The 54,025-nt window shown below is 71.3% G+C and carries 63 protein-coding genes (2 of these 63 only partly in view); 24 read left to right on the top strand and 39 right to left on the bottom strand.

Annotated elements, in window-relative coordinates; genetic code table 11:
- Window positions 1–408: the 3' portion of an RNA-binding domain-containing protein gene (locus GRX01_RS16630; protein ID WP_321168177.1), read on the top strand. Its footprint begins 15 nt before the window's first position; 408 of the gene's 423 nt are visible here — the last part of the coding sequence; its start codon lies off the left edge, out of view; the stop codon is at window positions 406–408.
- A 3-nt stretch (window positions 409–411) separates the two neighbouring features.
- Here the strand turns inward: GRX01_RS16630 and GRX01_RS16625 are convergent, their stop codons facing one another.
- Together GRX01_RS16625 and GRX01_RS16620 are read right to left on the bottom strand one after the other, a co-directional pair.
- A complete protein-coding gene (locus GRX01_RS16625) occupies window positions 412–969 on the bottom strand; it encodes a magnesium transporter (protein ID WP_321168176.1) in 558 nt (185 codons plus the stop codon).
- The gene (locus GRX01_RS16620; protein WP_159670327.1) at window positions 970–1,563 is read right to left on the bottom strand and encodes a magnesium transporter; all 594 of its coding nucleotides are present in this window, start codon (window positions 1,561–1,563) and stop codon (window positions 970–972) included.
- Between the two features lie 181 nt (window positions 1,564–1,744).
- On the opposite strand from GRX01_RS16620, the gene surE reads away from it, so the two are divergent.
- Window positions 1,745–2,656, top strand: coding sequence for a 5'/3'-nucleotidase SurE (surE, locus tag GRX01_RS16615; RefSeq protein WP_159670268.1), 912 nt, complete (start codon window positions 1,745–1,747; stop codon window positions 2,654–2,656).
- A 34-nt stretch (window positions 2,657–2,690) separates the two neighbouring features.
- Here surE and GRX01_RS16610 read toward each other — a convergent pair whose 3' ends face one another.
- The 4 genes from GRX01_RS16610 to GRX01_RS16595 all read right to left on the bottom strand — a co-directional run bounded on the left by GRX01_RS16610 (window position 2,691) and on the right by GRX01_RS16595 (window position 6,821).
- Window positions 2,691–3,524, bottom strand: coding sequence for an MBL fold metallo-hydrolase (locus GRX01_RS16610; protein WP_159670249.1), 834 nt, complete (start codon window positions 3,522–3,524; stop codon window positions 2,691–2,693).
- Between the two features lie 66 nt (window positions 3,525–3,590).
- Window positions 3,591–4,871 carry an MFS transporter gene (locus tag GRX01_RS16605; protein WP_159670246.1) on the bottom strand — a complete coding sequence of 427 codons (1,281 nt, stop codon included), beginning with the start codon at window positions 4,869–4,871 and terminating at the stop codon, window positions 3,591–3,593.
- Window positions 4,872–4,952: 81 nt separating this feature from the next.
- Window positions 4,953–5,273, bottom strand: coding sequence for a cupin domain-containing protein (locus GRX01_RS16600; protein WP_321168175.1), 321 nt, complete (start codon window positions 5,271–5,273; stop codon window positions 4,953–4,955).
- A 159-nt stretch (window positions 5,274–5,432) separates the two neighbouring features.
- On the bottom strand, window positions 5,433–6,821 hold the full coding sequence (locus GRX01_RS16595; protein WP_159670240.1) for a signal recognition particle protein Srp54: 1,389 nt from the start codon (window positions 6,819–6,821) through the stop codon (window positions 5,433–5,435).
- A 341-nt stretch (window positions 6,822–7,162) separates the two neighbouring features.
- On the opposite strand from GRX01_RS16595, the gene GRX01_RS16590 reads away from it, so the two are divergent.
- Window positions 7,163–7,801 carry a LysE family translocator gene (locus tag GRX01_RS16590; protein ID WP_321168174.1) on the top strand — a complete coding sequence of 213 codons (639 nt, stop codon included), beginning with the start codon at window positions 7,163–7,165 and terminating at the stop codon, window positions 7,799–7,801.
- A gap of 11 nt (window positions 7,802–7,812) precedes the next feature.
- On the opposite strand, the gene GRX01_RS16585 is transcribed toward GRX01_RS16590, so the two are convergent.
- Together GRX01_RS16585 and GRX01_RS16580 are read right to left on the bottom strand one after the other, a co-directional pair.
- Window positions 7,813–8,967, bottom strand: coding sequence for a M48 family metalloprotease (locus GRX01_RS16585; RefSeq protein ID WP_159670237.1), 1,155 nt, complete (start codon window positions 8,965–8,967; stop codon window positions 7,813–7,815).
- A 103-nt stretch (window positions 8,968–9,070) separates the two neighbouring features.
- On the bottom strand, window positions 9,071–9,649 hold the full coding sequence (locus GRX01_RS16580; protein ID WP_159670234.1) for a DUF4382 domain-containing protein: 579 nt from the start codon (window positions 9,647–9,649) through the stop codon (window positions 9,071–9,073).
- A gap of 154 nt (window positions 9,650–9,803) precedes the next feature.
- On the opposite strand from GRX01_RS16580, the gene hisG reads away from it, so the two are divergent.
- On the top strand, window positions 9,804–10,694 hold the full coding sequence (gene hisG / locus GRX01_RS16575; protein WP_159670322.1) for an ATP phosphoribosyltransferase: 891 nt from the start codon (window positions 9,804–9,806) through the stop codon (window positions 10,692–10,694).
- Window positions 10,695–10,730: 36 nt separating this feature from the next.
- On the opposite strand, the gene GRX01_RS16570 is transcribed toward hisG, so the two are convergent.
- Genes GRX01_RS16570 through GRX01_RS16560 form a run of 3 tightly spaced genes read right to left on the bottom strand, consistent with a single transcriptional unit; the run spans window position 10,731 to window position 12,602 of the window.
- Complete coding sequence (locus tag GRX01_RS16570) at window positions 10,731–11,690, bottom strand: CPBP family intramembrane glutamic endopeptidase (RefSeq protein WP_159670231.1); 960 nt, start codon at window positions 11,688–11,690, stop codon at window positions 10,731–10,733.
- Window positions 11,687–12,040, bottom strand: a complete 354-nt coding sequence (locus GRX01_RS16565; RefSeq protein WP_159670228.1) for a DUF7473 family protein — start codon at window positions 12,038–12,040, stop codon at window positions 11,687–11,689. The genes GRX01_RS16570 and GRX01_RS16565 overlap by 4 nt, the downstream gene beginning before the upstream one ends.
- A 1-nt stretch (window position 12,041) precedes the next feature.
- A complete protein-coding gene (locus GRX01_RS16560) occupies window positions 12,042–12,602 on the bottom strand; it encodes a TATA-box-binding protein (protein ID WP_159670225.1) in 561 nt (186 codons plus the stop codon).
- Between the two features lie 140 nt (window positions 12,603–12,742).
- Here GRX01_RS16560 and GRX01_RS16555 point away from each other — a divergent pair, with 140 nt between their 5' ends.
- Complete coding sequence (locus tag GRX01_RS16555) at window positions 12,743–13,714, top strand: methyltransferase domain-containing protein (protein WP_159670319.1); 972 nt, start codon at window positions 12,743–12,745, stop codon at window positions 13,712–13,714.
- 90 nt (window positions 13,715–13,804) lie between these two features.
- On the opposite strand, the gene ftsY is transcribed toward GRX01_RS16555, so the two are convergent.
- From ftsY to GRX01_RS16525, 6 genes are all read right to left on the bottom strand, one after another.
- A complete protein-coding gene (gene ftsY, locus GRX01_RS16550; RefSeq protein WP_159670222.1) occupies window positions 13,805–14,944 on the bottom strand; it encodes a signal recognition particle-docking protein FtsY in 1,140 nt (379 codons plus the stop codon).
- Window positions 14,945–14,947: 3 nt separating this feature from the next.
- A complete protein-coding gene (gene pfdA, locus GRX01_RS16545) occupies window positions 14,948–15,430 on the bottom strand; it encodes a prefoldin subunit alpha (RefSeq protein WP_159670219.1) in 483 nt (160 codons plus the stop codon).
- Window positions 15,427–15,603 (bottom strand): 50S ribosomal protein L18Ae, encoded by a 177-nt coding sequence (gene rpl18a / locus GRX01_RS16540; protein WP_159670216.1) that lies wholly within the window; start codon window positions 15,601–15,603, stop codon window positions 15,427–15,429. The genes pfdA and rpl18a overlap by 4 nt, the downstream gene beginning before the upstream one ends.
- A 156-nt stretch (window positions 15,604–15,759) precedes the next feature.
- A complete protein-coding gene (locus tag GRX01_RS16535; protein ID WP_321168173.1) occupies window positions 15,760–16,425 on the bottom strand; it encodes a translation initiation factor IF-6 in 666 nt (221 codons plus the stop codon).
- Window positions 16,426–16,428: 3 nt separating this feature from the next.
- Window positions 16,429–16,704, bottom strand: coding sequence for a 50S ribosomal protein L31e (locus GRX01_RS16530; protein WP_159670213.1), 276 nt, complete (start codon window positions 16,702–16,704; stop codon window positions 16,429–16,431).
- Entirely contained in the window at window positions 16,705–16,857 is a 153-nt protein-coding gene (locus tag GRX01_RS16525) for a 50S ribosomal protein L39e (protein WP_073308560.1), read from the bottom strand.
- Window positions 16,858–16,961: 104 nt separating this feature from the next.
- Between GRX01_RS16525 and GRX01_RS16520 the strand changes: the two genes are divergently transcribed.
- The gene (locus GRX01_RS16520) at window positions 16,962–17,600 is read left to right on the top strand and encodes a hypothetical protein (protein ID WP_159670210.1); all 639 of its coding nucleotides are present in this window, start codon (window positions 16,962–16,964) and stop codon (window positions 17,598–17,600) included.
- A gap of 22 nt (window positions 17,601–17,622) precedes the next feature.
- On the opposite strand, the gene GRX01_RS16515 is transcribed toward GRX01_RS16520, so the two are convergent.
- Entirely contained in the window at window positions 17,623–18,111 is a 489-nt protein-coding gene (locus tag GRX01_RS16515; RefSeq protein WP_159670207.1) for a hypothetical protein, read from the bottom strand.
- Between the two features lie 129 nt (window positions 18,112–18,240).
- Here GRX01_RS16515 and GRX01_RS16510 point away from each other — a divergent pair, with 129 nt between their 5' ends.
- The 4 genes from GRX01_RS16510 (at window position 18,241) to GRX01_RS16495 (ending at window position 23,818) form a co-directional block, all read left to right on the top strand.
- The gene (locus GRX01_RS16510; protein ID WP_159670204.1) at window positions 18,241–19,317 is read left to right on the top strand and encodes a nucleoside recognition protein; all 1,077 of its coding nucleotides are present in this window, start codon (window positions 18,241–18,243) and stop codon (window positions 19,315–19,317) included.
- A 99-nt stretch (window positions 19,318–19,416) separates the two neighbouring features.
- Window positions 19,417–20,718, top strand: a complete 1,302-nt coding sequence (locus GRX01_RS16505; protein WP_159670201.1) for an amidohydrolase — start codon at window positions 19,417–19,419, stop codon at window positions 20,716–20,718.
- Between the two features lie 131 nt (window positions 20,719–20,849).
- The gene (locus tag GRX01_RS16500; RefSeq protein ID WP_159670198.1) at window positions 20,850–22,391 is read left to right on the top strand and encodes a histidine kinase; all 1,542 of its coding nucleotides are present in this window, start codon (window positions 20,850–20,852) and stop codon (window positions 22,389–22,391) included.
- 137 nt (window positions 22,392–22,528) lie between these two features.
- Window positions 22,529–23,818 (top strand): adenosylhomocysteinase, encoded by a 1,290-nt coding sequence (locus GRX01_RS16495; protein WP_159670195.1) that lies wholly within the window; start codon window positions 22,529–22,531, stop codon window positions 23,816–23,818.
- A gap of 24 nt (window positions 23,819–23,842) precedes the next feature.
- Here GRX01_RS16495 and GRX01_RS16490 read toward each other — a convergent pair whose 3' ends face one another.
- Together GRX01_RS16490 and thpR are read right to left on the bottom strand one after the other, a co-directional pair.
- Window positions 23,843–24,772 carry a hypothetical protein gene (locus tag GRX01_RS16490; protein ID WP_159670192.1) on the bottom strand — a complete coding sequence of 310 codons (930 nt, stop codon included), beginning with the start codon at window positions 24,770–24,772 and terminating at the stop codon, window positions 23,843–23,845.
- A gap of 138 nt (window positions 24,773–24,910) precedes the next feature.
- Window positions 24,911–25,471, bottom strand: a complete 561-nt coding sequence (gene thpR, locus GRX01_RS16485; RefSeq protein ID WP_159670189.1) for an RNA 2',3'-cyclic phosphodiesterase — start codon at window positions 25,469–25,471, stop codon at window positions 24,911–24,913.
- 132 nt (window positions 25,472–25,603) lie between these two features.
- Here thpR and GRX01_RS16480 point away from each other — a divergent pair, with 132 nt between their 5' ends.
- From GRX01_RS16480 to sufU, 4 genes are all read left to right on the top strand, one after another.
- Window positions 25,604–26,515, top strand: coding sequence for a tetratricopeptide repeat protein (locus GRX01_RS16480; protein WP_159670186.1), 912 nt, complete (start codon window positions 25,604–25,606; stop codon window positions 26,513–26,515).
- A gap of 90 nt (window positions 26,516–26,605) precedes the next feature.
- Window positions 26,606–26,902, top strand: coding sequence for a DUF424 domain-containing protein (locus tag GRX01_RS16475; RefSeq protein WP_321168179.1), 297 nt, complete (start codon window positions 26,606–26,608; stop codon window positions 26,900–26,902).
- 105 nt (window positions 26,903–27,007) lie between these two features.
- Window positions 27,008–28,291, top strand: coding sequence for an aminotransferase class V-fold PLP-dependent enzyme (locus GRX01_RS16470; protein ID WP_159670180.1), 1,284 nt, complete (start codon window positions 27,008–27,010; stop codon window positions 28,289–28,291).
- Between the two features lie 153 nt (window positions 28,292–28,444).
- Entirely contained in the window at window positions 28,445–28,867 is a 423-nt protein-coding gene (sufU, locus tag GRX01_RS16465) for a Fe-S cluster assembly sulfur transfer protein SufU (RefSeq protein ID WP_321168178.1), read from the top strand.
- 42 nt (window positions 28,868–28,909) lie between these two features.
- Here the strand turns inward: sufU and GRX01_RS16460 are convergent, their stop codons facing one another.
- The 9 genes from GRX01_RS16460 to htpX form a co-directional block, all read right to left on the bottom strand.
- A complete protein-coding gene (locus tag GRX01_RS16460; RefSeq protein WP_159670174.1) occupies window positions 28,910–29,863 on the bottom strand; it encodes a class I SAM-dependent methyltransferase in 954 nt (317 codons plus the stop codon).
- Complete coding sequence (locus GRX01_RS16455) at window positions 29,853–31,154, bottom strand: glycosyltransferase family 4 protein (RefSeq protein WP_159670171.1); 1,302 nt, start codon at window positions 31,152–31,154, stop codon at window positions 29,853–29,855. The genes GRX01_RS16460 and GRX01_RS16455 overlap by 11 nt, the downstream gene beginning before the upstream one ends.
- Window positions 31,147–31,563: a 6-pyruvoyl trahydropterin synthase family protein gene (locus GRX01_RS16450; RefSeq protein WP_159670168.1), complete on the bottom strand. Its 417-nt coding sequence runs from the start codon at window positions 31,561–31,563 to the stop codon at window positions 31,147–31,149. Before GRX01_RS16450 ends, GRX01_RS16455 begins: the two co-directional genes overlap by 8 nt.
- Before the next feature lie 143 nt (window positions 31,564–31,706).
- Entirely contained in the window at window positions 31,707–32,261 is a 555-nt protein-coding gene (locus tag GRX01_RS16445) for a metal-dependent hydrolase (RefSeq protein WP_159670165.1), read from the bottom strand.
- 6 nt (window positions 32,262–32,267) lie between these two features.
- Window positions 32,268–32,642 (bottom strand): DUF7475 family protein, encoded by a 375-nt coding sequence (locus GRX01_RS16440; protein ID WP_159670162.1) that lies wholly within the window; start codon window positions 32,640–32,642, stop codon window positions 32,268–32,270.
- Between the two features lie 82 nt (window positions 32,643–32,724).
- Window positions 32,725–33,756: a DNA repair and recombination protein RadA gene (radA, locus tag GRX01_RS16435; RefSeq protein ID WP_159670159.1), complete on the bottom strand. Its 1,032-nt coding sequence runs from the start codon at window positions 33,754–33,756 to the stop codon at window positions 32,725–32,727.
- A 168-nt stretch (window positions 33,757–33,924) separates the two neighbouring features.
- Window positions 33,925–34,539, bottom strand: coding sequence for a PspA-associated protein PspAB (gene pspAB / locus GRX01_RS16430; protein ID WP_159670157.1), 615 nt, complete (start codon window positions 34,537–34,539; stop codon window positions 33,925–33,927).
- A 94-nt stretch (window positions 34,540–34,633) separates the two neighbouring features.
- Complete coding sequence (locus tag GRX01_RS16425) at window positions 34,634–35,212, bottom strand: LURP-one-related/scramblase family protein (protein ID WP_159670154.1); 579 nt, start codon at window positions 35,210–35,212, stop codon at window positions 34,634–34,636.
- A 121-nt stretch (window positions 35,213–35,333) separates the two neighbouring features.
- On the bottom strand, window positions 35,334–36,212 hold the full coding sequence (gene htpX / locus GRX01_RS16420; RefSeq protein WP_159670151.1) for a zinc metalloprotease HtpX: 879 nt from the start codon (window positions 36,210–36,212) through the stop codon (window positions 35,334–35,336).
- Window positions 36,213–36,302: 90 nt separating this feature from the next.
- Between htpX and GRX01_RS16415 the strand changes: the two genes are divergently transcribed.
- The 5 genes from GRX01_RS16415 to GRX01_RS16395 all read left to right on the top strand — a co-directional run bounded on the left by GRX01_RS16415 (window position 36,303) and on the right by GRX01_RS16395 (window position 41,067).
- The gene (locus tag GRX01_RS16415; RefSeq protein ID WP_321168172.1) at window positions 36,303–37,502 is read left to right on the top strand and encodes an inorganic phosphate transporter; all 1,200 of its coding nucleotides are present in this window, start codon (window positions 36,303–36,305) and stop codon (window positions 37,500–37,502) included.
- Window positions 37,503–37,705: 203 nt separating this feature from the next.
- Window positions 37,706–38,095, top strand: a complete 390-nt coding sequence (fer, locus tag GRX01_RS16410) for a ferredoxin Fer (RefSeq protein ID WP_159670145.1) — start codon at window positions 37,706–37,708, stop codon at window positions 38,093–38,095.
- A 142-nt stretch (window positions 38,096–38,237) separates the two neighbouring features.
- Complete coding sequence (locus GRX01_RS16405; protein WP_159670141.1) at window positions 38,238–39,356, top strand: A24 family peptidase; 1,119 nt, start codon at window positions 38,238–38,240, stop codon at window positions 39,354–39,356.
- 91 nt (window positions 39,357–39,447) lie between these two features.
- Window positions 39,448–39,843, top strand: coding sequence for a phosphoribosyl-AMP cyclohydrolase (hisI, locus tag GRX01_RS16400; protein WP_159670138.1), 396 nt, complete (start codon window positions 39,448–39,450; stop codon window positions 39,841–39,843).
- Window positions 39,844–39,846: 3 nt separating this feature from the next.
- On the top strand, window positions 39,847–41,067 hold the full coding sequence (locus GRX01_RS16395; RefSeq protein WP_233741077.1) for a DUF7118 family protein: 1,221 nt from the start codon (window positions 39,847–39,849) through the stop codon (window positions 41,065–41,067).
- 24 nt (window positions 41,068–41,091) lie between these two features.
- Here GRX01_RS16395 and GRX01_RS16390 read toward each other — a convergent pair whose 3' ends face one another.
- Together GRX01_RS16390 and glmM are read right to left on the bottom strand one after the other, a co-directional pair.
- Window positions 41,092–41,616 (bottom strand): GNAT family N-acetyltransferase, encoded by a 525-nt coding sequence (locus GRX01_RS16390; RefSeq protein WP_159670135.1) that lies wholly within the window; start codon window positions 41,614–41,616, stop codon window positions 41,092–41,094.
- Between the two features lie 104 nt (window positions 41,617–41,720).
- Window positions 41,721–43,097, bottom strand: coding sequence for a phosphoglucosamine mutase (glmM, locus tag GRX01_RS16385; protein ID WP_159670132.1), 1,377 nt, complete (start codon window positions 43,095–43,097; stop codon window positions 41,721–41,723).
- Between the two features lie 153 nt (window positions 43,098–43,250).
- On the opposite strand from glmM, the gene GRX01_RS16380 reads away from it, so the two are divergent.
- From GRX01_RS16380 to GRX01_RS16365, 4 genes are all read left to right on the top strand, one after another.
- Window positions 43,251–44,948 (top strand): aldehyde ferredoxin oxidoreductase family protein, encoded by a 1,698-nt coding sequence (locus GRX01_RS16380; RefSeq protein WP_159670129.1) that lies wholly within the window; start codon window positions 43,251–43,253, stop codon window positions 44,946–44,948.
- A 245-nt stretch (window positions 44,949–45,193) separates the two neighbouring features.
- Window positions 45,194–46,489, top strand: a complete 1,296-nt coding sequence (locus GRX01_RS16375; RefSeq protein ID WP_159670126.1) for an MBL fold metallo-hydrolase — start codon at window positions 45,194–45,196, stop codon at window positions 46,487–46,489.
- 93 nt (window positions 46,490–46,582) lie between these two features.
- Entirely contained in the window at window positions 46,583–47,005 is a 423-nt protein-coding gene (locus GRX01_RS16370; RefSeq protein ID WP_159670123.1) for a hypothetical protein, read from the top strand.
- Window positions 47,006–47,072: 67 nt separating this feature from the next.
- Complete coding sequence (locus GRX01_RS16365; RefSeq protein ID WP_233741075.1) at window positions 47,073–48,455, top strand: PQQ-dependent sugar dehydrogenase; 1,383 nt, start codon at window positions 47,073–47,075, stop codon at window positions 48,453–48,455.
- Window positions 48,456–48,538: 83 nt separating this feature from the next.
- On the opposite strand, the gene corA is transcribed toward GRX01_RS16365, so the two are convergent.
- Both corA and GRX01_RS16355 read right to left on the bottom strand, forming a co-directional pair.
- A complete protein-coding gene (corA, locus tag GRX01_RS16360) occupies window positions 48,539–49,570 on the bottom strand; it encodes a magnesium/cobalt transporter CorA (protein WP_321168171.1) in 1,032 nt (343 codons plus the stop codon).
- Entirely contained in the window at window positions 49,567–49,830 is a 264-nt protein-coding gene (locus tag GRX01_RS16355; protein WP_159670117.1) for a hypothetical protein, read from the bottom strand. Before GRX01_RS16355 ends, corA begins: the two co-directional genes overlap by 4 nt.
- Window positions 49,831–49,907: 77 nt before the next feature.
- Between GRX01_RS16355 and GRX01_RS16350 the strand changes: the two genes are divergently transcribed.
- Window positions 49,908–50,327 (top strand): hypothetical protein, encoded by a 420-nt coding sequence (locus GRX01_RS16350; protein ID WP_159670114.1) that lies wholly within the window; start codon window positions 49,908–49,910, stop codon window positions 50,325–50,327.
- A 23-nt stretch (window positions 50,328–50,350) separates the two neighbouring features.
- On the opposite strand, the gene GRX01_RS16345 is transcribed toward GRX01_RS16350, so the two are convergent.
- The 6 genes from GRX01_RS16345 to GRX01_RS16320 all read right to left on the bottom strand — a co-directional run.
- Window positions 50,351–50,632, bottom strand: coding sequence for a DUF5808 domain-containing protein (locus GRX01_RS16345; RefSeq protein WP_159670111.1), 282 nt, complete (start codon window positions 50,630–50,632; stop codon window positions 50,351–50,353).
- A gap of 64 nt (window positions 50,633–50,696) precedes the next feature.
- On the bottom strand, window positions 50,697–52,364 hold the full coding sequence (locus tag GRX01_RS16340; protein WP_159670108.1) for a bifunctional N(6)-L-threonylcarbamoyladenine synthase/serine/threonine protein kinase: 1,668 nt from the start codon (window positions 52,362–52,364) through the stop codon (window positions 50,697–50,699).
- A 6-nt stretch (window positions 52,365–52,370) separates the two neighbouring features.
- Complete coding sequence (locus GRX01_RS16335) at window positions 52,371–52,679, bottom strand: 30S ribosomal protein S24e (RefSeq protein ID WP_159670105.1); 309 nt, start codon at window positions 52,677–52,679, stop codon at window positions 52,371–52,373.
- 102 nt (window positions 52,680–52,781) lie between these two features.
- Complete coding sequence (locus GRX01_RS16330; protein WP_159670102.1) at window positions 52,782–53,321, bottom strand: GTP-dependent dephospho-CoA kinase family protein; 540 nt, start codon at window positions 53,319–53,321, stop codon at window positions 52,782–52,784.
- Window positions 53,322–53,346: 25 nt separating this feature from the next.
- Window positions 53,347–53,544 carry a transcription elongation factor subunit Spt4 gene (gene spt4, locus GRX01_RS16325; protein ID WP_159670099.1) on the bottom strand — a complete coding sequence of 66 codons (198 nt, stop codon included), beginning with the start codon at window positions 53,542–53,544 and terminating at the stop codon, window positions 53,347–53,349.
- Window positions 53,544–54,025, bottom strand: partial view of a DNA-directed RNA polymerase gene (locus tag GRX01_RS16320; RefSeq protein ID WP_159670096.1) — the 3' portion only. Its footprint extends 97 nt past the window's final position; the window shows 482 of its 579 coding nt (coding positions 98–579); its start codon lies off the right edge, out of view — the gene reads right to left on this strand; it ends in the stop codon at window positions 53,544–53,546. Before GRX01_RS16320 ends, spt4 begins: the two co-directional genes overlap by 1 nt.

The following is a 54,025-nucleotide window of genomic DNA, read 5'->3' as shown; positions in this document are numbered from 1 at the left end:
AGCGTCGACACCCGGATCGAGGTGCCGGTGTACGACACCGAGGTGACCGACCGCGTCCGCGACGCCGTCGAGACGCTGTTCCCCAACGCCGAGTTCGTCTCCGAGCCGGGGCTGCTCGTCGCCGAGACCCACACGCTCGACGACTTCTCCGACAGGCTCCACGAACAGGAGATCCTCGACACCGCCCGCCGCGAGTTCGAGCGAAACCGCACCGACGACGGCTTCACCTTCAGCCTGAAGAAGCAGGCCGCCCTCCAGGGGGTCGTCAACTTCGCCGTCGGCGAGCCCGACGAACTGGGCGAGATCTCCGTCGAGGTGACCGTCCGCTCGCCGTCGGTCGAGGAGTACGTCGACCATCTCGCCCCGCCGACCGAGGACGGCGCGCCCGTCGACCCGGACCGTCGCTGACGCCTACGTGAACGCCACGACCGCGGCGAACAGGACGACGACGCCGAGCACGTCACAGACGTTCGTGACCACGGGGATGACCACGTCGTCGGGGTCGAGCGAGAGGCGATAGGCGACGTACGTCGTCGCGAGCGTCACCGCGACCGCGAGGACGGCCAGCGCGACCCCCGCCGACAGCGCGACCAGGACCACCGTTTCGGGTGCGAGCGTCGCCTCCCCGAGGAGCGCCGCCAGCGCCCACGCGCCGAGGCCGATGACCGGGAACAGCGTGACCGCGAGCGCGACCGTGGCGACGGCGTTTCCGACGAGGGTGTCGTCGCCCGGGTCGAACGAGAGCGTCCCGAGGTGGAACGCCGTCGAGAGCCGCGCCGCGAGGATCGACCCGAGGTTGCCGGCGGTGCCGATCGTGACCGGCACGAGCACGAGCAGCGACGGCGACCGAAGCAGTCGGTCCTCCAGGGCCCCGAGCACCAGTCCCGACCCCAACTCGACGAGCGCGAGCACGAGCAACACCGGCAACATCGCGCGGGTGATCGCGCGAACGGACCACTCGGTCGGCACCTACGGTCCACCCCCGAACGTGTCCACCAGCGCGAGCACCGTCCGCGCCGCGACGAGCAGGAAGAACACGCCGGCCACGTCGCCGGTGGTCGTCACCACCGGGCCGACGAACGTGTCGGGGTCGTACCCCCGACGGTAGCCCGCGAACACGACCAGCAGGACGACCGCCGTCAGCACGACCCCCGAGAGCACGCTCGCGATCAGCGCCACGCCGAGCATGACCGGCAGCGGCGCGACCGGACTCCCCAACAGCGTGAGCGCCGTGACGGTGAGCACGGCGGCGACGAGCGACACGAGCACGCCGTTGGCGAGCGCGGCCGTCGCCGCCGCCCGCAGTCGTTCGTCGCCGAGGTCCACCCGCGGCTCGACGATCCCCTGGTGGAGCCCGGTCGCGATCCGGACGCCGAAGCTCCCGAACACGCTCCCGCGGGTCGCGAGCAGCGCCGGCACGAGCACGAGCAGCCCCTCGACGGCCCGGAGTTCGGCGCGCATCCCGCCGAGGACGACGCCGGCGAACAGCCCGCCGACCGCGCTCGTCGCGAGCGCCGGCAGCGCCTCGCGATACGCCTCCTCGGCCGTCTCACGGAGCCCCATCGCGCCCATCGACGACCCCGGAGCACAAAAGTCGGGTGCCGTCGCCGGCCCCGCCGCGAGGGCGTGGCGCTCGCGTTCGCGCCCCGTCACATCGTCCCTCTCGCGGTCGAGTCGGGGCACGACACGGTCGCGCGCTCGGAGCGACCGATGCGCACTTTGCGGCGAGGGCCCGACACCGTGCATGACCGACTCGCAGGCGCGGGTGCTGCTGACGAACGACGACGGCGTCGACGCCGCGGGTCTCGCGGCGCTGTACGAGGAACTGCGCGCGGTCGGCGACGTGACCGTCGTCGCGCCGGCGGAGAACCAGTCGGGGGTGGGACGGTCGCGCTCGCGCGCCGTCGACGTGGACGGCCACGAGTGGGGCCATACGGTTCACGGGACGCCGGCCGACTGTGTCGCCTACGCCCTCAGGGCGCTCTCGACCGACTTCGATCTCGTCGTCTCCGGGTGCAACCACGGCCCGAACTGCGGCGAGTACATCATGGGCCACTCGGGCACCGTCGGCGCGGCCGTCGAGGCGGCGTACCTCGGCGTCCCGGCCCTCGCGATCTCCGCGTACCACCGCGAGGAGTTCTTCCCGCCCGCGGAGTTCACGTTCGAGACGCCCGCCCGGCTCACTCGGCTGCTCGTCGAGCACGTGCTCGAACGCGGCGGGAGCGTCGATCGCGTCGGCGCCGCCGCCGGCGACTCCCGCGCGGACCTCGCCGACGCCGACCTGTTCTCGGTGAACGCCCCCGTCGACGCGCCCGCCTGCGACTTCCGCCTCACCGAACCGCTTGCCGACTACGGCGTCGACGTGCGCGAGGCGTCCGCGGAGGAGCGCGAGACCCACGACGGCGACTGGCGGCTCGAGTCCGACTTCTGGGCGCGCCTCGACCAGCCGGGACGGCACCCGACGCTGGAACAGGTCGCCGACTCCTACCCCGCGTGGTCCGACCGCGCGGCCGTCGTCGACGGCGACGCGAGCGTCTCCCCGCTGCGGGTGCCGCAGACGCCGGTTCACTCCGAGCGACTGGACGACCTCGTCGCCGCGGTGAACCGCGACTGGCGCGACGAGCGCGAGGCCGCGGCGGCCGCGGACGACGACTGAGGCGGCAGCACACACCGAGTTCGCCGATCCGTCGCTACAACGTCACCCGCTCGCCGTCGGCCCACACCTCGTAGCCGTACTCACGCCCGCGTTCCTCGACCGCCTCGGTGTGCATCCGGAGCATGTGCTCGGAGACGTTCGTGGCGACGCGCCGGTCGGCGTCGAGGCGATCGAGGCCGGTCCGTAGCTCGGCGGCGTCGGCGTGAAGCTCCGCACCGAGGACCGATCCCTCGGCGAACAGGACGTCGAGGCCGTCGCCGGGGACGGTCTCGGGGTCCGGTGTGACGTTCAGGTCCGGCGCGTAGCCGACGAGCGCCTCCTCCGGGCCGTCGTCACCCCGACCGGAATCCGACCGGGGGCCGCGGACGACGTAGCCGAGCGTCGGGAACAGCGGCTCCCCGTGCTCGACGGCGAACGCCGTCACCGAGAGGGGCCCGACAGACATCGGATCGCCGGAGGAGACGACCTCCATCCCGAGGCGCTCGACGAGGCCGGGTCGCTCCGTGGCGTACTTCTGCAGGACGCTGCGGGGCACGTACGTTCCGAAGGGATCGGCGACCGGGTGGTCGTGGCCGAGGTCGTCGCCGTTCAGGAGGTGGCGCTCGTAGCGGGCGTGGTTCAGTTCGGAGAGCCCGCCCGCGTGGTCGTAGTGGCCGTGTGTGAGGAACACGGCGTCGAGGTCGGTCACGTTCGCCTCGTGAAGCGCGGGAGTCACGTCGGGCGGGACGTCGAGGAGGACGGTCGTCCCCGCCGCCTCGACGAGGAGGCCGGGCCGCCGTCGCGGGTCGCTCGCCGCGCAGAACTCACAGTCGCAGAGGGGAACGGGGACGCCGAGCGCGTCGCCCGTGCCGAGCAGGGTACAGCGCACGAGGGGTCGACACGAGGACGACACTCCGATGTTTCGGTCGTGTGCCAACAGATGCCACTCTCGCCCTCACCGGTCCACGACCGCGACGACGCCGGTGAGCCCCAGCGCCGCGACCAGCGCGGCCGCGAGCACGCCGAACGCCGCGCCGAAGCCGGTCGCGTCGGCGACGCCGCCGACGACGGCGGGTGCGAACGCGCCGGCGCCCATCAACAGCGTTCGAACGGCACCGAGCCCGCCGCCGGCCGACGACTCGGGGAGGACGGCCGCGAGGTACGCGCCCCGCACGGGCCGAAAGCCGTGGGAGCCGAGGCCGAACGCCACCACCGCGGCGCCGACGGCGACGACGCCCGAGACCGACAGCAGCGCGAGCATCCCGCCGGTCGCGAGCGCGAGCGTCGCGGCGATCACCGGGAGCCGCCCGACGCGGTCCGAGAGGTCCCCCGTGACCAACTGGACGAGCGAGACGGCGAACAGCCCCGAGTACAGCAGCGACGCCGTCGTTTCCGGCAGCCCGGCGGCGTCGGTGAGATACAGCGGGAGGAAGGCGACGGCGCCGTTGTACGCGAACGAGAAACAGACCGTCGCGAGCACGAAGACGGCGAAGGCAGGCTCGCGAAACAGCGCCGCGTAGCGGCGGAGTCCGCCGGTGCCGTCCATCTCGTCGTCTGTGTCGTCGGTGTCTCCGTCCGTCCCGTCGCCGCCGGCGTCGAGACCGGTCGCCTCGGGATCCGGCGCGCAGCGGCCGAACAGGAGCGCGAGCCCGCCGGCGGCGACCGCGCCCGCGAGGAACAGCGCGTGCCAGTCGAGCCACGGGACGGCGACGCCGGCGAGCGTCGCGCCGGTGACCGCGACGACGACGGCGGGCGCGGCGACGCCGCCGAACGCCCCGAGCGTGTCGAGCACCCCGAGCGCGCGACCCGTCCGCCCGGGGTACAGTCGCGAGAGCAGGCGGACGGCGACGGTCTTGTGGACGCCGGTGCCGAGCCCCACGAGCAGCATCCCGCCGCCGAGGGCGCCGAGCGCGAGCGCCTCGGGGACGGGCACCGCGAGCACGAGCGCGCCGAGGCCGGTGACGAGCGCGCCGGCGACGATCACTCGCCGCGCGCCGATCTGGTCGGCGAGCGCGCCGCTGGGGAACTGCATCGCGGCGTAGACGGTCAACATCGCGGTGAACGCGACGCCGAGGACCGAACTGGAGACGCCGAGCGCGTCGCGGAAGGCGGGAAACAGCGGCGGGAACGCGTACCGGAGGAACTTCGCGAGGAACCAGATGAGCGCCGTGAGCGCGAGCACGTCGTACTCCGCGAGCGCGCTGAGCCCCCGCTTCGTCGTGCTTCCGGCTCCCATTCGCCTCGGGGGACGGCTGTCGGGGTCAAAAGGCGAGCGAAAGCGGTCGTACGGGGCGGTTCACGTGGGACGCCGTCCGCGCTACGGCGCGCCGGCGAGCACCAACGTGCTCTCGCCGTCGCCGTTGCGGATCTGCCGGGTCGCGTCCGGCGGGATCCGGACGGCGTCGCCGGGCTCCAACTCGATCTCCTCGTCGTCGACGGCGACCGTCGTGGCGCCCTCGACGAGGAGGTACACCTCCTCGTGGTCGCGCTCGGCGTGGTCGTGTTCCTTCCCGGTCCAGCCCGGATCGCAGTCGACGACGGTGACGCCGACGTGGTCACAGTCCAGCGGCTCGCGCAGGAAGTGCATCGCGCCCGCGGCCGGTTCGACGTCGCGGTAGTTGACTGTCGTGTAGCTCACGGTCGATCGACCCCACGAAACGCCCATGTACCTGTCGACGGTTTCAGCCGCACACGAACCGATCGCACCGTCGCTCGGGCTCAGTGGGGGTCGCTTCGGACTCGCTCGGGACCGAACCACTCCCCACACCGATTCGCTCTACCTCGCTTTCGTCTCAGCTCACCCGAACGGTCCCATGCCGCCCATGCCGCCGCCTCCCCCGCCGCCCTGCTGTTGCAGCTTCTTCATCATCCGCTGCATGTCGCCGTCGCCCATGTTGCCGAACTGGTCCATCGTCCGCTTCATCATGCTGTGCTGTTCGAGCAGCTCCTCGATGCGCTCCTCCGGGACGCCCGAACCGCGGGAGATCCGCTCCAGCCGGTCGCTCTTGATGATCTCGGGGTTCTCCATCTCCCGCTCGGTCATGGAGTCCATCGCGATCTCGAACTCGCGCATGCGCTCCTGGGTCACGTCCATCGCGTCGTCCGGGAGCTGGTCCATGATCCCGCCGCCCATCCCGGGGATCATGTCGAGCACCTGATCGAGGGGGCCCATGCGGTCCATCGCCTTCATCTGGTTGCGCATGTCCTTCAGAGTGAACTCCCCCTCCATCATGTCCTCGGGGTCCCAGTCGTCCTCCTCCTGCGTCTCGGTCATCGCGCGCTCGACGCGCTCGGAGAGCTGCTTGAGGTCGCCCATCCCGAGCAACCGCGAGATGAAGCCGTTGGGCTCGAAGCGTTCGATGTCCTGCACCGTCTCCCCGCTGCCGAGGAACGCGATGGAGGAGCCGGTCTCGTTGACGGCCGTCAGCGCGCCGCCGCCCTTCGCGGTCCCGTCGAGCTTCGTGATGACGACGCCGTCGATGCCGATAGACTCCTCGAACTGGCGGGCCTGATCCTTCGCGCCCTGCCCGATCGCGGCGTCGAGCACGAGCAGCGAGCGGTCCGGGTCGACCGCGTCGTCGATCTGTTCGATCTCGTCGATGAGGTCGTCCTCCAGCGCGTGGCGGCCGGCGGTGTCGACGATGCGCACGTCGGCGTCCTCGGTCGCCTCCAGCCCGTCGCGGGCGATCTGTACCGGGTCCTCGCCGTCGGGGTCGCCGTAGAACTCCACCTCGGCGTTCTCCGACATCTGCTTGGCCTGGTCGTAGGCGCCGGGGCGGAAGGTGTCGGTCTGGATGACCGCCGGGCGCAGGCCCTTCTTCGAGAACCACCACGCCATCTTGGCGGCGGTGGTGGTCTTCCCCGACCCCTGGAGGCCGGCGAGCACGATCGTCTGCTGCTCCAGCGGGATCTCGGTCGACTCGCCGATGAGGCCGACCATCTCCTCGTAGACGATCTTGAGGACGTGGTCGCGGGCGGTGGTTCCGCCGGGGGGTTCCTCCTCCAGCGCACGCGTCTCGATGCCGTCCGACAGCTCCATCACGAGGTCGACGTCGACGTCGGCCGACAGCAGCGAGCGCTGGATCTGCTTGACGATCTCCTGCACGTCGTCCTCGTCGATGTGGGACTTCCCGCGGAGCGAGTCCATCGTGCTCCGGAGGGAACTCCCCAGGTCGTCGAGTACCATTGGTCTTGAGGGGGGTTGTCGGTCCGTGCGGTAAAGGCTTCCCTGTCCGTCGGTGGCTCCTCTTCGGGTTGCGTTCGCGGGTCGTGTGAGTGCCGTCGGTTCGACGGTACCGTCGTCGACCTCGAAAGCCCCCGCGACCCCTTTCAGTTCCACCCGCCGCGACCGCACCGTAACCACACCCTCCCCAGCCGACTGCGCTCCTCGATCGCTCACTTCGTTCGCTCCCTCCGGTGCTCGTCCCTCGCGCGCTTCCGCCGCGGCCGACGCCGCGGCGGCGCGCGCCACGACTCCCGTCCCGATCCCACCGAAACGCCTTCACCCGGTCCCGCGAACCGTGCCCCGTGTTGGCTCTCGACGCCGCCACCCTCGCGGCCTACGTCGCCGCCGCGGGCGCGCTGATCCTCGTCCCCGGCCAGGACACGCTCGTCGTCCTCACCGGCGGCCTCGCCTCCCGTGCGGAGGGGGTCGGCGCCGCGGTCGGGGTCGGGGTCGGCGTCCTCGTCCACGCCACGGCCGCGGCGCTGGGGCTTGCGGCGATCTATCGCGCGTTCCCGACGGCCGCGACCGCGGTGACGCTGCTGGGCGCGGCGTACCTCTGCTGGCTCGCGGTCGACACCCTCCGCGGGGACGGCCCCGCGTCGACCTCGGAAGCGGCCGACCCGGCCCGTGCCGACGGCGGAGCGGACGCGGGGACCGCGGCGGGCTTCCGTCGCGGCCTCCTCACGAACGTCGCGAACCCGAAGGTCGCGCTGTTCTTCCTCGCGTTCCTCCCCGGCTTCGCCGGCGAGGGGGAGACGGCGACGACGGTCGCTCTCGGCGCGGTGTACGCCCTGCTCACCGTCGCGTATCTCGGCGTCGTCGGCGCGCTGGCCGGACGGATCGGCGGGGTGCTCTCGGGCCGCACCGCCCGCGCGGTCCGGGTCGCGTCCGCCGCCGTGTTGGTCGCGCTGGCGGCGACATTGGTCGTGCGGGTCGCGTGACCCGCCGGTCGTTACGACTCGCCGTCGTCGCTGCCGGCGGCGCGCTCGCGGAGGCGGTCGATCCGGTCGCCCAGGGGGACGTTCGCCGACAGCGGGTTCGGGACGCGTCGCCGCGACGGCTCGATCGCGTGGATCTCGGCGTAGCGCTCGAACGCGTCTGCGACGGCGTCGGCGCCGAACAGGTCGGCCGCGTGGTCGTCCGCGGCGACGATCCCGCGGCGCGCGTACCACAGTCCCCCGACGAGCACGACGGCGGAGACGGCAACGAGCGGGCCCGTCGGCGCGCCGGACCCGAACGCGGCGAGCAGGGGCACCGCGGCGACGACGACCGCGCCCAGTCGACGACCGAGCGCTCGCGAGCGGACGCGCCCCGCCTGCACGCCGAGCAGCGCCGCGGCGTCGGCGTCGTCGAGGGTGTCGAGGAACGTGCTGGTCACGAACAGCCGCCGGGTCGGGCCGAGCCCCCGGACGAACGCGTTCGCGGTCTCCTCGTCGTCGGTGTCGAGCACGCGCACGTCGCGGACGAGGTCGTCGCCGAGGCCGACACGCTCGCGGAGGCGGGCGATCCGTGCGGCGTCGTCGCCGGCGGGGCGTTCCGTCGAGCGCAGCGTCGCGATCGCCCACGGTGACGCGGCGAGGACCACGAGGACGAGCGCCACGATCCCGACGCCGACGGCGGCCGTCGAGGCGCCGGAGTCGACCCCGACCCGGAACGGCGTGAGCGCGAGCGCGAACACGGCGCTCGCGCCGAGCAGCCACCGCGCCATCCGGGCGACCGCCCGGCCGGTCCGGAGGTCGATGTCGCGAACGGCGCGGACGCCGCGTACCGTCGGCGCGTAGGCGACCAGCGAGACGGTTCCGGCGGCCGCCATCGTCAGGAACTCCGCGAGGAACACGTCGGCCGCCGCGACGTCGATCGCCGCGCCGACGACCGCGGCGCGAACGGCGGCGCCCAGGTCGAGGACCGACAGGAGGCCGTACGCGATCACCCCCAACGGGAGCACGGCGCCGACGTACAGCATGCGGTACTTTCCGACGGGGTTCGAGAGTCGGCGCGCGACGGCGCTGCCGACGGCTCCCCCGACGAGCGCGAGCAGACACAGGAGGAGCCAGAACGCCAGCGGCGGGCCGAGATCGGGCGCGGGGGAGGACTGGAGCGGGACCATGCACCCCGGTGTCGTCGCCCGGATCAAAAGCGTGCCGCCCGTCGACGAGGGGCGGCGTCGCTGGTGGTCCGGCTCGCGTGGAAAATCGGTGTGTGTCCGCGGCCTACGCCGAGGTCGTCGCTTCGACGTCCTCGTAGGTGACGGTCACCTCGTCCGCGACCGGACGCAGGACGTAGCTCCCGCTTCCACCCTGCTTCACCGGGGTGAAGTCGGCGGTGAAGGACGCGGTCTCGTCGCTGCGGATCTCGAACGTCTCCGACTCCTCGCCGTCGACGACGAACGTCTGGAACTTCAGGCCCGCCTCGCCGGCGGTGTCGACGCTCGCCTCGCTGCCGTCCGAGAGCGTCCCCTCGACGTTCGAGATGCCGAGGTGGACGTGCTCGTAGTCGCCGGGCTCCAGTTCCGACTGGGCGACGAGCTTCTGCTTGTCGCCCTGCAGCTTCGTCAGGTCCGCGGTCGCGTCGTCCACGGACTCCGTGATCAGTTCGCCGTCGGCGGGCTGGATCCGCACCTCGGACACCGTGACGACGAGCGACTCGAAGTCGCCGATGTCGCCCGGCTGGTCGCTCACGTGTGTCGCCAGTGTTCCCGTTCCGCCCGATCCCCCCATGCAGCCGGCCAGTCCGACCGTCCCCACCGCTGTGAGGCCGGCCGTCGACCGGAGATACTCTCGTCGGTTCATCGGCCTATCATCCTTCTCCCGAGGACGGAAATCGGTGGTGGTCCTCGAACGAGGCCGAGATCGGTCCGCTGGGCGGACGCTCCCCCCGACGGATGTTCGGTCCGTGGACGCCCTGCCCGACGGACTCAAGGACGGCGCCGCCGACTCCCCGCCCATGCGCATCGCCGTGCCCAACAAGGGCCGCCTGCACGAGCCGACGATCGACCTGCTCGAACGCGCCGGCCTCCACATCGAGAACACCGCCGACCGACAGCTGTACGCCGACACGGTCGACCCGGACGTGTCCGTGCTGTTCGCCCGGGCCGCCGACATCCCCGAGTACGTCGCCGACGGCGCCGCCGACGTGGGGATCACCGGTCTCGATCAGGCGCGCGAGTCGGGGCACGACCTCGTCGACCTCCTCGATCTGGAGTACGGTCGCTGTCGACTCGTGCTCGCGGCGCCCGAGGACGGCGACATCGCCGAGCCCGCGGACGTGGCGGGGCTGACGGTCGCCACCGAGTTCCCCCGGATCACCCGCGAGTACTTCGAGCGGAAGGGGATCGACTGCGAGGTCGTCGAGGTGACGGGCGCGACCGAGCTCACCCCGCACGTCGACATGGCCGACGCGATCGTCGACATCACCTCGACCGGAACCACCCTGCAGGTGAACCGCCTCGCGATCGTCGACGAGGTGCTCGCCTCCTCGGTCCGGCTGTTCGCGCGTCCCGACGTGGCCGAGGACGACAAGGTCCGGCAGGTGGCGACGGCGTTCGGCTCGGTGATCGCCGCCGATGACAAGCGCTACCTGATGATGAACGCCCCGCGCGAGGCGCTCGCGGACGTGAAGGAGGTGCTCCCCGGGATGGGCGGGCCGACCGTGATGGACGTGGCCAGCGCGCCCGAGCCGGCGACCGGAGCCGCCGGCGGGGTGGACGGCGACGCCGAGCAGGTGGCCGTCCACGCGGTCGTCGACGAGCGCGCGGTGTTCGAGGTCATCGACGAGCTCAAACGGGTCGGCGCGACCGACGTCCTCGTCACCGAGATCGAGCGACTCGTGGAGTAGCGCCGCGCGGCCCCGTCGCGACCTCGCCTCCCTCGTTCACTCCTCCCGCTCGTGCCACCGGAGCGCCGGCGTCGTCACTCGCGGATCGATCCCGATCCCGGTCCCGATCCCGTCGCCGTCGCCGTCGCGGTACCGGACCCACGCGCCCGTCGCCAGGGTGCCGAGCAGGACCGCGCTCATCCCGAGCAGTCCCGCCTCGGGGCCGAACGACCCGCCGGTGGCGAGCGTCGGGCCGGTCGGCTCGAGGTCGACGACGGCGGCGTCGACGCCGAGACCGCTGACGGAGAAGCCGTACAACAGCCCCTGCGCGGCGTTCCAGGAGATGTGGACGCCCACCGGAAACGAGAGTCGCCCCGTGAGCACGAAGCCGACGCCGAGGAACGCGCCCGCCAGCGTGATCCCGAGCGTCGACGCGAGCGAGGAGCCCGGATTGCCCGCGTGGAGCAGGCCGAAGACGGCCGAGGAGACGGCCAGCGCCGCGCCCACGGCGACGCGCTCGCCCGCGAACCGAAGCCCCTCGGCGACGTTGACGAGCAGGAGGCCCCGCGAGAGCAGTTCCTCGTAGACGCCGACGACGAGGAACACGAGGAGGACGGAGCCGAAGCCGGCGGCCGTCCCCACGAGCGTGCCGGCGACGCGGAACCAGCCGGCAGCGAGGCCGACAGCCGCGATCAGCGTCTGGAGGAGCACGCCGAGCGCGAGCCCGGCGGCGAGGTCGGCGATCCACCCGGGCTCGCGTCGGAGGCCCAGATCCGAGAGCCGCCGGCGGTCGACGTATCGCGCCGAGAGCAGGGTCGCCCCGGCGACAGCGAGCATCGGGAGGACGGTCGACGCCGGGACGGGAAGGCCGAGCACGACCGCGGAGACGCCGCCGCCGAGGACTCCGAGGCCGACGAGAACGAGCGCGACACAGAGGCGAAGCGGGGCGCGCGGGCGGCGCTCGGCGTCGTTCCACACCGGATACCGGAGCCGGTCGCGGAGACGCCGGCGACTCATACCGGCGCGGTCTGGTAGATCGCGAGCACGCTGTTGACGCCGTAGGCCGCGAGGATCGTGAGCGCGTAGTGCATCGCGGCGATCATCGTGGTGCCGCGACGGTCCAGCCCGTACGCGAGTCGGACCGCGACGAAGTCGACGACGAGCGCGATCGCGATGACTGCGGCGGCGGGGAGGACCGCCGCGGTCAGCCCCACGGTGGCCATCGCGACGCCCGGCGGGATCGCCTGCCGGAGCTCCGCCTCGTCCCCGAGCACGAAGTAGGCGGCCGTGTTCGCCAACAGCGTCGACAACGCCGCGATGAGGAGGAACCCGCCGACGATCCCGACGGGGGACAGCTGCAGCAGCACGCTACCCGAGGAGCCCCAGATCCGAGAGTCGCTCGGAGATGACGGCCACGGCGGCCTCGGCGTCGGCCGGCTCCTTCCCGCCGGTGATGACGAGCTTCCCGGAGCCGAACAGCAACGCCACCACGTCGGGGTCGTCGATCCGGTAGACGAGCCCGGGGAACTGCTCCGGCTCGTACTCGATGTTCTCCAGGCCGAGCCCGATCGCGATCGCGTTCAGGTTGAGGTCCGTCCCCAGATCCGCGGAGGTGACGATGTTCTGGACGGTGATCTCCGGGTCGTCGTCGATCGGGATGTCCAGCGCGCGCAGCTCGTCGAACACCATGTGGAGCGCCTCGTGGACGGCGTCGGTGCTCTTGGCGCCGGTGCAGACGATCTTCCCCGAGCGGAAGATGAGCGCGGCGCTCTTCGGATCGGCCGTCCGATACACCAGTCCCGGGAACTGCTCCGGGTCGTAGTCCGCGCCCTCGAGGTCCATGGCGACCGTCTGGAGGTCCAACTCCTGTTCGATCCCCGTCGACGCGACGACGTTCTCGATGTTGATCGACTCCGCGGGATCAGCCATTATTGTCCGAACCGACGGTTTAAACGGATAAAGTAGTACCGCCGTGCCCGATGCGGGTTCACCCCGCTCGATCGCTGCCGGCGTCGATCCGAACCCGTGCGTTCAAGCGCCGCGGCGCCGCACCTCCGGGCGTGTACGGGTTGGAGTTCGTCGGCGACGAGGACCGGTTCGCGGCGCTGGAGGCGGGCGTCGCCGCCGCCGGGATCGAGCGGATCGCCCCCGGGGTGGCCGTCGCCGACGCGGTCGATCCGGGCCGGGTTCGCGGGCTGGCGTACACCAGACGCGCGCTCGACCTGCTCGGGCGGGCGGACGCGGATCCGAACAGCGCCCGGGCCGTCGTCGAGGCGGCGAGCGTCGACCGCGAGGGGACGGTCGCCGTCCGCGCCCGGGTCGTCCGGGACAGCGCCGCCGTCTCGACGAGCGAGGTCGAACGCGAGTGCGGGAGCGCGCTCGTCGCGCGCGGCTTCGACGTGGATCTGGACGACCCGGACCACACCCTCCGCGTGCTGTTCGCCGGCGACACCTGTCTCGTCGGGTGGACCGTCGCAGAGTCCGTCCGCGACTTCTCGACGCGCCGACCCACGGACCGGCCCTTCTTCCAGCCGGGCAGCATGGCGCCGATGGACGCCCGAGCGTACGCGAACCTCGCCGGGGCGGGGCCGGGTGCCCGCGTCCTCGACCCGATGTGCGGGACCGGCGGCGTGCTCATCGAGGCCGGGCTCGTCGGGAGCGACGTGGTCGGCAACGACGCGCAGGCGAAGATGGTCCGCGGCGCCCGCGAGAACCTCGCGCACTATCTGGACGATACGGACGTCGAGTGTGATCTCCTCCGCGGCGACGCCACGGCGCTCGCGCTCCGCGACGACGCGGTCGACGGCGTCGTCTTCGACGCGCCGTACGGCCGGCAGTCGAAGATCGCGCGCCACAGCCTCGACGACCTCGTCGGGGACGCGCTCGCGGAGGCCGCGCGGGTCGCCCCGCGGGGCGTGCTCGTCGCGGATCGCTCGTGGCGCGAGGCCGCCGTCGACGCCGGCTGGCGAGTGACCGACGCCTTCGAGCGGCGGGTTCACCGCAGTCTCGTCCGACACGTGCACGTGTTGGAGCGGTCGTAGCGGCCGGATCTCCCGCGGCTCCGGCGTCCCCGAGATCGCGCGCGCTACTCGACTCTCTCGAACGGACGGAACCCCGAAAACGGAGAACGGTTACTGCTCGCCGAGCAACTCGTCGACCAGTTCCTCGGGGTCGAACAGCCGCAGGTCGTCGTACCCCTGCCCGACGCCGAGGAAGAGGATCGGCTTGCCGGTCACGTACGCGATGGAGATCGCGGCGCCGCCGGAGGAGTCGGCGTCGGCCTTCGTGAGGACCGAGCCGTCGACCGCGGCCGCGTCGTCGAACTCCTGGGCGCGCTTGACGGCGTCCTGTCCGGCGACCGCCTCGTCGACGAAGAGGGTCATGTCGGGGTCGACGACGCGGTCGATCTTCTCCAGTTGCGCCATCAGGTCGTTGCTCGTGTGGAGGCGCCCCGCGGTGTCGCCGAGCACCACGTCGACGTCGTTGGCCTCGGCGTACTCGACGCCGTCGTAGATGACGGCGGCGGGGTCGCCGCCCTGATCGTGGGCGATGAGCTTCCGGTCGAGCGCCTCCGCATGCTCGCGGATCTGCTCGTTCGCGCCGGCGCGGTAGGTGTCGCCGTTCGCGAGCACCGACGAGTAGCCGCGCTCGTCGAGCCACTCCGAGAGCTTCGCGATGGTCGTCGTCTTGCCGACGCCGTTGACGCCGGTGAACACGATGGTGACGGGCTTGTCCGCCTCCGCGATCCGCTCCTCGAAGTCGAACTGCCCGACCCCGATCACGTCCAGCAGCGCGTCGTGAAGCGCCTCCGTGACGAGTTGGTCCGTCGTCTGGACCTGCGCGCGGGTCTCCCCGATCATCTTCTCGCGGACGGTGTCGAGGATCCGGTCGGCGACGCTCATCTCCACGTCGCTGGACAACAGCGCGAGTTCCAGGTCCTGAAGGGGCCCCTCGAGGTCCTCCTCCTCGATGATGACCTTCCCGGTGGCGAACGCCGCGGCGCGCTTGAGGCGCCCGGGACCGGCGTCGTCGCCGTCGGCCGGTTCGCCGTCGGCCGGTTCGGTAGACGGCGCTCCGTCGGCCGTCGATGCCGCCGGCTGCTCGGCCTCGACGGGATCGCCCGTCGGCCCGTCGTCGGCCGTCGCGTCCGCGTCGGCCGCCGCCTCGGTATCGGCTGCCGTCTCGGCGTCGACCGGTTCGGCGTTCTCCTCGACCTCGTCGGCGGCGTCCTCCCGGAACGAGGAGAGCTTGTCCTTCAGGCCGTCGAACATCCCTTACTCGTCCCCGTCGTCGCCCTCGTCGGCCATCTGCTGCATCTGCTGCATCTGCTGTTGCTGCATCTGCTGTTGCATCTGCTGGGCCTGCTGTTCGAGCTGCTGGCTCTCGGCCTCGAGGTCGCTCTTCTCCTCGTTGACGGTGTCGATCTGGTCGTCGATGGCCTCCTTCCGCTGTTCGAGCGCGTCCACGGCGTCGTCCTCCTCCAGCTCGGCGGCGTAGTCGCCGCCGAGGCTCACGACGATCTCGTCGAGGTCCTGGATCTCGGCGCGGACGTACGCGCCGCCGCCCAGCGGCACCTGCACCGTCGACCCGGTCTCGATCTGGCCGATGGCCTCGATGGCGTCGTCCATGTCGCGCTGCTCCTGGCGGAGGTCCTCGATCTCGGTCTCGAGCTCCTCGATCTCGTCCTCGATCGCCTGGATCTCCTGGGATATCTGCTGGAGCTGCTGCTGACCCTGACCGCCACCACCGAGGCTCATTCTGCCACCACCTCGCCGATCTCGATCTGGGTGCGGTTCAGGTTGTGCTCGGCGCCGAACTTCGAGAGGACGTGCTCGCGGGCGACGTTCTCGTTGACCGCGTCGATCGAGCGGGTGAACGCCTGCATCCCGTCTCGGGCTTGGAACTCGCCGCTAACAGTGAACTGGCTCATGTGCCCGAAAATCGGCTCGGGAGCGGGAAGTACCTTCCGACTCAGGGGTCCCGCTCGGCTCGACCCGGCGAGGCGGGCGACGGCGACCCGTCCGGCCGGTCGTCCGCGGCGGCTCGCTCTGTTCGTGGACGGCTCGCCCGCAAGCTCGGCGACGCTCTACTCGATGAACCCGAGCGTGTCGTCGATCCGGCCCAGCTCCGGGCCCGTCGTGTCCTCGCCGACGGCGTATCCGTCGTCGTTGGCGAGCAGCCCCGAGCCGACCAGCGGCGCCCCGTAGTTGACGGTGCCGAGGTCGGCGTACACGTCGAGGTGCTCCTCCAGCGCCTCCAGCTCCGGCTCCTCGCTGTGCGGGTGACAGAGGACGCCGTCGTTGGTGGCGACCGCGGCGGTGCCGACGGTGTTGACGCCGCCGAGCGATCCACGCCTCACCGGCACGTCGAGCACGTCCTCGACGACCTCGACCGCCTCGTCGGTCAGTTCGGGGTGGACGTACGCGCCGTAGTCGTTCGCGAGCACGACGTTGCCGGCGGCGTTCAGCTTCCCCGGGAGACGCTCGACGGGGTCGCCGGTCGCCTCACGGAGCGCGTCGATCTCGCGGTCGGTCGCCTGTCGGGAGACGAGCGTCCCGTTCTCGTTGCCCGCGACCAGCGAGCCGACCGTGCCGGAGCCGCCGACGGTCGTGGCCAGCACGTCGACGGCGAACTCCGCCTCGAGCCGGTCGGCGAGGTCGTCGTCCACGTCGGGCCGAACGACGAGGCAGTCGCTGGCTGCGTGCGCGTAGACCCCGACGTACGACGACCCGGCGAACGAAACGCGAAGCACGCCTCAGGCCGGCTCCGCTTCGACGACGACTTCGCCGTCCTCGTCGAAACGGGCCGCACGCAGGCGGACCGAGCTCGGCGGCTTCGATCGGCCGCGCTCCCAGACGGTCTCGTTGACCGCGGGGTCGAGGCGGACGTCGCCCTCATCGACCGAGAAGTGCTTCGCCAGGTGTGCCCGGATGAGCGACATCGCCTTGTCGCCGCGCTCCTGGGACGGCGCCTGCTTCGCCTCGCGGAGCGGGACCGTGACGACGCGCTCCTCGAAGTCGCTGGCGCTCATTTACTCGTCGGTGTCCGAGCGCCGCCAGTGGCGTCGCTTCGGGTTGCGGGTCACTTCCATGTCGGTCTTCATCATCACCCACGCCGGCACGCGGCTGTTCTGCCGCTCCAGCTTGGCAAGGCGCTTCTTCTTGGCCTTGGATTTCTTGGTCATGGTATCCGGCAGATTCATCGCCGGAAGGGAAAACCCTGTCCATCCGGATCGGCTCCGTCGGCGTTGGCGGCGCATTTTTGTTCGCTCTGGGACACGATGTGTCCGTGCACAGACGCGATGCGCTCCGCGTGGCCGGCGGGCTCGCGAGCGCGGGACTCGGATCGCTCGCCGGCTGCGTGGTCGGACGCCGCCCCCCGCCGACGCTGTCGGACTCCTTCGAGGACGGGATGGACGCGTGGACGACCGGCGCCGCCATCGGTCCGGAGGTGTCCCTCGACGAGTTCGAGCGGTCGATATCGCCGTCGACGGAGCGTGCCAACTCCGGCGCCCGGAGCGTCGAGGTGTTCACCGAGGGCGACTACGACGACGGCATCGCTTGGCTGACTCGGACCATCGACACGACCGACCTCGACGCCGACGTGCTCCGGGTGTCGGTCCACGCCTGGAGCGAGTCCGAGAGCTTCAACGTCCTCCGGAACCTCGCGGTCCGGATCGGTCCCGAGCCGCCGACGACCGAGGAGGACTTCCCGCCGCCGGAGACGGTCACGACGCCGGAGACGCCGACCGCAGTCGGCGGGCTCAGGCAGCCGCTCCACCGGGTCGAGGGGTGGGACGAGTACCGGTTCGAGTGGCGACCGAGCGAGGTCCCGGACGAGCTCCACCTCTCGATTGGCGTCGCGGTCGTCTGGGAGGCGGACGCGACGCACTACCTCGACGACGTTCTCGTGGAGGTCGTTCGATAGGCCCGCACGGTGGTCGTCCGGATCACAACCCCGCCAACGACCCGATGCCCGCGCCGACGGCGACCGCGAGCGCGCCGCCGAGCGCGACGCGTACCGCCGTCTCCAGCACGTCGCCGCCGGCGAGCCGGATCCGTAGCCCGGCGACGACCGCCAGCTCGGCGGCGACGACGGCGACCGCGAGGAGGTAGCCCAAGCCGAGGTCAGCGAGCACCACCAGCGACGGGAGCGCGCCGGCGAGGAACGCTCCGCCGCCGGCAAGCCCCGCCCGACGGACCGAGTCGCCGGCCGCCGAGAGGCCGCCGCCGTCGTCGTCGGCGGCGGCGAACGCCGCGTGCAGCGCGACGCCGACCGTCGCCGCGAGCCCCACGAGCCCGGCGGTCCACCCGTCGACGGCGACGGCCGCGGCGAACAGCGGCGCCGGGACGACGACGGCGCCGGCCGCGAGTCCCCTCAGCGCCGGCTCGCTGACGCGATGGCGAACCGTCGTCCTCGTCCGGCCTCGGCCGCGCATTCGCACCCGATTTCCCGGCCCACAAGATAAATCCGCCGCCCGAATCGGCGGAACGACGCCGCGGCGTCGGGGCGGCGGCGTGCGCCGACGCAGCGAAACCGGCTTGTCGCCCGCGCCCGGAACGCGACCATGGACCCCGTCGGCGCCGCACTCGTCGCGGACGGCCTCCCGGCACCCGCGGCGTTCGTCTCGGTTCTCGCGGATATCCTCCCGCTCGTCGTCGAGGCGGCGGCGCGGGTCGCGCGCATCGCGGTGCTCATCGCCGTCGGCGTGTTCCTCGCGAACGTCGCCGTCGAGTTCGGCCTCGTCGAGCGGATCGCTGGGTTCTCGCGGTACCTCACCGGCCCGGCGAACCTCCCGGACGAGGCCGGGACCGCCATCGTCACGACCGCGGCGTCGACGACGGCGGGCTACGGCATGCTCGCGGACTTCCGCGAGTCCGGTCGGCTGTCCGACCGCGCGACGATGGTCGCCGTCGTCATCAACACGTTCTTCGGCTTCGTTCAGCACCTGTTCACGTTCTACGTCCCGGTCGTCATCCCCATCCTCGGCCGCGAGACCGGCGTCCTCTACGTCGGCACCCGCGGCGCAATCGCGCTCGGGATCACGCTCACCGGGGTGCTCGCGGGCGCGCTGTTGCTTCGCGCCGAGGCGGGGGACCGTCCGGACGCCGAGGCGGTTCGGGAGGCGACCGACGGCGGGCCGACGGCCGGCGGTACCGACGACTCGGACGCGGACGACACCGACGCCGACGGAGGGCTCCGCGACAAGGTGGCGACGGCCGCCGAGTCGACGTGGTCGACGCTCCGGCGGATCGTGCCGCGGCTCGCGTTCGTATACGTCCTCGTCACGGTGCTCGTGGCCCGCGTGGACCTCCAGGCGCTGTCGAGCGACGTCGCCGGGCCGTTCGCCGAGGTCGTCGGCCTGCCGGCGGCGGTGGTGCCCGCGATCGTCGTGTTCGTGTTCGACACGACCGCGGGGGCGGCGGCGTTCGCGCCGCTCATCGGCTCGACGCTGACGCCCGAACAGGCGGTCGCCGGAATGCTGATCGGCGGGATCGTCTCGTTCGCGTTCTCGACGTTCAAGCGGTCGATCCCGTTCCAGTACGGCGTCTGGGGGCCGGAGTTCGGCTCGAAGGTGATCGCGGTGAACACGGCGCTGAAGGTGGTGTTCATCTCGGTCGCGCTGGTCGTGTTCCTCGCGTGAACGCGGCCGTCGTCCGGCGCGTTCCTCTGTGCCGACCTCGCCGCGTTCCTCCGGGCCGATCCCGACGCATTCAGTAGCCGACCCCCGCGATCCACAGGCATGACCGACACACTCGCCGTCACCGACGGGCGCGTGCTCACGCCCGAGTTCGACGTCGTCCGCGCCGACGTGCTGATCGACGCCGACGCGGGCGAGATCATCGAGGTCGGGCCCGACCTCGCCGGCGACGCGGAGGAGACGATCGACGCGACCGACTCGCTCGTGATGCCGGGGCTCGTGAACGCTCACGGCCACGCGACGATGACACTCCTGCGCGGTTACGCCGACGACAAGACCCTCGAGGACTGGCTGCAGGAGGACATCTGGCCCGCGGAGGCGGAGCTGACCGCCGAGGACGTGGCCGTCGGCACCCGACTCGCGGCCGTCGAGCTGATCCGGAGCGGAACCACCGCCTTCGCGGACATGTACTTCCACGTCGGCGAGGTCGTCGACGCGGTCCGCGAGGCCGGCCTCCGCGCCCGCGTCGGCCACGGCGTCGTCACCGTCGGCAAGGACGAGGAGGCCGCACGCGACGACTTCGCCGAGTCGGTCGCGGTCGCCGAGGAGTACGACGGCGCCGCCGACGGCCGGGTCCGGACGGCGGTGATGCCCCACGCGCCCCACACCGTCGGCACCGAGTACTTCGAGGAGTTCGTCCCGAGGGCCCGCGAGGCCGGCGTCCCGCTGCACTTCCACCTGAACGAGACCGAGACCTACATCGACGAGATCGACGCCGAGGCGGGCGTCCGGCCGACCGAGTACGCCGACGACCTCGGCCTGCTCGCCGAGGACACGTGGGTCGCCCACGGCGTCCACGTCGACGCCTCGGAGATCGAGACGCTCGCCGAGCGCGGCACCGCCGTCGCTCACTGCCCGGCCTCGAACATGAAGCTCGCCTCCGGGATGGCGCCGGTACAGGAGCTGCTCGACGCGGGCGCGACCGTCGCGCTCGGGACCGACGGCGCCGCCTCGAACAACGACCTCGACCTCTTCGACGAGATCCGCGACGCCGCGATGCTCGGCAAGCTCGCGGCCGACGACGCCGCGGCGGTCGACGCCGAGACCGCAGTCCGGATGGCGACCGAGGGCGGCGCCGACGCGCTCGGCTTCGACTCCGGCCGGATCGAGGCGGGCGCGAACGCTGACCTTGCGGTGGTCGACCTCGACGCCGTCCACCTGACGCCCGAGCACGACCCCGTCTCCCACCTCGCGTACGCCGCCCGCGGGAGCGACGTGCGCCACACGGTGTGCGACGGGAAGGTGCTGATGCGCGACCGCGACGTACTCGTGTTCGACGAGGACGACGTGCGCGAACGGGCGCAGGAACACGCCGAGGCGCTCGCTGCGCGGGCCGAGGAGTAGGGATCGGGACCGCGAACGCGGTCCGAACCCTGCCGACCAGTCGCCTCCCGCGATCCGCGACACGGGGCGGGGAACGACCGGCCCGTCTCGGCTGTGCGCGAGATATACACGAACGACGGGCGCTTATTCTGTTGTTCGAAGAGGAAGCCGTCGTGGAGATCCCCTCTGCAGGAGACGAGCGCGTCATCAAACCGAGCGGGCTCCTAATCGCCGTCGTCGCCTTCCTCCTGACACGGTTCCTCGTCGCGGACCTGATCTACACGACCGCCGCGCCGACGCTCTGGATGACGGCCACGCGGACGGTCCCGTTGGTGTTCGGCTTCGGGGTGGTGTTGTACGGGTTCAACCTCGCGATATCGACGTACGGCAGGCGGTACGTCCGCACCGTCGCCGGATGGTTCGCCGTCGGCTGCGTCTTCCTCGCCGTGACCTCGCTCGTCGCGGTGACGGGGGCGATGGGGGGTCCGATGGGCGCTCGCCTCGGCGGGGTCGTCGCGACGATGGTGCTCACCGGCGGGGCGGCCGGCGTGGTGATCGGAGCCCGCTCGGCGACCGCCGACCGGTACCGGGACGAACTCGAGCGGCAGGCCGACCAAGTGGTCCTGCTCGACCGGAAGCTCCGTCACGAGGTGCTCAACTCGATCACCGCCGTCCGAGGGCACGCCGACCTGCTCGCCGACGGCAACGCCCCGGACGACGACCGCAGCCACGCGGCGATCCGGTCGGGGATCGACCGCATCGAGCGGACGATCGAGGGGCTCGAGTTCCTGATCCGGTCCACGCGGGAGACGAACGCCTCGCTCGCGCCGGTTCCGCTCGGCGAGGCCGTCGCCTCCGCGCGCGGGACGGTCGACGGCTCCCTCGCGGTTCGGGGCGACGACGTCGGGTCGGTCTCGGTGCGCGCGGACTCGAACCTCACGACCCTGCTGTCGGAGCTGTTCTCGCTCCCCCCGGCGTCGGACGGCGACGACTCGATGACCGTCGACGTCGCGATCGACGCGACGACGGCCACGGTCGCGGTCGAGGCCCCCGGCTCGTGGCTCTCCGACCGCGAGACCGATGTGCTGGTCGACGGCGTCCCCGAGTACGAGCACAACGACGTGGACTACGGGGCGCCGATCCTCCACCTCCTCGCGGCACAGTACGGCGGGGACGTGGAGGTCGTTCGCGACGCCGGCCGGACCCGGGTGGCGGTCCGTCTGCTCCGGACGGGCGAACACGCCCCTCCCGGGAACGACCCCGGGGTGAAGCCGGAGACGCTGCGACGGTCGCTGGTCGCCGGGCTCGTCGCCGGGGTCGCGATGGGCGCGGTTCTGGAGGCGACGACCGGGTCGCTCGCCGTCATCGGCGCGCTGTACGGCGCCGACGCCTCGATCAGCGGTTGGGTGGCACACCTGTTTCACAGCGCGGTCTTCGCGACGATCTTCGTCGCCGGACTCTCGGCGTCTCCCCTGTCGGACGCCCTCGGATCGCCGCGCCGATCGGTTCCCCTCGGGATCGCGTACGGGTTCCTCCTCTGGCTCGTCGCCGCGGGCGTCGTCATGGGACTGTGGCTGAACAGCGTCGGGATCCCGACGGAGCTGCCGAACCTCACGTTGCCGTCGCTGCTCGGCCACGTCGTCTGGGGCTGTCTCGTCGGGGTGTTCGCCCCGCTCGTGGCCCGGGACGAGTGAGACGGCGCGACCGACGGGAGGCGTCCATCGTCGGCATCCGTCTGACCCGGACGAACACGACCGGACTGGGCGAGCGCGATCGGGTCGGGTGATCGGAGTCCGGCGGGATTATACCCCCGCCGACCCACCCTGTTCACATGAGTACGCAGTCGTATCCGCCCGTCACCGATCACCTCGACGACCCCGACTCGGCCCGCGAGGAGGGCCGCCGCAAGATGGACTGGGCGCTCCAGCACATGCCCATCCTGAACCACCTCCGCGAGGAGTTCGCGGACGAGCAGCCGTTCGCCGGCCAGACGATCGGCATGGCGATGCACGTCGAGGCGAAGACCGCGAACCTCGTCGAGCTGCTCGCCGAGGGCGGCGCCGAGGTCGCCATCACGGGCTGTAACCCCCTCTCGACGCACGACGACGTGAGCGCGGCGCTGGACGCCCACGAGAACATCACCTCCTACGCCGTCCGCGGGGTCGGAGACGAGGACTACTACGCCGCCATCGAGTCGGTCATCGCCCACGAGCCGACGATCACGGTGGACGACGGGATGGACATGGTCGCGGCCATCCACGAGGACTACCCGGAACTCATCGACTCCATCGTCGGCGGCGCCGAGGAGACGACCACGGGCGTCCACCGACTGCGCGCGATGGACGACGACGGCGAGCTTCACTACCCCGTCTTCGCCGTGAACGACACGCCGATGAAGCGGCTGTTCGACAACGTCCACGGCACCGGCGAGTCCTCCCTCGCCACCATCGCCATGACGACGAACCTCTCGTTCGCGGGCAAGGACGTCGTCGTCGGCGGCTTCGGCTACTGCGGCAAGGGCGTCGCGAAGAAGGCCGCCGGCCAGAACGCGAACGTCATCGTCTGCGAGGTCGACTCCCGGAAGGCGCTGGAGGCGCACATGGAGGGCTACGACGTGATGCCGATGGAGGAAGCCGCAAAGCAGGGTGACGTGTTCATCACGACCACCGGCAACCGCGACGTGATCACCAGGGAGCACTTCGAGGTCATGCAGGACGGCGTCCTCCTCGCGAACGCGGGTCACTTCGACGTGGAGATCAACCTCGACCAGCTGGACGACCTCGCGGTCGACCGCTACGAGGCACGCGACGGCGTCGAGGCCTACGAGATGGCCGACGGCCGCCGGCTCAACGTCCTCGCGGAGGGCCGCCTCGTCAACCTCGCGGCGCCCATCGCGCTCGGCCACCCGGTCGAGGTCATGGACCAGAGCTTCGGCGTGCAGGCCGTCTGCGTCCGCGAACTCGTCGAGAACGGCGACGAGTACGACGCCGGCGTCCACGAGGTCCCCGACGAGCTCGACCGCGAGGTCGCCGAGGTGAAGCTCACGGCCGAGGGCGTCGAGTTCGACGACCTCAGCGACGAGCAGCGCGAGTACATGGGCTCGTGGCAGCACGGCACCTGAGGTAGCCGGTCGGTCGGCGCGGCGTCACCCGGATCCGTCGACGTCGTCGGCCCACTTCGAGGGGAGCACGCGGAGCATGCCGTCGGCCGAGAGGTCGTCGGTCGTGACGAACAGGACGTCGTCGCCGCCGCCGACGGCGGTGCCGCCGCCGGCCATCTCGTCCCAGTGGTCGAGCACGGTGTCGGGGATCGGCAGCTCGCGGACGTCCTCGCCGATCTCGGTGCTGGCGACGTACCGCATCCCGTCGCGGTCCTGAATGGCGTCGTAGTTCCCGGAGACCACGACCGCGTCGTCGCCCGCGCGGATCCCCCAGAACGCCTCCGACGAGTGCGACAGGAACCCCTCATTGAACGCCCGTTGTGGCACCGGGACCTCCCGGCTCTGCCTGTCGAGGGCCGCCTCGCCCAGCCGATCGATCTCCTCGGGTTCGACGCCCTCGGCCGATACCCCGCCGGCTCCGGGTCCCACCGCGCTCGACGCCGCGCCGTCGGTCGTTCCGTCCGCCCCGCCGACGCCCCCCGTTTCACGCGTGTCCTCCGTTTCACGTGTGATCTCCCCCGCCACGCGCTCGGTGTCGCCGACCTCGCGCTGGTCGGCCGCCGACTCGGCGTCGGTGTCGGACTCGGGTCCGGGCGCGGATTCGGCCTTCTGCTCCGCCTCCTCGGCGCCCGTCCCCGCGTCGCGGCCTCGGGACCACTGAGTGAGCGCGGTCGCCAGGAACGCGCCGCCGACGGCGACCCCGGCGAGCCCGCGCCTCCGGTTTCCCCGCCGGAACGCCCGGAGGCCGCCGAGGAGGCCCGCCGTGCCGACGATCGCCGTCGCGGCCCCCGACTCGACGGCGCGCCGGAGCGGCGACGGCACCGTCGAGAGGGACTCTCGGGTGCGCCTCGCCACGTTCGAGCGTTCGTCGTCCGACTCCCGATCGGTTCGCGTGGTGGTGTCGGCAGAGTTCACACCGGACCGTCGGTCGCGACGCACAAATCCGCACTTTCATCTTACCTACCCGAAACGTCGGCGGGGACCGGCACGGCGCGTTCCGGCGTGGGCGGGCGCTCGCGCTGGTCCGATGCCGGATCCGCACGCTGTCGACCGCTACAGCGACACCCGTTCCCGCGTCTCGTACTCGGGGCCATCGTCGGTCAGCGTCGACTCGGTGAGTCGGACGTCGCCGGCCTCGAACCATCCCACCGTCGGATCCTCGTCTAGGTACTCCAGCACACGCCCCTTCCCGCGGGCGTCGTCCATCCGTGCGAGGGTGAAGTGGGGAGTGAACCCGTGGTCGGCCTCGTCGAACCCGAGAGCGACCGTCTCGCGCTCGACCGCCTCGGCGAGCCGGCCCAGTTCCGCCGCGCCGTATCCGTCGCGGACGCCGGTCCAGACGACGCTGATGTAGTCGGTCGACGGGAAGACGCCGAGTCCACCCACCTCGACGTCGAACGGGCTCACGTCGGTCGCGTCGACGGCAGCCTCCAGCGCCTCGACCACGTCGCCGACGCGTACCCCGTCGGTGTCGCCGAGGAACTTCAGGGTGCAGTGGGCCCGCTCGGGATCGGTGAATCGGAGGCTCTCGACGTCGCGAAGGTGGTCCTGTACGGCGGCGAACGCGTCCGCGAGCCGGTCCGGGAGGTCGACCGAGACGAACAGTCGCGGCATACGGACCCCCTCGTCTGCGGGGGACAAAAGACCGGGGCGGACCCCCGGTCCGCGGCGGTCCGTTCGGGCCACGGCGACCCGTTCGGTCCGCACGCGCAACATACATCCGTCCTCACGGTCGATACACGGGCAATGAGCGACGACGAGTCAGAACGCAAGCCACACGAGTTCTCCGAGGGGCAGGGCCTCGACGAGGACTACGAGGAGTTCACCCTCGACCCGGAGGAGCTGCAGGCGGACCCCTCACAGGTCGACCCCGTCGACACCCGCGTCATCACGGACCTGCTCGACGAGCGCAACATCCCCAAGGACCGCGTCGACGTCGAGAGCCTGATGGAGGTCGGACTCTCCTACATGGGGATCAATCGGTTCGAGGAGGCGACCGAGACGTTCGAGCGCGCCGCGCAGTTCGCGGACGACGACTCCCTGGAGGGGCAGGAGGCGTGGGTGAACAAGGGCGTCGCCCACGCGCAACTGGAGGAGTGGGACGAGGCCATCGGGGCGTATCGGGAGGCGCTGCGCATCGACGAGGACTCCGAGCACGCCGCCAGCGCGGAGACGAACCTCGCGTACGCGCTCTACGAGAACGGGCAGGGCGAACAGGCGCTCGAACACGCCGAGAACGCCGTCGAGATCGACCCGCGCTTCCCGCAGGCGTGGTACAACCGCGGCTTCTTCCTCGTCGAGCGCGGCCTGCTCGAGGACGCGGTCACGGCCTTCGACAACGCGATCCGACTGGGGATGCGCAACGCGGAGGTGCTCGAGGAGAAGGCTCGCGCGCTCGACGAGCTCGGCCGCGAGGACGAGGCCGAACGGGCCGCCGAGCGCGCCGAGGAGATCCGCGAGGAGGCCGAACAGCGGATGGTCGAGGAGCACGCCGAGGGCGGCGCGGGAGCGACCGGCGCGGGAGCGACCGGCGCGGGAGGCTCCGGCGCGATGGGCGGCGGGATGAACGGCTCCCGCGGCGGCATGGGCGGCGCCGGCGGTCCGGGCGGCCTCGGCGGTCGCGACGGCGACGACGACCTCGACCTCGGGGGCCTGTAGATGAACGACGACGCCGGGGGCGACGACGGCGACCTCGGCGACGGCGAGGACCACCACCACGACCGCGACGCCGACCCGGACGCCGAGTACCTGCTCACGCGCCGTGAGACGCCCGAGGGAACGCTCGTCGCCGTCTGCGACGCGGACGTCCTCGGGGAGACGTTCGAGGACGGGGAGGTGACCCTGGACGTGACCGAGGAGTTCTACGGCGGCGACGAGGCCGAGCCGGCGGACGCCGACGCGGTCGTCGAGGGGCTGTACGACGCCGACACCGCGAACCTCGTGGGCGCCGACTGCGTCCGCGTCGCCGTCGACGCCGGCGTCATCGACGCCGACCGCGTGCTGGAGGTCGGCGACACGCTGCACGCGCAACTGCTCTGGCTCTGACCTGCCGTCCCACTTCGAGGCGGACGGCGAGCCGTAGCCGATTTCGGTTACGAACCCCCCGAACGACCGAAGGGATGTTACCCCTCCGACCCCTCATATGCGGTAATGGAAGCGCCTGAGCAGGAACCGTACCCGCTCGACGTCGAGGCCGTTCGCGCCGACTTCCCCATCCTTCAGCGGAAGGTCGGCGGCGACGTGACCGTCCCCGGCGAGGACGAGGGGGACACGAAGCCGCTCGTCTACCTCGACAACGCGGCGACGAGCCACACGCCCGACCAGGTCGTCGACACGATCGCGGACTACTACCGCTCGTACAACTCCAACGTCCATCGCGGCATCCATCACCTGAGCCAGGAGGCGTCGGTCGCCTACGAGAACGCTCACGACCGCGTCGCCGAGTTCATCGGCGCCGAGGGGCGCGAGGAGGTCGTCTTCACCAAGAACACGACGGAGGCGGAGAACCTCGTCGCCTACGCGTGGGGGCTGAACGAACTCGGCCCCGAGGATAACGTCGTCCTCACCGAGATGGAGCACCACGCCTCGCTGGTCACCTGGCAACAGATCGGCAAACGGACCGGCGCCGACGTGCGGTTCGTTCGCGTCGACGAGGACGGCCGCCTCGACATGGACCACGCCCGCGAACTCGTGGACGACGACACCGCGATGGCGAACGTCGTCCACGTCTCGAACACGCTCGGCACCGTCAACCCCGTCCGCGAACTCGCGGATCTCGTGCACGATCACGACGGGTTGATCTTCGTCGACGGCGCGCAGTCGGTGCCGCACATGCCCGTCGACGTGGCCGACATCGACGCGGACTTCTTCGCCTTCTCGGGACACAAGATGTGCGGCCCCACCGGCATCGGCGTGCTGTACGGGAAGGAGCACCTGCTGGAGGAGATGGAGCCGTACCTCTACGGCGGGGAGATGATCCGGAAGGTCACCTTCGAGGACAGCGAGTGGGAGGACCTCCCGTGGAAGTTCGAGGCCGGAACGCCCGTCATCGCGCAGGGCATCGCCCTCCACGCGGCGATCGACTACCTGGAGGACCTCGGGATGGAGAACGTTCACGCCCACGAGCAACTGCTCGCGGAGTACGCCTACGACCGGCTCACTGAACGGGAGGACGTGGACATCTACGGGCCCCCGGGCGACGACCGCGCGGGGCTCGTGGCGTTCAACCTCGACGGCGTCCACGCCCACGACCTCTCCAGCATCCTCAACGACCACGCCGTCGCGGTCCGCGCCGGCGATCACTGCACGCAGCCGCTGCACGACAAGCTCGGGGTCGCAGCCAGCGCCCGCGCGAGCTTCTACGTCTACAACACCCGCGAGGAGATCGACAAGCTGGTCGAGGCGGTCGACGACGCTCGACAGCTGTTCGCCTGAGCGTTCGCGGGATCCTCCGTTCACCTGAACGGTCCTCACCGGGATCTTCCACGGCTATCGGAGGACTCGCCGCGCTCGTCTCCCGACCATCCCGGGTCCTCCGTCCCCGGAACGCTTAACGGACTCACTCGCCAATTACCGTCAACAATGGGCATTGGCGGCGGCTCCGACATGTATCGCCAGCAGATACTCGACCACTACAAGAACCCGCGCAACCACGCCGAACTCGACGACGCCACGTTCTCGCACACCGGCGAGAACCCCTCCTGTGGCGACACGATCACCGTCGACGTGCGGCTGGAGGACGACGGCGAGACCATCGACTACATGGCCTTCTCGGGCGACGGCTGCGCCATCTCGCAGGCGTCGGCGTCGATGCTGTCCGAGCGCCTGCAGGGGATGACCCTCGACGAGTTGGAGGCGATGGACACCGACGACATCACGGAGATGCTCGGCGTCGACATCTCCCCGATGCGGATCAAGTGCGCCGTGCTCGCCCGGCAGGTCGCACAGGACGGCGCGAAGCTCCACGAGGGCGAGATCGACGACCTCGACGTCACCAAGACCGAGGACTGACGCCGGCTCGCGGGCTCCCCGCTCGTCCGTCCCGCCGGCGATTCACGGGACACGTCCGAACAGGTCGCGGTTCACCGCGACGTAGCCGAGTTCTCCACGTTCCAACTGCGCAGTTCTCGTCCCCGCCCACGCCGACAGCGTCGCCGCCGACACGGCCCCCGACTCGCGCACGGAGGCGACGACGGTGTCGAGGACGATCCGCAGGAACGTCCCCTCGTCGGCCGGATAGGCGGCGCCCCCATGGGTTTCCGCTCCGTCGGAGGTACCCTCGATCACCCAGTCGGCGCGCGCGTCGACCGTCGGCGGCGTCCCGGCCTCCCGGAACCGCTCGGCGAGCAGCGTCGCCGCCCGCCCGCGGTTGCGCATCGTCCCGTGGAAGGCGTCGATCACGGCGTGGTCGGTAGGGTGCTCGGGCGCGAACCGCGTCTCGCCGTCGAAGGTGAGCGGCAGGTGGTACCAGCCGTCCGGGGCGGCCGTCCCGAGGAGGTCGAGCACGTCGTCGGGAGCCAGCAGGTCCGCGAACGACCGCGCGACCACGCCGTCGAAGTCGCCGCCGCGGTCGTCCGCGACCTCGCGAGCGTCGCCGACCGCGAAGCGGACGCGAAGCGTCGCGTCGTCGGGGAGTTCGAGCAGCAGTTCCGACCCCTCGGTTTCGACTCCGTACCCCGCCACGCGTGCCGCCTCGTGCAGCCGATCTCGTCCGGCTGACAGCACCCGCTCGTCGGCGTCGACGGCGACCCACTCGCCCGCCGGCAACGCGCCGTCGTCGAGCAGGCGGCGAAGCATCCCGCAGGTGCCGGCGCCGGCCTCGAACACGCGGACTCCGTCCGCCGACCCCGACCCCTCGTCCGCCCCGGGCGTCGGTCGCTCCCGTGCCGGTCGCCCCAGCGTCGGTCGCTCAAGCGCCGTCCGGAACGCGTCGGTCGCGGCGTCGCTGTGGGCGCGGTCGTCGACCGTCCGGGCCGCCTCCAGATACGCCACGTCGTCACCCTCCATCGGCCACCTCCGTCAGGAAGCTCCGGACGCCGGCGACGGTGTCGGCCCAGTCCGGGTGGGCGTCGAACCGGCGAAGCGCCGCCGTCCCCATCCCCGCCAGTCGGTCGCGGTCGCCCGCGAGCGCGGCGAGCGCCTCTCGGACGCCTCCCACGTCGCCGGGGTCGACGAGGAAGCCGTTCTCGCCGTCGACGACGACCGAGGACGCGCCGCCCGCGGCGGAGGCGACCGCCGGGAGGCCGAAGCCCATCCCCTCCAGATACGCCATTCCGAACCCCTCGTGCTGGGAGGGAACCGCGAGCGCGTGCGACTCCCGGAGGACGTCCGCGAGATCGGGCGTCGACAGCTTCCCGCGGAACGACACCCGGTCGGCGACGCCGAGGTCATCGGCGAGCGTACGCACCGCGCGGGCGTGGTCCGGATCGGGCTCCGGGCCGACGACGGCGAGCCGCCAGTCGGGGGTCGAGTCGCCGTCGTCTTCGGCGGCTCCCCCGCTCGCGTTCACCGCGTCACCCGTGTCGTCCGCGTCGCCTACATCGCTCCCGCCGCGTTCGCCGGCCGCGCCGTCCGAGTCGAGCCCCGCGAGCGCCCGCACCAGCGTGTCGTGACCCTTCCGCGGGACGAGCGATCCGAGCGCGACGACCCGGAACGGGTCCTCGCGGGCGCGACGGTCCACGTCCGACGGAGTGACCTCGGGGTCGAACTGATCGGCGGGCGGCGGCGCGAGGTGGGTTGGAAGGCGATCGACGAGCGTCAGCACGTCGCGCTCGGTCGCGCCGCTTACGCAGACGGCGGCCGAACACCCGCGGAGGAAACACCGCTCGAGCCGGGTCGCGATCGGCGCGAGCCGGCCGCCCTCCGCGCGCCGGAGGTGATGCACCAGCGCGACGACGGGCGTACCGTCACGGCGGAGCCGGCGGACGAGGCCGACCGTCCCGGCGTGCGCGAGTCCGTCGACCACGACCACGTCAACGTCCCGTAGCCGGGCGGGTACTCCGGTCGCGAGCCCCGGCGCGTCGAGGAGGTCGAGCGGGTAGCGTCGCCACGGCACCGAGAACACTCGAACCGCCGCGCCGGTCGCGCGGAGGCCGGCGACGAGGCGACGGTCGTAGCGGAAGCCCCCCGAGGTCGTCGCGGGGTCGCCGGGGACGACGAGCGCGACGGTGAGGTCGTCGTCCGCGGGGTCGCCGACCCCGTGGTCGTCGCCGACGCGATCGTCACCCTCGCGGCGGTCGTGGGCGTCACTCCCGCCGCCGCCGACGGGTCCGGCAGGTCCCGGGGGCGGCTCAACCATCCCTGTCGCCGTCGGCTCCGCCTGCGTCGGGGATCGGCCCCTCGTAGCCGGCGGCGGCCTCGTCGTCCTCCCACACCGTGACGCGGAGCGTTTCGGTGGATCCGCCCGCGGCGGCCGGGGCCAGGCGGTCGTGGAGCACGCGAGCGAACCGCTCGACGCTGGGGTTGTACCCCTCGAACTCGGGGAGGTCGTTCAGCGTCGCGTCGCGGTAGCGCGACTCGGCCTCGTCCAGCGCCGCGCGCACGTCGTCGATGTCGACGAGGTAGTCGTACTCGTCGAGCGACGGGCCGGCGAACGTCGCCTCCACGGAGAAGACGTGCGAGTGGAGGTCGCCCTCGGGTCCGGGATCTGGGACCGTGAGGTAGTGCTGTGCGACGAACTGCCGCGTGACGGTCGTTCGGTATGTCATGTGTTAGGGGCGGGCGGGACGACCGCGGTCCGGGAGGCCCCGTCGCGTCGGGACGAGCGCGCTCCGCGTCGCGTCCGTCGATCTGCTGAGCGATCACAGCGACTCCGACACCCTAAACGTGTCGTGAACGCGGCGAGCCGCCGTCACCCGACCAACTCCTCGACGACCGGCGGGAGCCGGCGTCGGACGACCGCGTACGCGACCCCAAGGGCGACGCAGGCGGCAGCGATCGCCGGCAGCGGCGCGGGGTAGAACGCCACGATCGGGGCCGCGAGCGCCGCGGTGGCGACGACGTCCTCGGGGGCCCCGTCGTACCGGATCCAGTACCGGGGGGCGATCCACCGACCGCGACGGTGGTCGAAGACCGCCTCCGCGGAGGTGCGCTCCCACGGTCGGATCTCGTCGCCGGCGCCGAGGGCGTCGGTGCCGGCGTGGAGGGCGAACGACGCGCTCCCGACGGCGGCCGCGACCGTCGCGGTCGTCGGAGCGACCGCGGCGACGCCGATCGCCGGGAGCGCCAGCGCCCATCCCAACACGGGGAAGTGGAGCGTCCGCCGGTGGCGCCCCACGAACAGGTCGAGGTCCGGGAGGAGCCCGCCGACGATCCCGGCCGCGGCGGCGGGAACCGCGAACTCGGGCGCGAGCGCGACCACGGGGGCCGCGAGGAGCGCCCCGACGAGCGCGTGCGTGAACGCCATCACGGCCTACGACTCGCGTCTGTAGAGGACGACGAGGACGACGATCAGGAGGACCTGAACGACCTTGTCCGCGATCCCGGTCGCCCCGAAGTCCGGCGCGTTCGCCACGTACCACAGCGGTATCTGTCCGGCGGTGAACGGGATCCCGAGGACGTAGAACAGACGGCGACGGTAGTCCAACAGCACCGCTGCCACGCCGCCGAGAAAGCCGACTCCCGCGATCAGGAACGCGACGGCCATCCCGGTCTCCGAACTGAACGCGTACGCGAGCCACAGGTGGATGACGCCGGTGATCGCCGCGAGCGCGATCCCGAGCCAGTGCAGTCCAGTCATCGTCTCCGTGTGGAGGGCGAACCCCTCGGACGCCGTTTCGGTGCTCATACTCGTACGGAGGGCGGGTATCGTGTTAAAAACTCTCACGGCACCGGTCGAGCGGTGATACCGCCTGTACGGAGGGGGCAGCCTATTCGGGCTTGAGGCCGCCGTCCTGCACGCGCATCACGGCCTCGCCGTCCGCCAGGTTCGGCGCGTCCACGAGGCGGACGATCCGCTTGTCGCCCTTCGACTTGCGGAGGTAGATCCGGAACGTCGAGGTGTGGCCGAGGATGTTGCCGCCGATCGGCTGGGTCGGGTCGCCGAAGTAGGAGTCGGGGTTGGATGCGACCTGGTTCGTGACGAGCACGACGCAGTTGTAGAGGTCGCCGATACGCATCAGGTCGTGCAGGTGCTTGTTGAGCTTCTGCTGGCGCTCGGCGAGCTCGCCCCGGCCGACGTACTCGGCGCGGAAGTGGGCCGTCAGCGAGTCGACGGTGAGCATCCGCACGGGCCAGTCGGTGTCCTCGGCCTCGCTGGCGAGCTCCTTCGCCTTCTCGGCCAGCAGGATCTGGTGGTTGGAGTTGAACGCCTTCGCGACGTGGATGTGGTCGAGGAAGTCCTCCACCAGCGTCCGCATGTCGTCGTCGTTCTCGGGCGAGCCCTCGATGTCGCGGCGCTCGAACTCGTGTTCGAGGATCTCGTCGTCCAGCCCGCGGACCATGTCGTCGATCCGCTCGGGGCGGAACGTGTCCTCGGAGTCGACGAAGATGGCCGACCCGTCCAGCCCGCCGTCGTCGCTGGAGAGCTGGACGTTTACGGCCATCTGGTGGGTCACCTGCGACTTGCCGGCGCCGAACTCGCCGTACACCTCGGTGATCGACTGCGTCTCCATCCCGCCGCCGAGCAGGTCGTCGACCTCGTCGATCTGCCAGGAGAGCTTGCCGATCTCCTCGCGTCGCTCCAGCACCTGCGCGCCGGACTCGAAGCCGCCGATGTCGGCCGCCTCGCGGGCGCCCTGGATGATGTCGTTCGCCGTCGAGTCGCCGATGTCGGCCGTGTTGCCCAGCTCCGCGGGACTCGCGACCGCGATGCTCTGGTAGCTGTCGAAGCCAGCCTCGACGAGTTTGTCTGCGGTCGCGGGGCCGACGCCGGGGAGTTCCTGGAGATCGTCTTCTGCCATCGTACTCCGTCCTTGCTCGGCTCCCCTCATAAACCCTCGTTAACAGTAGAGTGAAAGTGAAATCGCGGTACGTGGTCGTGTCGATCACGGACGGTGTGCGAGGGTTCAGAAGCGATGGCGGGGAGTCGGGGGGTCGAGGAGTCGGGGCCGTCGTGAGCGGGAGCGATCCTACTCCCAGGGATGGCCGTTCGGCCTGTCCGGCCACAGGGGGTACCAGTACTCCTTGTCGGATTCGATGCCGAGTTCGCCGTCCAGCACCGACTCCAGTTTGAACTCGGTCTTGTTGCTCCGACTGCTGGTTCCCGTCGGGGCGAACGGGTAGTACGAGCCGCGGCGGAACGAGTAGATCCAGTAGGCGTGGCGGTCGGGATCGCGCTCGTCGGCGAAGCCGAACATCGCCGCCAGCAGCCGCGAGCCGTACCCTCGCTCGACGAACTCGTCGGCCGCGAAGTGGACGGACGTGACGAGGTCCTCGGGGTCGTCGTCGCCGAGGATCACCCAGTGGTAGCCGTGGTCGTCCTCGCGGCGGCGGAACGTCGTCCCCGTCTCCTCGCCCCCCGCATCGAGGATCGCCTCCACGGCGTCGACGGTGTCGGCGAAGTCGGTGGAGTCGACCGACGAGAAGCACAGCGCCGCCTCGTCGGCCGAGCGGAAGCCGAGGTCCGCCTCCATCGTGACGTAGGCGGTGCTCATGCCGAACAGGTCCTCGGGGTCGGCGTCGCTGACGGCGTCGGCCTCCGCGCGCGACCCGAGCACGGATCTGAGTGTGTCGAGAATCCCCATTGGCGCTGTCGGTACTCCGTGGGGAGCCGTGTTCAAGCCGTCGCTCGCGCGGGCGGTCGCTCACCGGGTCGACACCGCCACGTCGCCGGCGCCGTCAGTTCCCCTGGATCGCGTCGATCACCATCGCGGCGGCGACGACCGCCTCCTTCGGCACCGCGTCGGCGTCGTCGACGGTGATCTCGTAGGTGTCCGCCAGGGAGAACTCCCCGGCGATAGTGCCGACGTGGGCGCCGTTCGGGTCGGTGATCTCGTACCGGTGCGGGATCCAGTGACCGAACGGGAGGACGTTCCGTGCGATCGTCGTCAGGGCGCCGCGGGAGTCGATCCTCGCGAGCGCCGCCTCCGTGTCGGCGTCGCGGATCGTCCAGGTGTCCTGCAGGACCGAGTAGTCGTTGTCGAGGATCACCAGGTCCTCGCCGGTCCGTGAGTCGGTGAGGACGTAGTTGCCGGCGACGTCGAGCATCCCCGCCGCCTTCACCGAGAACACCTCGGTCCCGTCGGCGTCGACGAACGGGAACTGTTCCTTCAGCTTCAGCATCTTCTGTTTCCCACGCAACACGACGTTCCCCGACGAGTCCTCCGCCCGGTACTTGTTGCGCACGAGGCTCTGGACGACGGTGTAGCTGTCGTCGGTGAGATCGATCCCGGAGATGTCGTACGTGCGGTCGCTCATACGGTCCGTTCTGCGCAATCACGTATCAAGCTTCACACGGGCTGGACGGTGCGGAACCGGGGGAGAGGGAACGGATCGTTCCGTTCCGGACCCAAGGGGTGTGAGCGCGCCGCTACTCGGCTCAGGCCGTCTCGAGCTCCCGCTCCAGCTCGCGGAGCCGCTCGACGCGCTTCTCGGTGCTCGGGTGCGTCGAGAACAGCTTCCCGATGAACCCGGACCTGATCGGGATGACGAAGAAGGCGTTCATCTCCGCGGTGTCGCGGAGGTCCTCCTTCGGTACCTTCTCCATCCCGCTGTCGATGGTGACGAGCGCCGACGCGAGCGCGCCGGGCTTGCCCGAGATGGCCGCGCCGCCGCGGTCGGCGGCGAACTCGCGGTAGCGCGACAGCAGGCGGATGAGCATGAACGAGATCACCCACACGACGAGCGAGACGACGATGGCGACGATGACCGGCGCCTGGTTGCCGCCGCCGCGGTCGCCCCCGCCGCCGAAGAGCCAGCCCCAACGCACGACGATGAACGCCAGCGTCGAGAGGAACGACGCGATGGTCATCACCATCACGTCGCGGTTCTTGACGTGCGCCAGCTCGTGGGCGAGCACGCCCTCCAGCTCCTCGTCGTCGAGCGTGCGGAGCAGTCCGGTCGTCACGCAGACGGTCGAGTTCTTCTGTGAACGCCCGGCGGCGAACGCGTTCGGCACGCGGGTGTCGGCGACCGCGACCGTCGGCTTCGGGAGGTCCGCCTGTTGGGAGAGGCGCGTGATCTTCCGGTGGAGCTCCGGATACTCCTGTTCGGACACCTCCTTCGCGCCCATCGAGTACAGCGCGAGCTTGTCGCTGAAGAAGAACTGTCCGAGCGAGAACAGCCCCATGATCGCGACGATCGCGAACAGTCCCACGTACTGGGACAACACCGCGATGAACACGATGTAGAGGGCGAAAAGCAGGAACCCGGTCAGGACCATCCGGCCTCGCAGGCCCCAGTCTGTCTTCCATTCCATACCCCGTAGTATCGGACCCATGGCTTAAACGCTGTCGCGGGCGGACGGAGATCGACCGGACTTATGGGCCGACGGCGGGAGCGTGTTCGCGTGGTCGAGGCACTCTTGGCGATCGGCGTTGCCGTCGCGGTGTTCGTCGGCTTCAACATCGGCGGGTCGTCGACGGGCGTCTCGTTCGGCCCCGCGGTCGGCAGCGGCACGCTCTCGAAGACGGCCGCGGCGGCGCTCATGTCCGCGTTCGCGCTCGCCGGCGGGTGGACGGTCGGTCGCAACGTCATCGACACGATGGGCGGGGAGATCGTCCCGTCGTCGGCGTTCACGCTCGCCGCGAGCGTCGGCGTGCTCTTCTTCGTCGGGCTGGCGCTGTTGATCTCCAACACCTTCGGCGTCCCCGCCTCGACCTCGATGACGGCCGTCGGCGCCATTGCGGGCCTCGGCGCGGCGACGGGGACGCTCGACGCCGACGTCATGCTGCGGATCGTCGGCTGGTGGCTCGTCGCGCCCGTCGTCGCGTTCTGGATCTGCGCGGTCGTCGGTCGGTACTTCTACCCGTACCTCGACGCCGCCTTCGCGATCGACCGGTCGGCCGGCGGCGTCGTCGAGTTCGACGGCGTGCGACCCACGGTCGCGCCCGACGCGACCGGCCGGGAGGTCGCCGGCACGGCCGCCGTGATCATCATCGCCTGTTACATGGCGTTCTCCGCGGGCGCCTCCAACGTCGCCAACGCGGTCGCGCCGCTGGTGGGGAACGGGTCGGTGACGGCGAGCCAGGGGGTGTTGCTCGCGAGCGCGGCGATCGCCGTCGGCGCGTTCACGATCGCCCGCCGGACGCTCGACACCGTCGGCAACGACCTCACCGACCTCCCGCTGCCGGCGGCGCTCGTCGTCGAGGTGGTCGCGGCGAGCCTCATCACGTTCCTCTCAGGGATCGGGATCCCGGCCTCGCTGGCGGTCTCGGCAACGATGTCGATCGTGGGACTCGGCTGGGGGCGAGCGACCCGGACGACGACGCTCGGCGACGCCGTCAGCGGCGCGGTCGACGGCGCGCTCCGGGGCGACGGGGAACGGACCGACCGCGGGCGACCCGAGGTGTCCGTCGACGCGCTCGCGGCCGACCGCCCGGACGCCGACGACGGCGTCCCCCGGATGGGCGAGGAGCACGGGGACGAACTGCTCGCCGAGGAGCTGTTCGACCCCGGTACGACCGGCCGCGTCGTCTCCTTTTGGATCTTCACGCCCACGATCTCGTTCGTCTGCTCGTACGCGCTGTTCGCGGTCGTTCCCCTGTAGGACCCCGTGACGTTCGCTCCGTGGCTCGTATCGCAGTCGGACCGCCGAGTTCCTCCGGTCTCGCACGGCTCGATCGATCGCGTCGATGCGATTCTCTCAGATCCGTAGAACGGTTATTTCGGCCCGCCTAAAGCCCGTTTGGGCCGTTATCTCTCTACCAGATAGCAACAACTAATGGTGCGGCGGGCGAAGCGTTGGACGAGATGCCCACGGTCGAATACCTTAACTACGAAGTGCTGGACGACAACGGCTGGGAGATCGACGACGACGATCTCTTCGAGAACGCGGCCGAGGCCGGGTTGGACGGAGAGGACTACGGCGAGCTCGACGTCAACGAGGGCGAGTACATCCTCGAGGCCGCCGAGGCCCAGGGCTACGACTGGCCCTTCTCGTGTCGCGCCGGCGCCTGCGCGAACTGCGCGGCGATCGTGAAGGAGGGAGAGATCGAGATGGACATGCAGCAGATCCTCTCCGACGAGGAGGTCGAGGAGAAGAACGTTCGCCTGACGTGCATCGGTTCGCCGCAGGCCGACGAGATCAAGATCGTCTACAACGCGAAGCACCTCGACTACCTCCAGAACCGCGTCATCTGATCTGAACGCGGTCCGCCGCCGAGTTCTCCACGTTATTCCCCTCTCCAGCGACGCGTCCGTCGACGACGAACCCGCACAGCGCGTTTTTCACGACCGAGACGCGGACGGCAACGACTAACCCCTCGGAGCCGCCCGACGGCGTATGAACGTGCTCGGCGTCGCCACCGCGGCCGACCTCCTCAGGCTCCTCGTCCTCCCGGGGTTCGCGTGGGCCGCCTACCGCGACATCCGGACCCGACGGGTCGCGAGTTCTCTCTGGCTTCCGCTCCTCGCGATCGGCGCGCTGGCGCTCGTCGTGGAGGCCGCCGGGGCGTACCCGTTCGACGGCTACGCCGGACGGCTGTTCCTCGTCCGGGTCGGGTTCTCGATCCTCTTCCTGATCCCCTTCTCGCTGCTCGCCTACCGGATGGCCGCCTTCGGCGGCGCCGACGCGAAGGCGCTCGTGGTGCTCGCGGTCGCGTTCCCGACCACTCCCGGGTACGTCGTCCCGCTGTCGATCCTGCCGGAGGTGACGTGGCTCCACGCCGTCGGCTTCCCCGTGCACCCCTCGGCGCTGGGCGTCACGGCGATGTCGGCGCTGACGAACGCGGTGCTGTTCGGCGGGGGCTACGTCGCCCTGCTGTTCGTGTCGAACGTCGCCGCCGGCCGGCTCTCTCCGGCGATGTTCGTCGGTCGCTGGACCGCGACCGAAGACCTCCCGGACGTGCACGGCCAACTCATCCGCGTCGACGGGCTCCGCCCGCAGCGGGGCCTCGACCTCGACGCGCTCCGGATGTACCTCCGGTGGCGCGGCACCACGCTCGCGGCCGTCCGGTCGGACCCCGACGCGCACCGCGACCCGACGTCCGTCGGCGAGACGAACCCGCCGACCGACGGCGCAGTCCACGACGGCGCGCGGACGGACGGGGGCGTCGACGACGGCGGGTTCGAGTTCCCCGAGTCGGACGCGACGGCCGACGACGCCGCCGGCGACCCGGACGCCGCCGCGGCGCCGGGACGGGACGGACCGCCGGTCGACGCCGAGGCGGACGCCGTCGACGACCCGTGGGCCGCCGAACGGTTCCTCGACGACATCGAGGGAACGGCCTACGGCACGACGCCCGAGACGCTCCGCGAGGGCCTGGAACGCGTCGCCGGCGAGGACGCGCTGTGGGTGTCTCCCGGGCTCCCGTTCCTCGTGCCGTTGTTCGGGGGGCTCGTGCTCGCGTTGACGTACGGCGACGTGCTCACGGTCGCGCTCGGGGCGCTCGGGCTGGTCTGACCTCCCTAGAACTCCCCCGACCCGGCACGCGGCCGGTGGTCGCGCCCGCTACGCACAAGACCTATTCGCCCCAGCCCCGACGTTCGGACCGATGAGTGATCCCACGCCCGACGCCGAACCCGCCGACCGGATCGCGGTCGATTTCGGCGACGACGGGCTCGTCCCCGCCGTCGCACAGGACGCCGACTCCGGCGAGGTGTTGATGCTCGCGTACGTGAACCGAGAGGCGCTGGAGCGTACCCGCGAGACGGGCCGAGCGCACTACTACTCCCGGTCCCGCGAGGAACTGTGGGAAAAGGGCGCCACCAGCGGACACACGCAGGAGGTCCGCGAGGTCCGCGTCGACTGCGACGCCGACACCCTGCTGTATCTCGTCGACCAGACCGGCGGCGCCTGTCACACCGGCCACCGCTCGTGTTTCCACCGCACAGTCGACGGCGAGCACGTCGGCGAGCGCGTGTTCGACCCCGACGTGGTGTACGAGTAGCGGATGGGACGCGACGCCGACGCGACCCACGGACAGAACGCGACCGCCGAGCCGGAGGCGGCCTCCGGGCGGAACGCATCGCCGGACCCGCTGCCGGACGCCGAACGCGACGCCGACGCGCTCGCGACGACGCTCCGGGACGCCCGCGGGCGACGGGACGACGCGACCGCCGCCGTCGAGGAGCACGGCGAGTCGACGCTCGCGACCGTTCGCGACGCCGTTCAGCGCGCAGACCGCCTGCTGGAGCGCTACGTCGACTCGGCGACCGGGACGGGCGACTTCCAGGCGTACGTCGAGTTCCAGGGCGAGTTCGCGGCCGTCGCCGAGGACCTCGACGAGGACGTCCCCGGACGCGACGCGTTCGAACGCGCGAACGACGCCGTCGACGGCCGGCGGCTCTCCGAGTCGGACTTCGATCGCGCCCGCGAGGCGCTGTCCCCCGCCCGCGACCTCGCCGACCGGCTGGCCGAGCGCGAGGCCGCCGAGGCCGCGGTCCACGACGCCGAACGGGACGTCACGCGGCGTCTCGACGCGCTGGACGACCGGATCGCGGCGCTGGAACGGCTCGTCGAGCTCGGGGAGGCGGACCTGACCGCTCCCACCGAGGAACTCCGCGAGCCGATCGCCGCCTACAACGACGCCGTTCGCGACGCGTTCGACGACTTCCGCCGGGAGGCGTCCGCCCGCGAGCTGCTGGCGTTCGTCGCGGACGCGGCGGGGACGCCGTTCGTCGACTACGCCGCGCCGCCGCCGGAGCTGCGCTCGTTCCTCGACTCGTCGCCCGCCGACGGGGCGGCGCTTCCGGACCTGCTCGAGTACGCCGACTACTCCGCCTCCAAGCTCGACCACTACGTCGAGGACCCGGGCACGTTCACGGCGCGGGTTCGCCCGCACCGGACGTACCTCGAACGGCTGTCCGCGGAACCGCTCACGGTCGACTGGCCGCCGCCGCCGTCGGCCGAGACGCTCCGGTTCCAGCGCGAGGAGCTCGTCTCCGTCGTCGCCAAGTTCGCGCCCGAGGGGACCGTCGCCCGCGCCCGCCGGCTGCGGGAGGCCGCGGACCACCCCGACTACGAGCGGCTCCGCCGCGCCGCCGAGGCCGAGGCGGAGCTGTCGGACGCGGAGGTCGAGCGCGTCGCCTCGGGCGAGGCGGCCGCCGAACTGGCCGAGGCGCGCGAGCGACGCGAACTGCTGACCGACACGCTCGAGGACGCGGACTCGTAACCGCGAGGGTTCACCGCGACCGGCCTACAGCGGCCGCGCGTACACCGCCGTCGGGTACGACTCCTCGCCCACCTCGAAGGCCGAGGTGCCGACCCGCTCGAACCCGCGCGCCTCGTAGAACTCGCGGGCCGCGCGGTTCTCGATGAACGTCTCCAACACCAGCCGCGAGTTCGATCCGGCGACGCGGTCGAGTACGGCCTCCAACAGCGCCGAGCCGACGCCCGCGCCCTGCGCGTCGGGATCGACGTAGATCGCTCGGAGCTCGGCGTCCTCGCGCTCGCAGAACGCCTTTCGCTCGTCGTTCCACAGCGCGTCGGCGAAGCCGACGACCGCGCCCGGTTCCCTGTCGACGGCGACGAGGAACGCACGGCCGTCGGCCGTCGCACGATCGTACCGCTCCTGTAGCTCGACGCCGTCGGGGACCGTCATCGCGTCCAGCCGCTCGTCCGGGAGGATGCCGGCGTACGCGTCGCGCCAGGCGGCGCGGTTGACCGTCAGCGCCGCGCGGAACTCGGCCGGCGAGGCGACGGGGCGCACCTCGATGTCCATGTTCGGGGGTCGGGGTCGACGGGAGGAAAGGATTCGGGGGGTGTGCGATCGGGGAGCGGTCGGAGCGAGTCGGCCGGCGCGCGCCGTCGGGGCGAGTCGCCCGGCTACGCCGCGGCGTCGGCCCGCGCCTCCTCCAACGTCTCGCGCAGGTCCCGCACCAGCGCGGCCGCGCGGTCGGCGTCGGCGGACTCCGCGTACACGCGAACCTTGGGCTCGGTGCCGGAGGGGCGCACGAGCACCCACGCGTCGCCGTAGTCGAGGCGGTAGCCGTCCTTCGTGTCCGGCTCGGCGTCGGCGGCGTCGGCGTACGACTCGGCGGCCGCGAGCATCGCGTCCAGCTCGGCGTCCGAGCCGTACGTGAGGTTCTCGCGGACGTTCGTGTAGTCCTCGTAGGGAGCGACGATCTCGCTGACGGTCGCGTCGCGCTCGGCGAGCAGCTCGAGGAACTTCGCGGCGATGAACGCTCCGTCGCGCACCAGTCGGTAGTCGGGGAAGAAGACCCCGCCGTTGCCCTCGCCGGCGACGGGGACTGACTCGCCCTCGCGCCACAGTTCCTTGATCCGGGTGATGATGTTCGTCGAGCCGATGGGCGTGAGCTCGAGGTTCGCGCCGGCGGCCTCACACACGTCCACGAGGCGCTGGGAGACGTTCACCGCGGCGACGGTCGTGTCGCCCTCGCCCAGATCGCGGGCGGCGAGCGCCGCCAGCGAGGCGTCGCCCTCGACGTACTCGCCGGCCTCGTCGAAGAAGATGGCGCGGTCGCCGTCGCCGTCGTGGGCGACCCCGACGTCGGCGTCGGCCGCGCGGACGAGCCGCCCGAGGTCGTCGAGGTTCTCCCGCACCGGCTCCGGGTCGCGGCCGGGGAAGTGGCCGTCCGGCTGCGCGTTCACCGTGACGACGTCGCAGCCGAGCTCCCGGAAGAACTCGGGCGAGGTGAGCGCGCCGGCGCCGTGGCCGGGGTCGAGCGCGACCGTGAGGTCGGCGGCGGCGACGGCGTCGCGGTCGATCGCGTCGAGCATCTCCGCGACGTAGTCGCCGTTGGCGTCGGGAACGCGGCGGGACTCGCCCATCCGGTCCCACGACACGGTCGTCGGCTCCTCCGAGAGGAGGCGCTCCTCGACGACCTCCAGCCGGTTCACCGGGAGCTCGACCCCGTCGTCGCCGACGAGCTTGACCCCGTTGAACTCCGGCGGGTTGTGCGACGCGGTGATCATCACGCCGGGCACCGATTCGACCTCGCAGTAGCGCACCAGGCTCGGGGTCGGGACCACGCCGAGTCGCTCCACGTCGACGCCTGCGGCGGTGACGCCGGCGGCGGCGGCGTCGGCGAACGTCCGCCCGGACGTGCGGGTGTCGCGGCCGAGGGCGACGCGCTCGGCGTCCCACGTCGCCGCCGCGGCCGCGGCCACCCGGGAGACGAACTCCGGGGTGAACTCCTCGCCGACGACCCCGCGGGTGCCGCTCGATCCGAAGACCTTCATTCGGTTCGTGGGTCCGACGGCCGGCGGGATAGTGGTTCCGAACCGGCGCGTGGCGTTCCCGCCCGTTTCCCCCGCACGAACGGCGACACACGGTGGTTCGTGACACGCTCACCGACAGCGGGATTTACCACCCTCGACTGGAAACCCATGGGTATGATCCACGCGACCGGTCCGCTGCTGTCGGTCGACCTCTCGGCCCGCGAGACGACCGAGGAGGACGTCGACGACGTGCTGAGCGAGTTCGTCGGCGGCCGCGGCGTCGCGACGAAACTGGCGTTCGACCGCGTCCCGTTCGACGTCGACCCGCTGGGCCCGGAGAACCGAGTCCTGCTCTCGACGGGCCCGCTCCAGCACTCGCGGATGAGCTTCACCGGGCGAATGAACATGACGAGCGTATCGCCACTGACCGACGGGCTCGCCTCCTCGAACGCCGGCGGCTTCCTGTCGCGCAACTTCACCGGCACCGGGTACGCCGCCGTCGAACTCCACGGCGCCAGCGACGTTCCCCTGGCGGTCCACGTCCGCGACGACGGCGTCGAGTTCGAGGAGGTCCCCGACCTCGCGGGCGCCGAGGTCCCCGAGGTGACCGAGTGGGCCGAGGAGACCCACGATCTGGAGGCCGAGAACCTCGCGTGCATCGGTCCGGCGGGCGAGAACCTGGTCCGCTACGCGTGCGTGATGACCAGCGAGACGCGTGCGTTCGGCCGCACCGGGATGGGCGCGGTGCTGGGCAGCAAGAACGTGAAGGTCCTCACCTTCGACGGCGACAGCGAGGCGGACGTGGAGATCGATCCGATCCAGACGGACGTCCACCGTGAGGCGGCCACCGCGGACCACATCATGAAGCGGCAGGGAACGACGAGCGTCACGGAGCTCGCCAACGAGGTGGGGGCGCTCCCGACCGACTACTTCGCGCGCACCGACTTCGAGGAGGGCGTGGCGGGGATCTCCGGGGACGCGGTCGAGTCGAAGAAGTACAAGAAGGGCACCTGCTCGCAGTGCGCGTTCGCGTGCAAGCTCCCGACGAGGGACGAGGACGCCGGCGTCGAGACGGAGGGGCCGGAGTTCGAGACGGTGATGGCGTGGGGATCGAACCAGCTCGTCGACGACGTGGTCGAGGTCATGAAGGCGAACGACCTGTGTGACCGTCTCGGCGTCGACACCATCTCCGCGGGCGACACGGTCGCCGCCTACCTCGAGAGCGAGGACGACCTCGCAAACCCCGAGCGCGCCCGCGAGACGCTCCGGAAGGCCGCCTACCGCGAGGGCGAGGTGGGCGACCTGCTCGCGGAGGGCGTTCACCGCGCGGCCCCCGAGCTGGGCGTCGAGGACTGGTCGGTGAAGGGGCTGGAGTTCTCCGCCCACGACGGCCGCACCCTGAACGGGCAGGGCCTCTCGTTCGCGACCTCGAACCGCGGCGCCGACCACATGTACGCGAGCTTCTACTCGAAGGAGTACCCCCTCGTCGACAAGGAGGCGGCCGTCGACAAGCGCGGGCTCGACGGGAAGGCCCCGATGGTCGCCGCGGCGGAGGACCACAACGCGGTGCTCGACTCCGCGGTCGCCTGCAAGTTCAGCCGGGACTTCATGACCGAGGAGCGGCTCGGCTCCCTGCTCGACGCCGACTACGACGATCTGCTCGCGGTGGGCGCGCGCGTCGTCGAACTGGAGCGGGCGTTCAACAACCGTCGCGGCTTCGACCGCGCGGAGGACACGCTCCCGTACGACATCGAGGGGTTCGAGGCGGCGCTCGACGAGTACTACGAGACGCGCGGCTGGCGCGAGGACGGCGTGGTTCCGGAGCTCGGCGAAGCCGACTCCGACACCGACGCCGCCCCCGCGGACGACTGACGGGAGGCGCGATCGATCGGGGTCGGTTTTTCACCCGTGATAGGCGGGACCGAACCGTTATGCGGCGGTCTCACCCCGATTCGGTATGAACATGAAGCGGATGTCCACGCTCTCGGTCGGCGTGCTGTGCGTGCTGGCGTTGGGGGCCGCCGCGCTGGTCGCGGTGCAGGTAGTCTGACGCCGTCGCCGGCGACCCGCGCGAGGAACCGACGAACCCAACTCCGGCGAGCCCCGCCGTTCACGCGATGGAGATCCAGTTCCTCGGCGGCGCCCGCGAGGTGGGTCGCTCGGCGGTCCTCATCGACGACGCGCTCCTCCTCGACTACGGGATGCTGACCGGGGAGCCGCCGCAGTACCCCGTCGGCCGGCCGGAGCCGGACGCGGTCGTCGTCAGCCACGGCCACCTCGACCACGTCGGGCAGGTGCCCGCCCTACTGCGCGGCGACCGCCGTCCCTCGGTCCACTGGACGCCGCCGACGGCCGAGTTGGCTCGGGTGCTCGCACGCGACACGCTGAAGCTGCGCGGCTACGAGTGTACCTTCACCGAGAGCCACGTCCAGCGCCTCGGGGAGGTCGAGGAGCGCCACGGCTACGGCGAGCCGTTCACCGTCGCCGCCGGCGGCACCGAGTACGAGGTCACCCTCCTCGACGCCGGTCACATCCCCGGGAGCGCGCACGTTCTCGTCGACGACGGCGACACGCGGCTGCTGTACACGGCCGACTTCCACACCGACGACACCCGCCTGCTGTCGGGGTCGACGGCACGGCCCGACGCGGACGCGGTGATCTGCGAGAGCACCTACTCGGACGTGACCCACGAGGACCGCGCCCGCGTCGAGGAGCGGTTCGTCGAGACGGTCCGAACCACCCGATACGAGGGCGGAACCGCGCTGATCCCCGCGTTCGCGATCGGTCGGACGCAGGAGATTCTGACGGTGCTGGAGGACACCGAGATCCGCCCGTACCTCGACGGCATGGGCCAGCGCGTCACCGACATCGTCCGGCGATACCCCGAGTACGTCCGGGACCCGGAGGCGCTCCGGCGGGCGAAGTCCGGCGCGCGGTACGTCGGCGGGAAGGCCGGCCAGAGCGGGACCTCCGGTCCCGCAGGCCGCACGGGACGCTCGGGGGCGTCCCGTGGACAACGGGAGCGTATCGCCGCCGACAACGAGGCCATCGTCACCACGTCCGGGATGCTCTCGGGCGGGCCGGTGATGCGCTACCTGCCGATGCTTCGCTCGAACCCGACGAACCGGGTGTGTCTCACCGGCTACCAGGTCGAGGGAACGAACGGTCGACAGCTGCTCGAACACGGTCGCTGTGAGCTCGACGGCGGCGTCGTTCCGGTCGCCGCCCGCGTCGAACTGTTCGACTTCTCCGCGCACGCCGACCGCGACGGTCTGCGTGCGTTCCTCGACGACTACCGCGGCGCGACGGTGCTCGTCAACCACGGGGACCGCTGCCCGACGTTCGCCGAGGAGTTGCGGGCCGACGGCTACGACGCCGCGGCACCGTCGGTCGGCGAGCGCGTGACGGTGTGACCTCCGTCGGGCGCGGTAGTCCATCCACGACGGGCGCGATAGCCCATCCGTATGGGCGTAATATCCAATGGCGTACACGCCGTGACAACGCGTGTGGCATCCGATCCGGACGGGATCGACCCCGAGTCCGTTCTCGACCGCCGCGACCGACGCATCTCCCGTCAGGGGCACGCCGCGGTCTCCGGCGCGTTGACCACGTCGGCGCTCGCGGTCGCCGTCCTCGCGCTGGCGGTCGCCCTCGGGGTCGTCGGGCCGCGTGCGCTGTACCCGGTGTTCGCGCTCGTCGCGCCGGGCGCGATCGGCGGCGTGTGGCTCAATACGGTCCTGTTCGGCCGCGTCGAGCGCCCGGCGCGCTGGTTCCGCTGGATCGTCGGCGCGGGGCTGGGCGTCGATGCGGCGGTGTTCGTCGCCGCGGTCGCGGCCGGCGGCGCCGCGATCGGGGCGGTCCAGTTGCTCGCTACCTTCTTCGCCGTCGCGTGGCTGGCGGGCGTCGCGGCGACGTGGCGCTTCAGGTGAGGATCCCGGTCTCCCGCGGAGTCAACCCGCCCACGAGTATACACCGACGCGGACCGTCACGCCCCGCATGGACAGTTCCGATCGGGACGCCTCGATGGATCGACGGACGTTCCTCCGCCGTCTCGGGGGCTCTGGCACGCTCGCCGCGACCGCCGTCGCGGGCTGTACGTCCGGACGCTCCGGGCCGGCGGATCGACGGGAATCGGCCGGCACCGACACGACTCGAACTGATACGACCGGCACCGATACGACAGGGGCGGACGCGGACGCGCCCGACTCGCTCGCGACCGAGCCGATCGCCGACGGCTTCGCCGCCCCGCTGGGCGTGGAAGCGCCCGCCGGCCTCGACGGCCGTCTGTACGTCGTTGACCAACAGGGGACGGTGACGCTTCTCGCCGGCGGCGACGGGTCGCCGTTCCTCGACGTGACCGACCGCTTGGGCCGGGCAGGCGGCGAGATGGGACTGCTCGGGCTCGCGTTTCATCCCCAGTTCCCCGACGAGGATCGAGTGTACGTCCGGTACAGCGGCCCGCTGCGCGACGGAATGCCGAGCGACTACAGCCACACCTTCGTCCTCTCGGAGTTCCGCGCGACGCCCGACGCCGCCGACCCCGACAGCGAGCGCATCCTCCTCGAGATCCCCGAGCCGCAGCCGAACCACAACGCCGGGTCGGTCGTGTTCGGCCCGGACGGACTGCTGTACGTCGGGGTCGGCGACGGCGGCGGCGCCGGCGACCGGGGCACCGGCCACGTCGAGGACTGGTACGACGGCGTCGCGGGCGGCAACGGGCAGGACGTGACCGAGAACCTCCTCGGGAGCGTCCTCCGGATCGACCCGCTCGGCGGCGACGACGTCGGCGTCGGCGATGACGGCGATCCATACGGCGTCCCCGACGACAACCCGCTCGTCGGCGGCCAGGGGCTCCCCGAGCAGTACGCGTGGGGCCTCCGCAACCCGTGGCGGTTCAGCTTCGACCGCGAGACGGACGACTTCCTCGTCGCCGACGTGGGGCAGAACCGCTACGAGGAGGTGAACCGCGTCGAGGCCGGCGGCAACTACGGCTGGAACGTCCGTGAGGGGTTCCGGCCGTTCGACGCCGCGGAGGCGCCGACCGAGACGCCCGACGGCGGTCCGCTGATCGACCCGGTGATCGAGTACCCTCACTCCGGCGACGGCGCGGTGACCGGGATCTCGGTCATCGGCGGCTACGTCTACCGCGGCGACGCCGTCGCCGACCTCGCGGGGACGTACGTGTTCGGCGACTACCGCCCCGATGGGGACCTGTTCCTGGCCGAGCCGCGCGAGTCGGGTCGATGGCCGACCCGCGCGGTGTCGACAACGGGGCTCGGCGGCGGACTGCTCTCGTTCGGGGAGGGCCCCGACGGGGAGGTGTACGTCTGCACGGTCGGCGACGACGGGGGATCGGTGCGACGGATCGCCGACGGCTGAGTGCCACACGGCGGCCGTCCGATCGGCCGTGTCGGCGGATCAGTCGGGCCGGCGGATCGACCGAGCCACGGAACTCGTCCGGCTCACAACCAGCCCTCGCGCCGGAAGTACGCGACCAGCACGAGCGCGATGCCGCCCATCCCGAGCATCGCCGTGTGGTACGCGTACGGCCACCCGAGCTCCGGCATCGACTCGAAGTTCATCCCGAACACGCCGGCGACGAACGTCAGCGGGAGGACGATCGTCGCGACGACCGTGAGCCGGCGCATCACCTCGTTCGTCGACTGCGACAGCGTGTTGAGGTAGATGTCGCGCGCGCCGGCGGTGAGGTCGCGGTACGTCTCGGTCAGCTCGACCAGCTGCACGAGGTGGTCGTACACGTCGCGGTAGTACTTCTCGGTCGACTCGGCGATCTGGTCGGCGTCGCCGCGCGAGAGCGCGTTCACGGCGTCGCGGGTCGGCCACACGACCCGCCGGACCGACAGCAGCTCCCGCCGGAGCTCGTTGATCGCCGCGAGGGTGTCCGGGTCGGGCGCCTCGATGACGCGGTCCTCGACGGTCTCGATGTCGTCCTCCAGCTCCTCCAGGAGGCGGAAGTAGCCGTCCACGATCCGGTCGACGACGAGGTAGCCCGCGAAGTCCGCCCCGCGGGCAAGCGCCCGCCGGTCCGCGCCCTCGAGGCGGTTCCACACCGCCTCGACGGCGTCGTCGCTGTCGACCGTCACCGTCACCAGCCAGTCGTCGCCGACGAACACGCCCACCGGACGCGTCCGGATCTCCTCGAGGAACGTCGTCTCCCCGACGCGAAACCGGGCGCCCTTCACGAGCAGGAACGCGTACTCGTCCAGCAGCTCCGACTTCGGGCGGGCGTCGCCGAGCACGTCCTCGACGTGTAGCGGGTGGATGTCGAACCGCTCGGTCACCGTCGCGAGCTCGCCCGTCGGCTGCGGGACCCGACCCACGTCGGTCTCCCCCTCCCGAACCGCGGGATCCCCGTCCCCGCCCCGGTCGGCCGCGTTCACCCACACCCACGTCGTCCCCGGCGCCTCCGCGGCCGCCGTCACCTCCTCGAACGTCGCGGCCTCCCCGTCGGTGTACGACATCGCGTGGATCACCGCGATCCACCCCCGTCACGTGGGTCGCTCCCGGAGCCGGTCGTTTCCGAGCCGATTCCGGGCTCCGGCGTTCCCGCGTCGGTCTCGGGATCCGTCGATCCCGCGTCGCTCCGGCCGTGGGTCACGACCGCGAGCGTTATCCCCACGAACAGCCCCGCGATGCTCGCCTCCCGACCGGGGTACGGCGCGACGGTCCCGAGGACGTAGCCGCCGAGCGACGCCAGCGTCAGCGCCATCGACGCGAGGAACGACCCGTTCATGCCACCCCCCTCGTCGTCGGCCCCCCTAATCGTTCGGGCACACAAGCTCCTTGGTGTATGGTGACGTAGCACGTGATATGTCCGTCGACAAACCGGCCCGGGGCGTTCCCGACCTGACCGCGGACGAACGGGCGGCGCTGCACTCGATACAGCTCGGGATCGAACACGCCCACCGCGCGTACGCCGACCTGCTCGGCTGTCACCACCGAACCGGCCACGCGATGGACCGGTTCGCGGAGGCGGAGGAGCTCCTCCGGGCCGCCGGCCACGACGAGTACGCCGACGAGATCCGCGACCGGCTGCTCCCGGCGGGCGTCGTCGAGGGCCGCTGGACGTACGAGCTCGTCACGGCGTATCGGCGAAACGTCCTGAACGAACTGGACGCGTTCGAGACGGCCGTCCGCGAGGACGTCGCCGACGGCGTCGACCACGTCGCGGAGCGCGCACAGCAGCGCGCCTGGCGGGACCGGGCGGAGTCGGAGAAGTGGAGCGAGTAGGCGCCCGGTCGTCGTCCGGACGTTCAGTCGTCGTCGACGATGACCTCGACGGGTTCGGCCTCGTCGTCGACGTCGCCGTCGTCGTCGCCGCCGCCGCGTTCCTGATACAGCAGCGCGCCCGCGACGACGAGGACGAGCCACGAGCGCCAGTTCGCGAGGTTGAGCGTGTAGCCGATGCCGAACGGCTTCTCCACCAGCATACCCTTGCCGGGCTTCCAGTACGAGGAGAGCAGGCGACCGACGCTCGGACGCTCGAAGTTGTACGGGATCCCGAAGAGCTCCCCTGTCTGGGGTTTGTCTGCCATGGCTCAGTCAACGACGCCGTCGGATAAATCGTTTTGGCCCGAATCCGGCATCCCGACGCCGACGCTACTGGTAGCGACCGCGTCCCTCGACGCCGCGGAGCCGGTCCAGCACGGCGGGGTCGCCGACCGCCCGATAGCCGTCCTCGACCGCTGCGACGAGCCGCTCGGGCTCGCTCGCGGTCCCCTCGATCGACTGCTCGAACACGTGCAGGTCCATCGCGTAGTCCTCGACGTGGTCGGAGCTGAAGCCGAGGCCGAAGTCGATGGGGAAGAGCCGTCCGTTCTCGGGCGATCCCTCGCGGCCCACCCTGACGTTGCGCGTCGTCGGGTCGCCGTGGACGATCCCGGCGTCGTGGAGCCGCGCGAGGTGCTCGCCGACCGTCCGGGCGCGGTCCTCGGTGAGCGCCGCCGCCAGGTCGCGATCGCCGACGAACTGCATCGCGATCGTCGCCTCGGCGACGTCCACGTCGCGGACCAACGGCGTCGGCACCCCCGCCTGACGGGCGGCCGCGAGCAGGCGCGCCTCCGCGACAGTCCGGTCGCGCCGCAGCGTCTCGTCCAGTTCCGGATGGCGGTACCCCTTCGGGAGCCGTCGCTTCACGACCCCGTCGCCGTCGACCTCGACGGTCGCCTCCGCGCCGCGCATGTCGGCGGCGTCGCGGCCGGCTCGGTCGTCCCCCCCGCGGTCCTCCCCGTCCGCCGCGCTCGGCACTCGCGCGACCGACTCCGCGTCGTCGCGCCACGTCACCGGCACCTGATCCGGCCGGAAGTCGGGGTCGATCGCGGAGTCCTCGATGGCGACGGTGTCGCCGGCGGCGGCCATCTTCGCGCCGAGCACCGCGATCATCCCGGCGTTGTCGCGGAGGAACCGCGGCTCGGGCGCGTGGAAGTCGGCGCCGCGCTCGGCGCACATCGACGCGAGCATCTCCCGGAGCCGGTCGTTCTGGCCGACGCCGCCGCCGAGCACCAACTCGTCGGTCCCCGTCAGCGACAGCGCCCGCTCGGCCACCTCCGTCAGCATCGCGAAGACGTGCTCCTGCAGCGAGAAACAGACGTCCTCGACGGGGACGCCGTCGTCGTGGGCCGCCTTCGCCGCCGACATGATCCCCGAGAACGAGAAGTCCATCCCCTTCACGACGTAGGGCAACTCGACGAACTCGCCGTCGGCGGCGTGTTCCTCGATCTTCGGGCCGCCGGGGTGGCTCCAGCCGACGTGGCGCGTGAACTTGTCGAGGGCGTTGCCGACACCGGTGTCCATCGTCTCGCCGAGCACGCGGTAGCGCCCGTCGTGGAAGCCCAGCAGGTGGGCGTTCGCCCCCGAGGCGTTCAGGCAGACGGGCGAGTCGAAGCCGGCACGGTGGCGGCCGATCTCCAGGTGCGCGACCATGTGGTTGACGCCGACCAGCGGCACGTCGAGCGTGCGCGCCAGCGCTCGGGCCGCGGTGGCGACGATGCGCAGGCAGGGACCGAGCCCGGGACCGCGGGAGAACGCGACGGCGTCGACGGGCGACTCGTCAGCGGCGCGGTCGTCGTACTCCTCGCGGGCGTGTTCGAGGGCGGTCTCGATCACCCGCGGGATCGCGCCGCCCATGTGTTCGGCGGCCTCGCGCGGATGGATGCCGCCGCTGTCGGGTTCGTAGGGGTCGGACTCGATGAAAACGGCGTCGGCCTCGGCGTCGAACACCGCGGCGCTGGCGCACCAGGCCGTGCCCTCGACGCCGAGGACGCGCATCCGGCGTCAGGCTTCCTCTGCCTCGGCGTCCTCGTCGCCGGCGATGGCGTTCCGCTCGAGGACGTAGTCCTGCTCCACGTCGGCGGCGTGCTCGGCCGTCTCGTACACCTTCGCGTAGCCGACCGTCTTGCGCATGCCGAACTTCGTGTCCAGATCCTGGATGACGACCTCGTCGGATCCCTTGTCGAGTTTGGCGGCCAGCGAGTCCCGGACCTGCAGCCGGGCGGGGGTTGCTTCGTCGTGCTGCACCTCGAACCGGACGTCCGTCCGGTGGAGCATGGGGTTCTCCTTCTCGGAGATGATGTCGATGTCCATGGTTCAGTTGTCAGTGACTGCGCCCGAGAGGCGGAAAAGGATTTCGAAGGGCCTGTACCCCGATTCAGCGGCCGCGAGGGGATCGCCGACGCGTGCGACCGGCTACCCGTCGCCGTCGAGCGCCGAAAGCGCCGCCGCGGTGTCGCCGTCGAGCCGTCCGAGCAGGTCCCGGGCCTCCCGTCTCGATTCCGCGGTCACGTCCACGAGCACCATCCCCTCGTCGGGCTGGCCGTAGACGACGCTCGCGCCCTCGGGGGCCGCGACGAGCGCGGGGACGGTCGCGAGGTCCTCCTCGCCCGTCACGTGGATCACGACCGGATCGTCGCTCGCGAGCGCCTCGACCAGCGCGCCGAGCATCGCCGTCGACAGCGTCGCCGGCTCGTTGTCGACCTCGATCCGGCGGTTCTCCCCGTCGAGGACGGCGGCGATCTCCTCGCCGACGGCCTCCCGCTTCGTCTTCCCGTCGATCACGGCCACGTCGGGATCGCGCCCGGCGACGCGGAGGTGGTAGGTGACGACGTCGCCGACGGCGACGATCGGGTCGCCCGCGTCCGCCAGCAGCCGCTCGGCGTCGGTGTAGACGGGGCCCATGGGCTCCTTGAACGCGCCGCGGAGGTCGTCGGGGAGCGTGAGGAGCGTCATCCGATTCGGCGGCGGATCCGCGCGGTCACCGGACCTTCAGCGCGTAGCTGCCCGGCTCGCTCACGTTCATCTCCGGGGCGATCTCCGAGTCCTCGGGATGCGTGATGATGACGTAGCCGGCCCAGTCCTCCGTCAGCGAGGAGGAGCCGCAGTTCTCGCACGTCTGGGCGTCGGGGCCGTTGACGAAGTGGCACTCGCGACAGGCGAGGCGGTCCTCCGCCATCAGTTACCCTCCGCGGGCGCCCCCTCGGCGCGGCGTCGAACGTCCGCCTCCAGCCACTCGTGTTTGCCGAGTCCGGGCTGTTTGGCGGTGAGGCCGATCTTCGAGTCGCGCGGGTTGCGCTCGTCGATCGACTTCGTGACGACGCGCACCCGGACGGGGTCGTCGACGCCGAGCGTCCGGTCGGACTCCGTCGAGGCGAGCTGTTGGTTCTCGCCGTCGTACGCGAGGTACTCGTCGGAGATCTGCGAGACGTGCAGCAGCCCGTCGACGGGGCCGATGCCGACGAAGGCGCCGAACTCGACGACCTCCACGACGTTCCCGTCGACGACCTCCTGCATGTCCGGATCGAAGGTCACGGCGTCGAACTCCGCCTTGTAGTAGACGCCCGGTCTGTTCGGGAGGACGGCGCCGTCGCCGATGTCGTGGACCTCGACGACGCTGACAACGCTGCCCACGTCCTCGTCCATGCGTCCCTCCAACT

The sequence above is a fragment of the Halobaculum saliterrae genome (assembly GCF_009831625.1).
In the GTDB taxonomy this organism is placed as follows: Archaea; Halobacteriota; Halobacteria; order Halobacteriales; family Haloferacaceae; genus Halobaculum; species Halobaculum saliterrae.
Note: the sequence above shows the minus strand (reverse complement) of the source record. Positions and strands in the feature narration are given on the sequence as shown.

What these genes read in the sequence shown, in the direction of transcription:
- GRX01_RS16620 (WP_159670327.1), bottom strand. Translation starts at nt 1,563, where the DNA reads ATGGGGCTCCGTGAGACGGCCGAGGAGGCGTATCGCGAGGCGCTGCCG.
- surE (WP_159670268.1), top strand. Translation starts at nt 1,745, where the DNA reads ATGACCGACTCGCAGGCGCGGGTGCTGCTGACGAACGACGACGGCGTC.
- GRX01_RS16605 (WP_159670246.1), bottom strand. Translation starts at nt 4,871, where the DNA reads ATGGGAGCCGGAAGCACGACGAAGCGGGGGCTCAGCGCGCTCGCGGAG.
- GRX01_RS16595 (WP_159670240.1), bottom strand. Translation starts at nt 6,821, where the DNA reads ATGGTACTCGACGACCTGGGGAGTTCCCTCCGGAGCACGATGGACTCG.
- GRX01_RS16585 (WP_159670237.1), bottom strand. Translation starts at nt 8,967, where the DNA reads ATGGTCCCGCTCCAGTCCTCCCCCGCGCCCGATCTCGGCCCGCCGCTG.
- GRX01_RS16580 (WP_159670234.1), bottom strand. Translation starts at nt 9,649, where the DNA reads ATGAACCGACGAGAGTATCTCCGGTCGACGGCCGGCCTCACAGCGGTG.
- hisG (WP_159670322.1), top strand. Translation starts at nt 9,804, where the DNA reads ATGCGCATCGCCGTGCCCAACAAGGGCCGCCTGCACGAGCCGACGATC.
- GRX01_RS16570 (WP_159670231.1), bottom strand. Translation starts at nt 11,690, where the DNA reads ATGAGTCGCCGGCGTCTCCGCGACCGGCTCCGGTATCCGGTGTGGAAC.
- GRX01_RS16560 (WP_159670225.1), bottom strand. Translation starts at nt 12,602, where the DNA reads ATGGCTGATCCCGCGGAGTCGATCAACATCGAGAACGTCGTCGCGTCG.
- ftsY (WP_159670222.1), bottom strand. Translation starts at nt 14,944, where the DNA reads ATGTTCGACGGCCTGAAGGACAAGCTCTCCTCGTTCCGGGAGGACGCC.
- pfdA (WP_159670219.1), bottom strand. Translation starts at nt 15,430, where the DNA reads ATGAGCCTCGGTGGTGGCGGTCAGGGTCAGCAGCAGCTCCAGCAGATA.
- rpl18a (WP_159670216.1), bottom strand. Translation starts at nt 15,603, where the DNA reads ATGAGCCAGTTCACTGTTAGCGGCGAGTTCCAAGCCCGAGACGGGATG.
- GRX01_RS16530 (WP_159670213.1), bottom strand. Translation starts at nt 16,704, where the DNA reads ATGAGCGCCAGCGACTTCGAGGAGCGCGTCGTCACGGTCCCGCTCCGC.
- GRX01_RS16525 (WP_073308560.1), bottom strand. Translation starts at nt 16,857, where the DNA reads ATGACCAAGAAATCCAAGGCCAAGAAGAAGCGCCTTGCCAAGCTGGAG.
- GRX01_RS16515 (WP_159670207.1), bottom strand. Translation starts at nt 18,111, where the DNA reads ATGCGCGGCCGAGGCCGGACGAGGACGACGGTTCGCCATCGCGTCAGC.
- GRX01_RS16510 (WP_159670204.1), top strand. Translation starts at nt 18,241, where the DNA reads ATGGACCCCGTCGGCGCCGCACTCGTCGCGGACGGCCTCCCGGCACCC.
- GRX01_RS16505 (WP_159670201.1), top strand. Translation starts at nt 19,417, where the DNA reads ATGACCGACACACTCGCCGTCACCGACGGGCGCGTGCTCACGCCCGAG.
- GRX01_RS16495 (WP_159670195.1), top strand. Translation starts at nt 22,529, where the DNA reads ATGAGTACGCAGTCGTATCCGCCCGTCACCGATCACCTCGACGACCCC.
- thpR (WP_159670189.1), bottom strand. Translation starts at nt 25,471, where the DNA reads ATGCCGCGACTGTTCGTCTCGGTCGACCTCCCGGACCGGCTCGCGGAC.
- GRX01_RS16480 (WP_159670186.1), top strand. Translation starts at nt 25,604, where the DNA reads ATGAGCGACGACGAGTCAGAACGCAAGCCACACGAGTTCTCCGAGGGG.
- GRX01_RS16470 (WP_159670180.1), top strand. Translation starts at nt 27,008, where the DNA reads ATGGAAGCGCCTGAGCAGGAACCGTACCCGCTCGACGTCGAGGCCGTT.
- GRX01_RS16460 (WP_159670174.1), bottom strand. Translation starts at nt 29,863, where the DNA reads ATGGAGGGTGACGACGTGGCGTATCTGGAGGCGGCCCGGACGGTCGAC.
- GRX01_RS16455 (WP_159670171.1), bottom strand. Translation starts at nt 31,154, where the DNA reads ATGGTTGAGCCGCCCCCGGGACCTGCCGGACCCGTCGGCGGCGGCGGG.
- GRX01_RS16450 (WP_159670168.1), bottom strand. Translation starts at nt 31,563, where the DNA reads ATGACATACCGAACGACCGTCACGCGGCAGTTCGTCGCACAGCACTAC.
- GRX01_RS16445 (WP_159670165.1), bottom strand. Translation starts at nt 32,261, where the DNA reads ATGGCGTTCACGCACGCGCTCGTCGGGGCGCTCCTCGCGGCCCCCGTG.
- GRX01_RS16440 (WP_159670162.1), bottom strand. Translation starts at nt 32,642, where the DNA reads ATGAGCACCGAAACGGCGTCCGAGGGGTTCGCCCTCCACACGGAGACG.
- radA (WP_159670159.1), bottom strand. Translation starts at nt 33,756, where the DNA reads ATGGCAGAAGACGATCTCCAGGAACTCCCCGGCGTCGGCCCCGCGACC.
- pspAB (WP_159670157.1), bottom strand. Translation starts at nt 34,539, where the DNA reads ATGGGGATTCTCGACACACTCAGATCCGTGCTCGGGTCGCGCGCGGAG.
- GRX01_RS16425 (WP_159670154.1), bottom strand. Translation starts at nt 35,212, where the DNA reads ATGAGCGACCGCACGTACGACATCTCCGGGATCGATCTCACCGACGAC.
- htpX (WP_159670151.1), bottom strand. Translation starts at nt 36,212, where the DNA reads ATGGAATGGAAGACAGACTGGGGCCTGCGAGGCCGGATGGTCCTGACC.
- fer (WP_159670145.1), top strand. Translation starts at nt 37,706, where the DNA reads ATGCCCACGGTCGAATACCTTAACTACGAAGTGCTGGACGACAACGGC.
- GRX01_RS16405 (WP_159670141.1), top strand. Translation starts at nt 38,238, where the DNA reads ATGAACGTGCTCGGCGTCGCCACCGCGGCCGACCTCCTCAGGCTCCTC.
- hisI (WP_159670138.1), top strand. Translation starts at nt 39,448, where the DNA reads ATGAGTGATCCCACGCCCGACGCCGAACCCGCCGACCGGATCGCGGTC.
- GRX01_RS16395 (WP_233741077.1), top strand. Translation starts at nt 39,847, where the DNA reads ATGGGACGCGACGCCGACGCGACCCACGGACAGAACGCGACCGCCGAG.
- GRX01_RS16390 (WP_159670135.1), bottom strand. Translation starts at nt 41,616, where the DNA reads ATGGACATCGAGGTGCGCCCCGTCGCCTCGCCGGCCGAGTTCCGCGCG.
- glmM (WP_159670132.1), bottom strand. Translation starts at nt 43,097, where the DNA reads ATGAAGGTCTTCGGATCGAGCGGCACCCGCGGGGTCGTCGGCGAGGAG.
- GRX01_RS16380 (WP_159670129.1), top strand. Translation starts at nt 43,251, where the DNA reads ATGATCCACGCGACCGGTCCGCTGCTGTCGGTCGACCTCTCGGCCCGC.
- GRX01_RS16375 (WP_159670126.1), top strand. Translation starts at nt 45,194, where the DNA reads ATGGAGATCCAGTTCCTCGGCGGCGCCCGCGAGGTGGGTCGCTCGGCG.
- GRX01_RS16365 (WP_233741075.1), top strand. Translation starts at nt 47,073, where the DNA reads ATGGACAGTTCCGATCGGGACGCCTCGATGGATCGACGGACGTTCCTC.
- GRX01_RS16355 (WP_159670117.1), bottom strand. Translation starts at nt 49,830, where the DNA reads ATGAACGGGTCGTTCCTCGCGTCGATGGCGCTGACGCTGGCGTCGCTC.
- GRX01_RS16350 (WP_159670114.1), top strand. Translation starts at nt 49,908, where the DNA reads ATGTCCGTCGACAAACCGGCCCGGGGCGTTCCCGACCTGACCGCGGAC.
- GRX01_RS16345 (WP_159670111.1), bottom strand. Translation starts at nt 50,632, where the DNA reads ATGGCAGACAAACCCCAGACAGGGGAGCTCTTCGGGATCCCGTACAAC.
- GRX01_RS16340 (WP_159670108.1), bottom strand. Translation starts at nt 52,364, where the DNA reads ATGCGCGTCCTCGGCGTCGAGGGCACGGCCTGGTGCGCCAGCGCCGCG.
- GRX01_RS16335 (WP_159670105.1), bottom strand. Translation starts at nt 52,679, where the DNA reads ATGGACATCGACATCATCTCCGAGAAGGAGAACCCCATGCTCCACCGG.
- GRX01_RS16330 (WP_159670102.1), bottom strand. Translation starts at nt 53,321, where the DNA reads ATGACGCTCCTCACGCTCCCCGACGACCTCCGCGGCGCGTTCAAGGAG.
- spt4 (WP_159670099.1), bottom strand. Translation starts at nt 53,544, where the DNA reads ATGGCGGAGGACCGCCTCGCCTGTCGCGAGTGCCACTTCGTCAACGGC.